This is a genomic window from Micromonospora sp. NPDC004540 (genome assembly GCF_040610095.1).
Classification (GTDB): Bacteria; Actinomycetota; Actinomycetes; order Mycobacteriales; family Micromonosporaceae; genus Micromonospora.
The window spans coordinates 1-48,946 of record NZ_JBEXLR010000044.1 but is presented as its reverse complement, the minus strand read 5'-3'; the positions used below and the strand labels follow the sequence as shown (position 1 = coordinate 48,946).

Genomic DNA, 48,946 nt, shown 5'->3' with positions numbered 1-48,946 from the left:
CAACGGACCGCACGCGAAGCTCGCGGAACTCGGCCTGACCCTGCCCGAGGTGGCGGCGCCGCTGGCCAGCTACGTGCCGGCCGTCCAGTCACCGGCCGGCAGCGGCGCGGCAGCCTCCTCGTCGATCACCGCGCCGGTGAACTGCGACCGGTAGAGCTGGGCGTACGGGCCGTTCGCGGCGACCAGTTCGTCGTGCGTGCCCTGCTCGACGATCCGGCCCTGGTCCATCATGAGGATCAGGTCGGCGTCCCGGATGGTGGAGAGCCGGTGCGCGATGACGAAGCTGGTCCGCTCCGTGCGCAGCGCCGCCATGGCCCGTTGGAGCAGCACCTCGGTGCGGGTGTCGACCGAGCTGGTCGCCTCGTCGAGGATGAGCAGCGACGGCTCGGCGAGGAACGCCCGGGCGATGGTGATGAGCTGCTTCTCGCCGGCGCTGACGTTGCTCCCCTCCTCGTCGATCACGGTGTCGTAGCCGTCGGGGAGGCTGCGCACGAACCGGTCCACGAAGGTGGCCCGGGCCGCGGCCAGGATCTCCTCCTCGCTGGCGGTCGGTCGCCCGTACGCGATGTTGTCCCGGATGGTGCCGCCGAAGAGCCAGGTGTCCTGGAGCACCATGCCGATCTTGCCGCGCAGCTCGTCCCGGCGCATGGAGCTGATGTCCACCCCGTCCAGGGTGATCCGGCCGGCGTCCAGCTCGTAGAACCGCATGACCAGGTTGACCAGGGTGGTCTTGCCGGCGCCGGTCGGGCCGACGATGGCCACCGTGTGCCCGGGTTCGGCCACCAGCGAGAGGTCGTCGATCAGTGGCTTGTCCGGGTCGTAGCGGAAGGAGACGTGCTCGAACTCGACCCGGCCGGTGACGCGGGGCGGCGCGGGCCGGTCCGGGGCCTGCTCCTCGGCGTCGAGCACCTCGAAGACCCGCTCGGCCGAGGCCACCCCGGACTGGAGCAGGTTGGCCATCGAGGCGATCTGGGTCAGCGGCTGGGTGAACTGCCGCGAGTACTGGATGAACGCCTGCACGTCGCCGAGGCTCATCGAGCCGGAGGCCACCCGCAGCCCGCCGACCACGGCGATCGCCACGTAGCTGAGGTTCCCGACGAACATCATCGCCGGCATGATGATCCCGGAGATGAACTGGGCCCCGAAGCTGGCCCGGAACAGCTCCTCGTTCTTGGCCGCGAAGGCGGCCTGCGCCTCGCGCTGCCGGCCGAAGACCTTGACCAGCTCGTGGCCGGTGTACGTCTCCTCGATCAGGCCGTTCAGCTCACCGGTGTGCCGCCACTGGGCGATGAACCGGCGCTGCGACCGCTTGGCGATCTGCTGGGTGACGACCACCGACAGCGGCACCGCCACCAGGGCGACCAGGGCCAGCAGCGGCGAGATCCAGACCATCATGGCCAGCACGCCGACCACGGTGAGCAGCGCGCTGAGCAGTTGGCTGAGCGTCTGCGAGAGGGTCTGCGAGATGTTGTCGATGTCGTTGGTCACGCGGCTGAGCAGCTCACCCCGGGGCTGCTTGTCGAAGTAGGGCAGCGGCAGCCGGTTGAGCTTCTCCTCCACCTCGGCGCGCAACCGCAGCACGGTGCGCTGCACCACCCCGTTGAGCAGCCAGCCCTGCCACCACATCAGCAGGCTGGCACCGAGGTAGAGCCCGAGCGCCAGGGTGAGCGTGCGACCCAGCGCGGTGAAGTCGATGCCCGCCCCGGGCACCACGTCCATCCGGGCCAGCATGTCGGCGAAGTTGTCGTTGCCCGCGGCCCGGGCCGCGGCCACCGCCTGCTCCTGGGTGGTGCCGGCGGGGATCTGCCGGCCGACCACCCCGGCGAAGATGATGTCGGTGGCGTGCCCGAGGATCTTCGGGCCGATCACGCTCGCCCCGACGCTGGCCACCGCCAGGGTGACGATCGCGGTCAGGGAGAACCGGTGCGGCCGGAGGCGGCCGAGCAGCCGGCGGGCGGACGGCCCGAAGTTCATGGACTTCTCCGCCGGCATGGCGGCGCCCATCCACGGTGGCCCCCCGCCGCCGCGCCGTGCGGCCGCCGCCGGCAGCCGCTGCGGCGTCCGCCCGTCGGCGCCGGCCTTCGGGCCGGGACCCGGCTTCTGCCCGGGTACGGGGGCGCTCACGCGGTCACCTCCGCCGTCTGCTGGGACGCCACGATCTCGGCGTACGTCGGGCAGGTCACCAGCAGCTCCTCGTGTCGTCCCATCCCGACGACGCCCCCGTCCTCGAGCACGATGATCTGGTCGGCGTCGACGATCGTGGAGACCCGCTGGGCCACGATCACCACCACCGCGTCCGCGGTGACCGGCCTCAGCGCGGCGCGCAGCCGGGCGTCCGTGCCGAGGTCGAGCGCGGAGAAGGAGTCGTCGAAGAGGTAGATCTCCGGCTGGCGGACCAGCGCGCGGGCGATCGCGAGCCGTTGCCGCTGGCCGCCGGAGACGTTGGTGCCGCCCTGCGCGATCGGCGCCTCCAGCCCGCCCGGCATCTCCGCCACGAAGTCCCGGGCCTGGGCGATCTCCAGGGCCGCCCAGAGTTCGGCGTCGGTCGCGTCGGGGTTGCCGTACCGGAGGTTGCTGGCGACCGTGCCGCTGAACAGGTACGGCCGCTGCGGCACCAGCCCGATCCGGCGCCACACCTCGTCCGGCTCCAGCAGCCGCACGTCCACCCCGTCGACCAGCACGGCGCCGGCGGTCGGGTCGACCAGCCGGGGGATCAGGCTGAGCAGGGTGGTCTTGCCCGCGCCGGTGGAGCCGATGATGGCCGTGGTCCGGCCGGGGCTGGCCCGGAACGAGATGCCGTGCAGCACCGGTGCGCTCGCCCCGGGGTACTGGAAGGCGACCCGGCGGAACTCCAGCTCCGCCCGGCGGGTCATGGCGATCATCGGCTCGACCGGTGGCACCACCGACGACTCGGTGTCCAGCACCTCGACGATCCGCTCGGCGCAGACCGCCGCGCGCGGCACCATCATGAGCATGAAGGTGGCCATCATGACCGCCATCAGGATCTGCATCAGGTATTGAAGGAAGGCGGTGAGCGCGCCGACCTGGATCTGGCCGGAGTCCACCCGCTCGGCGCCGAACCAGAGCACCGCGACGCTGGAGACGTTGAGCACCAGCATCACCAGCGGGAAGATCAACGCCTGGAGTCGGCCGATCCGGAGGGCGGTCGCGGTCAGGTCGGTGTTCGCCACCCGGAAGCGTTCCGTCTCGTACGGCTCCCGAACGAAGGCCCGGACCACCCGGATGCCGGTGATCTGTTCGCGCAGCACCCGGTTGACCGTGTCGATCCGGGTCTGCATGAGCCGGAAGCCCGGGACCATCCGCCGGGTGATCAGGCCCAGCGCGACCGCCAGGACCGGCACGCAGACGAGCATCAGCCAGGAGAGCCCCACGTCCTCCTGGAGCGCCATCACCACGCCGCCGACGCTCATGATCGGCGCGGCGACCAGCATCGTGCAGCTCATCAGCACGAGCATCTGCACCTGCTGCACGTCGTTGGTGTTCCGGGTGATCAGCGAGGGCGCCCCGAAGCGGGCCACCTCGCGGCCGGAGAAGCTGTTGACGTGCGCGAAGATGCCCGCCCGGACGTCCCGGCCGAAGCCCATCGCGGTCTTCGCGCCGAGGTAGACGGCGATGATCGAGCAGGCGATCTGGAGCAGGCTGACGAGCAGCATCGAGCCGCCCGTACGCATGATCTGGTCGGTGTCGCCGAGGGCCACGCCCCGGTCGATGATGTCGGCGTTGAGGCTCGGCAGGTAGAGCGAGGCCATCGTGCCGACGAACTGGAAGGCCACCACCGCGGCCAGCATCCGCCGGTACGGGCGCAGGTGGGTACGGAGCAGGCGGATCAGCACGGACGGCTCCCCGATGGCTTCTCGGTGTCGGACTCGCTGTCCGGGTTCAACCGGCGAAGGTCGCCATCGGACATGCTCGTGATGATTTCCGTGAGGAACTCGCGGATCACCGCCTGCTTGGCCGGGTCCGCGTCGACCGAGGTCAGCGGCCGGTTGCTGTGGATCAGGTCGATGATGGCGAGGGCGTGCTCGCGGCCCTTGTCGGTCAGGCTGAGCTGGACGCTGCGCCGGTCGTCGGGGTCCCGCCGTCGGGCGACGAAGCCGTCGCGCTCCAGCGTGTCGACGATGCCGGTGAGGGTGGCCGGCCGGACGAAGCACCGCTCCGCCATCTCCCGGTGGGTGCTGTCGCCGGCCCGCAGCAGGACGAGCAGCACCCGCATGCCGGCGGAGGTGAGCCCGTGGTGCTCGGCGAGGTAGCGGCCCCAGTGCTGCTCGACGACGTGCCCGGCGATCGAGACGAGCCGGCCGAGCGGCGCCTGCTGGAGCGCGTCGGGGAAGCGGACGAGCGGTCCCATGTTCACGGGCGTTAGATTAGCCCCCGAATCGTCAGGGCCCAAAGTATTTACGCGGTCAGCCGAACACCACCGCCAGGGCGGCGACCACGAAGATCACCTGGAGGGCCGTCCGGGTGCCGATCGGGGTGACCGGGCGGCCGGCGAGGGTGAGTCCCCGGCGTGCCGCCGAGACGTTGGCCGGGAACATGGCCAGCATCAGCAGCGCCAGGCCGGCCGCGGCCGGGCGGGCGGTGGCCGGCAGGAGCAACCCCAGCGCCCCGAGCAGTTCGAGCACCCCGGTCAGGGTGACCAGCAGGGCGGGTCGGGGCAGCCCCGGCGGCACCATGGCGATCAGGTCCGCGCGGCGGGACAGGAAGTGCGCCGAGCCGGTGAGCGCGAACATCAGAGCCAGGCCGACCCGCAGCGCGGGGTGCCAGCCGTCGAGGGCGGCGAGGCCGAGCAGGCCGGCGAGTCGGGCCACCGCGGTGCCGGCGAAGAGGGCGATCAGGGGTGCCATGGGTACGCCTCCCGGAAGATAACTTGTCGGCGACAAGATTGCGCCGCGAGAGGCCATCTTGTCAATGGCAAGTTAAAGTGGTGGGCATGACCCAGTCCCGCGCGTACCACCACGGCGACCTGCGCCGCGCCCTGCTCGACGCGGCGGTGGAGGTGATGGCGGAGTCCGGCCCGGCCGCGCTGAGCCTGCGCGACCTGGCGCGCCGGGCCGGCGTCTCGCACGCCGCCCCCGCCCACCACTTCGGCGACAAGGCCGGGCTGCTCACCGCGCTCGCCGCCCAGGGCTTCGAGCTGCTGGCCGAGGCGCTTGGGAACGCCGGCGACGATCTGGTCGACACCGGGGTGGCGTACGTGGGGTTCGCGATCCGGCACCGGGCCCACTTCGAGGTGATGTTCCGCCCCGACCTCTACCGCGCCGACGACCCCGAGGTGGTGGCCGCCCGGACCCGGGCCGGCGAGCTGCTGCGCACCGGCGTGGCCCGGCGCACCGGGCGGGGGCCGGACGTCGACGCGCTGGCCGCCTGGTCGATCGTGCACGGCTTCGCGACGCTCTGGCTCTCCGGCGCCCTGCCGCCCCGGGTCGGCCCCGACCCGGAGGCCGCCGCCCGCACCGTGATCAGCCGGCTCTTCCCCTGACGGCCGGGCCCCTCGGCGAGGGACCCGGCCCCGGGGTCACCAGCTCGTCGGCAGCGGCATGCCCTCGGTGTAGCCGGCCGTGCTCTGCACGCCGACCAGGGCCCGCTCGTGGAACTCCTCCAGGTTGCGCGCGCCCGCGTAGGTGAACGCGCTGCGCACCCCGGAGATGATCTCGTCGATCAGGTCCTCGACACCGGGCCGGGTCGGGTCCAGGTACATCCGGGCGGAGGAGATGCCCTCCTCGAAGATCGCCTTCCGGGCCCGGTCGAACGCGCTGTCCTCGGCGGTCCGGGCGCTCACCGCGCGGGCCGAGGCCATGCCGAAGCTCTCCTTGTAGCGCCGGCCGTCGGCGTCGGTGTAGAGGTCGCCGGGCGACTCGTAGGTGCCGGCGAACCAGGAGCCGATCATCACGTTCGAGGCGCCCGCCGCGAGCGCCAGCGCCACGTCCCGCGGGTGCCGTACGCCGCCGTCGGCCCAGACGTGCCGGCCGAGCGAGCGGGCCGCCGCGGCGCAGTCGAGCACCGCCGAGAACTGCGGGCGGCCCACGCCGGTCATCATCCGCGTGGTGCACATGGCGCCCGGCCCGACGCCGACCTTGATGATGTCGGCGCCCGCCTCGACCAGGTCGCGTACGCCGTCCGCGGTGACCACGTTGCCGGCCGCCACCGGGACCCCGGGGTCGAGCTTGCGGACCGCCCGCAGCGCCGAGATCATCCGCTCCTGGTGCCCGTGCGCGGTGTCCACCACCAGGGTGTCCACCCCGGCCTCCAGCAGCGCCGCCGCCTTGCCGGTGACGTCGCCGTTGATGCCCACTGCGGCGGCGATGCGCAGCCGGCCCCGGTCGTCGACGGCCGGCTTGTAGAGCGTGGCGCGCAGCGCGCCCGACCGGGTCAGCACCCCGACGAGGCGGCCCTCGGCGTCCACCACGGGGGCGAGCCGCCGCCGGCCCGCCGAGAGCCGGTCGAAGCCGGTACGCGGGTCCGCGTCCGCAGGCACGGTGTGCAGTTCGGTCGACATCACGTGCCGGAGCTGGGCGAAGCGGTCCACCCCGACCGTGTCCGCCTCGGTCACCACACCGAGCGGGCGGCCGGCCTCATCCACCACGATCACCGCGCCGTGCGATCGCTTCGGCAGCAGGTGGATGGCGTCGCCGACGGTGTCCGTCGGGCCGAGCGTGATCGCGGTGTCGTGCACCAGGTGCCGCTGCTTGACCCAGGCGACGACGTTCGCCACCACCTCGATCGGGATGTCCTGCGGGATCACCGCGACGGCGCCGCGCCGGGCCACCGTCTCGGCCATCCGCCGGCCGGCGACCGCGGTCATGTTCGACACCACCAGCGGGACGGTGGTGCCGGTGCCGTCGGTCGTGGCCAGGTCGACGTCGAGCCGGGAGCCCACCTCGGACCGGTTGGGCGCCATGAAGACGTCGTTGTAGGTCAGATCGTGCGCGGGAACCGCGCCATGAAGGAACCGCACCCGGCCATCATTCCTGCTCGCGGCCGGTCCCGCCGCCGCTGGTGGCCCAAACCACCCCGGCCGGCGGGACCGCCGCGGCCGTCAGGAGATGGTGCAGATCGCGGCGCCGGCGGTGATCACGGCGCCGACCTCGGCCGACAGGCCGCTGACCGTGCCGGCCTTGTGGGCGTGCAGGGGCTGCTCCATCTTCATCGCCTCCAGGACCACCACGAGGTCGCCCTCGGCGACGGTGTCCCCGTCGGCCACGGCGATCTTGACGATCGTGCCCTGCATCGGCGAGGCGAGCGTGTCACCGCCGGCCGCCGCGCCGGCCGTGGCGCCGCCGCCCCGCCGGGCCGGCTTCTTCGCGGCGGGCGCGGCGGCCGCCGTACCCGCGCCGAGGCCGGCCGGGAGGGTGACCTCCAGCCGCTTGCCGCCCACCTCGACCACGACGGTCTCGCGCTCGGCCGGGCCCTCGACGGCGCCGGCGGGGGCGGTGAAGGCCGGGACCATGTTGTTCCACTCGGTCTCGATCCACCGCGTGTGCACGCGGAACGGCTCGGCGGTGAACGCCGCGTCACGCACCACCAGGCGGTGGAAGGGCAGCGCCGTGGCCATGCCCTCGACGACCATCTCGTCCAGCGCGCGGCGGGCCCGCTCCAGCGCCTCGGTACGGGTCTCCCCGCTGATGATCACCTTGGCCAGCAGCGAGTCGAAGTTGCCGCCGATCACGTCGCCGGCCGAGATGCCGGTGTCCACCCGGACGCCCGGGCCGGTGGGCAGCCGCAGCGCGGTGATGGTGCCCGGGGCGGGCAGGAAGTTGCGGCCCGGGTCCTCGCCGTTGATCCGGAACTCGATCGAGTGCCCGCGCGGGGTGGGGTCCTCGGTGAACCGCAGCTTCTCGCCGTCGGCGATGCGGAACTGCTCGCGGACGAGGTCGATGCCGGCGGTCTCCTCGGTCACCGGATGCTCCACCTGAAGCCGGGTGTTGACCTCCAGGAAGGAGATGGTGCCGTCCAGGCCGACCAGGTATTCCACCGTGCCGGCGCCGTGGTAGCCGGCCTCCCGGCAGATGGCCTTGGCGCTGTCGTGGATCTGCCGGCGCTGGGCCTCGGTGAGGAACGGCGCGGGGGCCTCCTCGACCAGCTTCTGGTGCCGACGCTGGAGCGAGCAGTCCCGGGTGCCCACCACGATCACGTTGCCGTGCTGGTCGGCCAGCACCTGCGCCTCGACGTGGCGGGGCTGGTCGAGGTAACGCTCGACGAAGCACTCGCCCCGACCGAACGCGGCGACCGCCTCGCGGGTGGCCGACTCGAACAGGTGCGGGATCTCCTCCATGGTGCGGGCCACCTTGAGGCCGCGTCCGCCGCCGCCGAAGGCCGCCTTGATGGCGACCGGCAGGCCGTGGTCGACGGCGAAGGCCATCACCTCGTCGGCGTTGCCGACCGGGTCCGGGGTGCCGGGGACCAGCGGCGCGCCGGCCCGCTGGGCGATGTGCCGGGCGGTCACCTTGTCGCCGAGGTCGCGGATCGCCTGCGGGGTGGGGCCGATCCAGGTCAGCCCGGCGTCGATGACGGCCTGGGCGAAGTCGGCGTTCTCGGAGAGGAAGCCGTAGCCGGGGTGCACCGCGTCGGCGCAGGCCCGGGCGGCCACGTCGATCAGCTTGTCGATCCGCAGGTAGCTGTCGGCGGCGGTGTCGCCGCCCAGGGCGTACGCCTCGTCGGCGAGGGTGGCGTGCAGGGCGTCCCGGTCGGAGTCCGCGTAGACGGCGACGCTCGCCAGGCCGGCGTCGCGGCAGGCGCGGATGACGCGGACGGCGATCTCGCCGCGGTTGGCGATGAGTACCTTGCGCACCTTGGTGGCTCCTCCCGAGGTCGTTGCCGGGAGTGTATCGGCCGGGGATTCGGCCCTAACGATCGCTCAGTGTGGGATGCCGCACTGTAGTCAAATTTGGCTATTACGCTTGTCCGGTGTCGGCAACACGGATGATGATTCTCGGGCTGGTCAGGTGGATGCAGCCGGTGCACGGCTACGACGTGCGCCGTGAGCTGCTGAGCTGGAGCGCGGACAAGTGGGCCAACGTGCAGCCCGGTTCGATCTACCACGCACTACGCAAGCTCACCGACGAGGGGCTGCTCCGGACGGTCTCCGTCGAGCAGGTCGGCGCCCGCCCGGCCCGCACCACCTACGAGGTGACGCCGAAGGGGGACGAGGAGTTCGAGACCCTGCTGCGGGCGCAGTGGTGGCAGCTCAACGAGCCGCCGGACCCCTTCGTGGCGGCCTTCTCGTTCCTGCCGGTGATGCCGCGGGACGAGGCGGCGGCGGCGCTGCGCAACCGGGCGAACCTGATCCGCGCCGGCGTCGAGTCGATGCGCGCCTCGCTGGACTCGGACTGGGTGCGCAACCGCAAGCCGGTGCACGTGAGCTGGATGTTCGAACTCTGGCTGGCCCGGGCCGAGGCGGAGATGGCCTGGTGCGAACGGATCGCCGAGCGGATCGAGTCCGGAGTGTCGTACCTGCCTGCTGGGGTGGAGCAGGCCGAGGGGTGGTCGGGCTGGACGGACGGCGCCCCCGTCGCGGAATAATCAACGTTGACCACAAGAGTTATATCGCGTTAGTCTCTGCGCGAGCCGTGGGGAAGCCGTCCGTCCTCCTCGCGGACCATCGGCGGCCGGTCGCGCCGGCCCGGAGGACCAGGAGCAGACATGATCGAGACCAGGGGGCTGCGGAAGTCGTTCCGCTCCCGCGCGGGTCGCGAGACGAAGACCGTGGACGCGGTCCGTGGCGTCAACCTCGAGGTGGCCGAGGGGGAGATCTTCGGCTTCCTCGGCCCCAACGGCGCCGGCAAGACCACCACCCTGCGGATGCTCGCCACCCTCATCGAGCCCGACGGCGGCGAGGCCACCATCGCCGGGGCCGACCTGCGCAAGGACCCGGCCGAGGTGCGCCGGCGCATCGGCTACGTGGCCCAGGGCGGCAGCACCTGGGACGAGTCCACCGCCCGCGAGGAGCTGGTGCTGCACGCCCGGCTCTACGGCATCGGCAAGGCCGAGGCGCACCGCCGCGCCGCCCGCGCGCTGGACGCCTTCCAGCTCAGCGAGTACGCCGACCGCAAGTGCAAGACCTACTCCGGCGGCCAGCGCCGCCGGGTCGAGATCGCGCTCGGCATCATCCACGAACCGAAGATCGTCTTTCTGGACGAGCCGACCACCGGCCTCGACCCGCAGAGCCGGGCGCACATGTGGGACGAGATCCGCCGGCTGCGCGCCGAGGGGATGACCGTCTTCATCACCACGCACTACCTCGACGAGGCCGACGCGCTCTGCGACCGTATCGCGATCATGGATCACGGCGAGGTGGTCGCGGAGGGCACCCCGGCGGAGCTGAAGCGCGAGATCTCCGGCGAGGTGGTGCTGGTCGGCCTCGACGCGGCCACCACCCCGAAGGCCGCCGAACTGCTCGACACCGAGGCGTACGTCAGCAAGCTGGAGACCGCCGACGAGGGCGGCCTGCGCCTCTACGTCGACGAGGGCGCCACCGCCATCCCGCAGGTGCTGCGCCGCCTCGACCACGCCGGGCTGGAGCTGCGCTCGATCGAGCTGCACCGCCCCAGCCTCGACGACGTCTTCCTCACCAAGACCGGCCGCTCGCTGCGCGAGTCCTGAGCATCGGGAGCACTGTCATGAAACTCGCCCGCGACACCTGGCTGATCTTCCAGCGCCAGATCCAACTGCTGCTGCGCAACCCCGTCTGGGTCTTCGTCGGCGTCTTCCAGCCGGTGATGTACCTGCTGCTCTTCGCCCCGCTGCTCAAGCCCGCGCTGAACGCGCCGACCCAGGCCGCCGCGTACAAGATCTTCGTGCCCGGCCTGCTGGTGCTGCTGGCCATCTTCGGCGGCCTGTTCCAGGGCTTCGGCCTGATCGCCGAGCTGCGCGCCGGGGTGATCGAACGGTCCCGGGTCACCCCGGTCAGCCGGCTCGCCCTGCTGCTCGGCCGCTCGCTGCGGGACGTCGTCTCGCTGATCGTGCAGGCGGTGATCATCACGCTGCTCGCGCTCCTGTTCGACCTGCGCGTCTTCATCGGCGACCTGCTGCTGGCCTACCTGATGCTGGCCCTCATCGCGCTCATGACCTCGGCCGTCTCCTACGGCGTCGCGCTCAAGGTCAAGAGCGAGGACGCGCTGGCCCCGCTCATGAACACCGTGGCCCAGCCGGTGCTGCTGCTCTCCGGCATCCTGCTGCCGCTGACCTTCGCCCCCGGCTGGCTCCAGGGCATCGCCGACTGGAACCCGTTCTCCTGGGCGGTCGACGGCACCCGGGCGCTCTTCGCCGGCGACCTGGGCAACGACAAGGTCTGGCAGGGGCTGACCATCGTCGCGGTGCTCGCCGTCGCCGGGGTGGTCTGGGCCGCCCGGCAGTTCGCCCGCAGCGTCCGCTGAGCAGGACGAGAGCTGCCTCTCATCCGGGGCGGGGTGCCGGCCGCGCGCGCGTAGCGTAAGGCCGGTGCCCCGCCTCACCCGTGACAGGACGACCTGGCTGACCTACGCCCAGCTGGGACTGTGGGGCTTCTTCCTCTACGGGTTCGGTCCCGTCGTACCGCTGCTCCGCGACGAACAGGGCACCAGCGCCGCCGTCGCCGGCCTGCACAGCACCGGCATCGCGGTCGGCGCCCTGGCCGGCGGCGCGCTCTTCGCGCCGGCCGCCCGTCGCCTCGGCCGCGGCCCGGCCATCTGGCTCGGGCTCGCCGGCGTGGCCGCCGGCGTCGCCGCGCTCGGCCTGCTCCACCCGCTGCCCGCCACCATCGCCGCCGTCGCGGTGATCGCCACCTTCGGCATGATGGTGATCAGCGGGATCAACGTCGTGCTGACCGCCCACCACGGCCCCGGCGCGCCCGCCGCGCTCAGCGAGGCCAACGCGGCCTGCGCCGGCATGGGCATCCTCGCGCCGCTGGTCATCGGCGCGACCGTCGACGCCGGCCTCGGCTGGCGGCCGGTGATGGCCGTCGAGGTCGGGCTGATCACCCTGGTCGCCCTCGCCGCCCTGACCTTCCGGGTACGCCTGCCTCGCGCTGCTGCTGCGCATCGGATCTTGGACACTTACCGTTCGTCCCGAACGGAAACCGTCCAAGATCTCGCCAGGCCGACGGCGGAGGGTGGCGGCCGCGCGGTCTCGGGGCGGCTGCCGCGGGCGTACTGGATCGCCTGGGTGCTCATGTCGGTCACCGGCTCGATCGAGGTCTGCCTGTCGCTGTGGACCGCCGACGTGCTCCGTACCCACGCCGGGCTCAGCGCCGGCGGGGCGTCGGCGGCCGTCGCGGCGATCGTCTGCGGCATGTTCGCCGGCCGGCTGGCCGGCGGCCGGCTCGCGCTGCGCTGGCCGCCGGTGCCACTGCTGCTCGCCGCGCTGACCGTCTCCCTGGCCGGGTTCGCGCTGTTCTGGTCCGCCCCGGTCGGCTGGCTGGCGGTCACCGGCCTGGTCGTGCTCGGGCTGGGCAACGCCCTGCACTATCCCCTGGCGATCTCCATCGCCCTCGCCGCGGCCGGGCCGGCCGCGGACAAGGCGGCCGGCTGGTCGTCGTACTCGATGGGGGTGGGCTTCGGGATCGCGCCGGTCGCGCTCGGCTGGGTGGCCGACGGCGTCGGCCCGCACCTGGCCTTCCTGCTCCTGCCCGGGTTCGTCGCCGCGGCCATGCTGCTCACCGTGCGCCTCGGCCGCGCCCTGCGCCGGCCCGCACCCGCCGACGACCGCACCCCGGTCTCCGCCGCCGCGTGACCGGCTCCCGCTCGCTGGCTTGATCGACTCCGCCTCGGCGTGCCCGGTTCAGAGCACGCGGGCCAGGGTCACGCCGTCGGCGATGGGGAGCATGACGACCTCGACGCGGACGTCGGCGAGGATCTCGTCGTTGAAGGCGGCGATCGCGCGGTCGTCGGCGTTCTGCGGGGCGAGCACCCGGCCGCCGCGCAGCGTGTTGTCCACGGCGATCACCGCGCCCGGGCGCATCCGAGGCACCAGCTCGTCCCAGTAGACCGGGTAGCCGACCTTGTCGGCGTCGATGAACGCGAAGTCCAGGTAGCGCTCCTGCGGGAGCTGGCGCAGCGTGTCCGCGGCCGGACCGATGCGCAGCTCGATCCGGTCCTGCACGCCGGCCCGGGTCCAGTAGCGCCGGGCCACGCCGGTGTACTCCTCGGAGATGTCGAAGCAGGTCAGGCGGCCGCCCTCGGCGAGGCCCCGGGCGATGGCCAGCGAGGAGAGCCCGGTGAACGTGCCCACCTCCACGGCCTGCCGGACGCCGAGCAGCCGGGTCAGGAAGGTCAGGAACGCGGCCTGCTCCGGCGCGACCTGCATGTCCGCCTGGGCGGGAAGGGCGGCGCGGGTCTCCTCGGCCAGCTCCCGGACGATCTCGTCCGGGGCGGACCCGTGCGCCACGAGGTACGCGTGCAGTTCCGGGGTCAGCGGCAACGGCTTCGTGCTCATGGTCGGACGTTAGCCGAGATGTTCGATCTCCTGGCCTCCTGGCGCGACCTTCGTCCACAGGTCCGTGATGTTCAGCTCCAACTCGGCGAGAAGACTGCGCAGCAGCGGCAGAGACAGCCCCACCACCGTGCCCGGGTCACCCTCGATGCCGGTCAGGAACGCCCCGCCCAGCCCGTCGATGGTGAACGCCCCGGCGACCGCCAGCGGCTCACCCGTCGCCACGTACGCGGCGATCTCGTCGTCGCTGATGTCGGCGAAGTGCACGGTGGTCGAGGCGACCGCCTCCGCGCGGGACTCGTGCACCACGTCGAGCAGGCAATGACCGGTGTGCAGCACCCCACTGCGCCCGCGCATGCGCTGCCAGCGCCGGGTGGCATCCGCCGCGTCCGCCGGCTTGCCGAGGATCTCACCGTCGAACGCCAGCACGGAGTCGCAGCCGAGCACGAGCGTCCGCTCGTCCGGGTCGGGACGCAACCGGCCCAGCACCGCCTGCGCCTTCAGCCGGGCCAGCTCCAGGCACAGCTCCTGGGCCCGCTCGCTGACCACCTGCGACTCGTCGACGCCGCTGACCAGCACGTCGGGTTCGATGCCGGCGGCCTGGAGCAGCTTGCGGCGGGCGGGACTCTGCGAGGCGAGCACGAGGCGCAGCGGCACGGAGGTCAACACCCTGCCGACGCTACCGGCTGATCCGCGGCGGCGGGTCGTCGGCACGTCGACGCCGGCGCCAGACCAGGTAACCGCCGCCCGCCGCGAGCAGCACACCCAGCGTCACCAGCCCGCGCGCCGTGGAGTCGTCGTCGTTTCTGTCGCGGGCCACCGTCGAGGTGGGCGCGGTGACCGACGGCGTCTCGAAGCCGAGTGGGGGAACGTCGGCGGTGAGGGCGGCGACCAGGTCGATGACGCCGTAGCCGTACTCGTCGTCGCGGCCGGGCGGGCCCTTGTCGATCGCGGTTGCGGTCAGGCGGTGGGCGACCTCTTGGGCGGGGAGATCGGGGTACTTGGAACGGATCAGGGCGGCGGCGCCAGCCACGATGGCGGTGGCACCCGAGGTGCCCGTTCCCTTTGAGTACTTGCCGCCATAGCTGGTGCTGTAAATGTCGACCGCCGGTGCTGCCACATCCACCTCAGGACCGGTCACCGAAACCGCCGCATGCATGCCGGATCGATCAATTCCTCCGACCGCAATGACCCCTTCCTCTGAAGCGGGATAGCCCACAGTAGGGTCGTCTGGGCGATTTCCCGCTGCCGCCACCACTACAACGTCTGCTTGAAGAGCGCCCTTTACCGCAGACGCGAGGCGACTGCTTCTTGCTGCAACGGCGGAGATACAAATGATGTCTGCGCCTTGTTGAATTGCAAACTCCATGCCACGGGCAAGGTCGTCCGTGTCGCCGCCGTCATTGGTGACCTTGCCGCGTACGGGGAGTATCTTCGCCGATGGAGCAATGCCTAGGGCGCCAAGCCCTTCTCGCTGGCCGTGTGCTGCAATGAGGCCGGCCATCGCAGTTCCGTGGCCATCAGCATCTTGCAAGCCATCGCCCGCGGCAGTGAGATCCGTCCCGGGACGTAGATTTCGAACTAGATCCGGGTGGGGGGCGACGCCTGTGTCCACAATTGCAACGGCAACGCCCTCACCGCGGCTTATCTGATGCGCCTTGCCGACATTAAGATAGTTCAGGTGCCACTCGTCTTCACGGATCCTCTGGGCCGCAGATGGTTCCGGCTCCGCAACTGCTGTCGCGGTAGGTGGAGGCACCGCCGAGAAGACTAGTGCAGTAACGGTTGCGACGAAGTGATGCCGTCTCAACGGTCGAAGCCGATAGCTGGTCCAGGATCGATTGGGCCGCGATCCTCTGGTGGGCGGACAACTGGCGTAACTCCCTCGTCAATCTCCCAAGGGTGGTCTGGATCCCAGCGGCGCGGTTCGTTTTCAGCCCGCTGAGAGCGCTGGCCAATCCCTGGCGCGCCACCCAACGGGGAGACGCCATTCATCCCGATTGCCTGGTTGGCTCGTCCGATACCCGGGCGGGAGCCCGCGGCACCGCTCGGCGCAGTACCTGCGCCGCCGCCTCCGATCACCCCACCGACAGGGTTCACTCGGCGCGGCACGCCCCCACCGTTCGGTTGGCGGGGCCCCATGCCTGGCGTGCCACCAATCAGGCCTCCTGGTGGCACAGCCCGTGACGAGGAGGGGGACGGAGCTGGGGCTTCGCCTCCAGCAATTGGGCGACCGCGGGAACCCAGGGGAGGGCGCCCGGAGCCAGAGTTGTGTGGCATCCCAGTCAACGGCGAGATCGGCGGGACGTTCGGTGGCGCCCCCGGTCCGGTACCGGTCGAGGGTGTCAGCGGTGCCGTGCTGTGTGGATTGGGAGTTGTCGGTTTGGGTGCCAGGCCTGTGCCGTTGCCGCCCAAGACTGGTCCAGGTCCAGGTCCAGGTACCGGTCCTCTGTCAGCGGCCGCAGGAGGTGGAATGGGTTGCACCCCCACTGACGACCGGCTTGATCGAGGCGATGCACCTGTTGAAGTCACTGGAAGGGGCACGATGGGTGGGACGACTGGAACTGAAGCTCCCCCGTAAGCATCGGGGTCAAGGTGCTCTCGTCCTGGCCAGGGCTTCGGTGCTGGTGGGCGTTGGAGCATGACCTGGGCTTGTTGGAGTTCGCCGCTCAACCCCGTCATCAGCCCGCGCGCCCGTACGTTCAGCTGCTCCAGATCCGCGTCCGTCACCGGTGGCTTCTCCGGCAGCCGGCTCCCCGCCACCGCCTTCGGGTCGGCGACGATCGCCTCGTACGCCTGCTTCTGCCGCACCTTCTCCGCGTACTCGTCGTGGAGCGGCTGGAGTTCGGCGCGGGTGCTGCCGATGGCGCGGGTGGCGGCGGCGAGCGCGTCGTAGTTCGCGGCGGCGGCGTCGTGGGTGCGCTGCACCTGGTCGATGAGCTGGTCGAGTTCCGCGAGGTACGCCCGCGCGGCGGCGTTGGTCTCGGGCGGCCACGCCTCGGCGAGCCCGCGGCGGTATTCCCGCAGCCGGCTGACGTGGGCCAGGGCGAGGTCGCAGACCTTGCGCCAGCCGGCGACCTGCTTCCACTGGCCGGTGGTGTCCTGGTCCTGGAGGCACGCCCACATGCTGAGCACGTCCATGAGGCGCCAGTCGGTGAGGCCGGAGGTGCGCCCGCTGCCTCGTTCGATCACGGCAGGACCACCCGCCCCTGCTCGGGTGCGGTCGGATCCGTCAGCGGCGGCACCGGGCGGGCGGCCGCGGCCGAGGGCGTGGCCAGGGCCCGTTCCACGTCGGCCACCCGGGCCGAGGAGAAGGCGTCGGAGTCGCCGTACGTCGCTGCGATGTGGCCGGCGGCGCCGGCCAGCCGGCCGGTGGCCGGGGCCAGGTCCCAGACCATGCTGACCGTGGCCTGCTGGGTCTCGTGGTGGGCCTGGAGGAACTGGACCAGCTCGATGAACGCGTCGGCCGGGTTGGGGACCGGGGCCTTCATGTCGTCGGCGATGTACGACAGGTGGGGGGCGTAGTCGCTGCTGACCTCGTCCTGGAGCCGGTCGGCGAACTCGCGCATCCGTCGGATGTCGGCCTCGATGCCGCCGTAGTCACGCAGCCAGCCGGCTGGCTGATTGTCCTCCGGGATCATCGAACCTCCCTGCCCGTCACCGCACGGTTTCCCTGAGTGAGGTTAATGGCTCCTCGCGGATCCCGGCAGTCCTGATGTGCGGGTGGCGTACCCGGGAGGGGTCAGCGGGGGAGGCCGGAGGCGCGCCACGCGCCGGGGCCGGCGACGGGCGCCGCGCCGGCCGGGCGGGCGCTGCGGGCCCACTGCGACACGGCGGCCGGCGCGGGGGCCGCGGCCGGTCGGGTCCGCGCCACGATGGCGCCGACCAGGGCGGCCAGCTCCTCGGCGGTGGGCACGCCGCGGACGATCCGGAACAGCGGCTCTTCGGCAGACATGCCGACAGGGTACGCGTCCAGAACTTGACCTTCACCGCACAGTGGCGTGCCGCCGGTGTACCGGTTGGGGCTGCCGGGTACGGTTTCAGCGATGTCTAACCCGCTTCCCCAACTCGTCGCCGACCGGTACCGGCTCATCTCGCCGCTCGGCCAGGGCGGCATGGGTCGGGTGTGGAAGGCGCGCGACGAGGTACTGCACCGCGACGTGGCGATCAAGGAACTCGTTCCGCCGCCCAGCCTCACCCCCGAAGAGCGCCGCGAGATGCGGGAACGCTCGTTGCGGGAGGCCCGGGCGATCGCCCGGCTCAACAACATCAACGTGGTCCGCATCTTCGACGTGCTGCGCACCGACGGCGACCCGTGGATCGTCATGGAATACGTGGCGTCGAAGTCCTTGCAGGACACGATCGCCGAGGACGGCCCGGTCTCGCCGGCGAAGGCCGTCGAGATCGGCCTCGGGGTGCTGGGCGCGCTGAAGGCCGCGCACAAGGCCGGCATCATGCACCGCGACGTGAAGCCGGGCAACGTGCTGCTCGGCAACGACGGCCGCGTCGTGCTCACCGACTTCGGCCTGGCCACCATCCCGGGCGACCCGAACGTCACCCGCACCGGCATGGTGCTCGGCTCGCCCGCGTACATCGCGCCGGAGCGGGCGAAGGACGGCACGGCGGGGCCGGAGGCCGACCTCTGGTCGCTGGGCGCCACGCTCTACGCCGCCGTGGAGGGCAAGTCGCCGTACGCGCGGCCGTCCGCGATCGCCACCCTGGCCGCCCTGGCCACCGAGCCGCTGCCGCCGCCGAAGAACGCCGGGCCGCTGAAGCCGGTGCTCCAGGGCCTGCTGCGCAAGGACCCGGAGGAGCGGATCACCGCCGAGGTCGCGGAGCGCATGCTGCGCAAGGCCGCGGGACGGCGGGCCAAGGGCATCCCGCTGCTGGACGGCGTACGCCGGCCGGGGCCGAACGGTCCGCGCGGTCCGCGCCCGCCGCTGGTGCCCGTGCCGCGTCCCGCCGACGACCAGGCCGAGTCGCCGGTCACCCCGGCGCCGCGCAAGCCCGACGGGGGTACGTCCGCGGCCGCCGTCGCCGGTGCCGCGGGGATCGCCGGTGCCAGCGCGAAGATGCCGGCCGGCTCGGACGCCGTGCCCACCGCGAAGGTGGCCCCGCCGGTCGCCGAACCGACCACGAAGCTCGACGCCGGTCCGGTGGGCGCCGACACCCGGGTGGACGGCGCCGACCCGGCCCTGGACGAGACGATGCTGGACGGCGAGCCGGTGGTGGAGCGGCCGGCCCCGCCGAGCAACCCGACCTCCGTGCTGGCCGAGCCGGTCAGCCCGGCGCCGTCGACCGGCCGGGCGGCGGTGATCCCGGGTACGAAGCCGGAGCGCAACAGGCGCAACCTGCTGATCGGCGCCCTGGTCGCGGTGCTGCTGGTCGGCCTGGCGGTGGCCGTGCCGCTGCTCAACTCCGGTGACGACAAGGGTGGCGGGCAGCCGGCCGCCGCCACCTCGTCGGCCGCGGCTCCGCCCGCGCCGGGGACCAGCGCCGCGCCGACGTCGGCCGCGCCGAGCAGTGCGGCGCCCAGCGCGACCCCGTCGACAACCCCCTCGGCCTCCGCCGACACCCTGCCCGCCGGCTGGCGCTACTACCGGGGCCCGAACGGCTTCCGGGTGCCGATCCCCGAGGGCTGGCAGGCCCGGCCCGGCAACAGGCAGGTCGTGCTCTACGAGACTGGGGGCGCGCGGCGCGTGCTCTTCATCCAGTGGACCGACACGCCCAAGAAGGACGCCTACAGCGACTGGCAGCAGCAGGAGCCGGCCCGCCGCAGGTACGTCGACGACTACAAGCTGGTCGGCATCACCCGCTGCGACTACTTCCGCACCTGTGCCGACTGGGACTGGCTGGAGACGCGCAACGGCGGGACCCGCTTCCACGTGCGTAACCGGGGCGTGGCCACCGCCAGCAACCGGGGCTTCGCCCTGCGCTGGGAGGTCCCGGCGACCGCCTGGGAGGCCAACCTGGCCAACTGGGAGATCATCACCAAGGGCTTCAAGCCCGATCGGGCGAACTGACCCAGGGAATTCCGCCCTTGCGAAACTGACTCGCATGGCCTTCCGTCGTCGGGGGTATTGAGACCGCGACGACGGAAGGAGGAACGACATGGGTTACCGACACAAGGACACCGGCCCCCGGTTGGCACTGTGGATGCTGGTCGCGCTCGGGGACGTGGTTCTGCTGCTGGTCAGCGCCGGCCTCTCCGCGCCGGTCGCGGTGCTCGGTGTCGTCGCCCTCACCGTCGCGGGGGTGGCGGCGTGGCGGCTGGCCCGCCGGACCACTCTGGCCGGGCGGGGCGCGGTCCCCGTGCCGGTCGCCTCGCGACGCAGGGCATGACCCGGGCGGTACGACGGCAGTGGCGGCAGCCGGACCAGCTATCGACCCTCGGTCGTAGCCGATCCCGCTGCCGCCGACTGGCGGCCATGGGGGCTGGTCAGGTGTTGTTGGCCAGGGCGATCAGCCGGGTCCGGTCACCGTTCCAGTAGTTGCGGTCGACGTTGCCGCTGATCCCGGAGACGCTGCCGGTGCTGGTGTACTGCCAGAAGCTCCAGAACGGGGCGCCGGCCGGCAGGGTGCCCACCGTGCTGGACCACCGGGCGACCCACAGCGGGTGGTTGGCCCACGGGGCGGTCCAGCTGCCGGTGCACTGGTTCCACCAGCTGGTCGTGGTGTAGATGACCGCGTACCGGCCGGTGCGGGACCGGTAGGTGTTGAGGAAGTCCTGGATCCAGTTGCGCATACCGGTGGTGGTCAGGCCGTAGCAGTAGCCGCCGGCGTACGGGTTGCCCTCCATGTCGAGTGCGGCGGGCAGCGTACGGCTGTCGGCCGACCAGGCGCCGCCGTTGGAGGCCAGGTAGTTGGCCTGGGTCGAGCCGGCGGAGATGTTCGGCCGGGCGAAGTGGTAGGCCCCACGGATCACGCCGGCGTTGTAGGCGTTGACGTAGTTCGCGTTGAAGTTCGGGTCCTTGTAGCTCGTGCCCTCGGTGGCCTTGATGAAGGCGAACTGGATGCCCGCGTTCCGCACGCTGGTCCAGTTGATGGTGCCCTGGTAGCGGGAGACGTCGATGCCGGGGGTGGTGGCCGCGGCGGCCGGTCCGGCGGTCGCGACGAGGGCCGCCACCGCGGTGGCGGCGACGGTCAGGCCGGCGGCGAGCAACCGGCGCACGGAGAGTCTGGTACGAGCCATTGATGCCTCCAGGGACGTCAAATGATTGACGTCAATCTTTGGAGGTAAGTGCCCTAGATCGCAAGGGGGCTTAAAGAAATCTTCATTGACGATCGTCGTTGCCCCGATGGCCTGGGTGTGGCGGTTCAGCGGAGGGTGCTCGGATCGATGACCCATCGGAAGGGCTCGGTGATAGTCAGCGTCTCGCCGGCCTTGGCGACCCGGTCCTCGACGTAGTGCTCCCCGTCCAGCCGGTGCAGCCGCAGGGAGTGGCTGTCGCCGTCCTGCTCCACCAGCAGGTACCACGGGATCCGGGCGATGGCGTAGAGCTGCATCTTGACCAGCCGATCGGCGGCGGCGTTTCCTGGTGAGACGATTTCCCCGACGAGCCGGACCTCGCTGGCCTCCATCACGGTGCCCTCGTCGTCCGTGTCGGCCACGACCAGGTCCGGAATGACGATGCGGTCCAATCCGAGTCGGACGTTGACAGCCTCGAACACCAGCAGCCCGTCCTGCTCGACCGCTGCTTCCACTGAGTTGGCGAGGCGGCGCGAGATGGTCTGGTGTCTTCTGCTCGGAGCAGGGCTCACGATCAGGCTCCCGTCGAGCAGTTCGATTCGGTCGCGGCTCTCGCCCAGGGCGAAGTAGTCGGCCTCGGTCCAGAGGCCGACGTGCTGCCCGAAGGGCTCAAGCGGGGCCGCGCTCATCGGCGTTCACCTCCGCTCCGATCCGCCACCTGATCACTCTCACACGATACGGGCCGTCGTCCCTCGAACGACACAGCTCAGGCAGGTAGGCTCCCCGCCCATGCCCCTGATCGACGGCCTCACCACCCTCTGGGACAAGCTGCTCGGCGCCCAGCCTGACCCGCCGCCGCTGCTGGTGCTGCTCACCGCCGTCGTCGCGGTGGCGGTGGTCGCCACCCGGCTGCCCTGGCGGATCGCCCGCAACGCCGTGACCATCGCGCACGAGGGCGGCCACGCGCTCATGGCCCTCCTCACCGGCCGACGCCTGCGCGGCATCCGGCTGCATTCGGACACCTCCGGGCTCACCCTCTCCGCCGGGCGCCCCACCGGCCCGGGGATGATCCTCACCCTGCTCGCCGGATACGTCGCGCCGTCGCTGATCGGTCTCGGTGGGGCGTGGCTGCTCGCCGGCAACCGGATCACCCTGCTGCTCTGGGTCGCGGTGGCGCTGCTGCTGGCCATGCTCGTGATGATCCGCAACGTCTTCGGCGTGCTGTCGCTGCTGGTCACCGGCGGCGTGGTGCTCGCCGTCTCCTGGTACGCCTCGCCGCAGGTGCAGGCGGCGTTCGCCTGGACGTCGGTCTGGTTCCTGCTCTTCGGCGGCGTCCGGCCGGTGATCGAGCTGCAACGGATGCGCAGCCGAGGGCGGATGCCCGAGTCCGACGCGGACCAGCTCGCCCGGCTCACCCCCTTCCCGCCGCTGTTCTGGGTGACGGTGTTCCTGCTGGTCAGCCTGGCCGCGCTGGGCGCCGGCGCGCTGCTGCTCGCCGGCCCGATCCTCACCGACGCCGGGCTGACGGTCTGAGCGGGACCCACCTCGCGATCGTGACCTGAGCGGCTCCTGGTCGACCGGACGCCGCCCGCTTCCCGCTGTGGAGTGGACCGCCGGGCGGGCCGGGCCGGGGGCGGGGCAGAATCGGACGGGTGCGATACGTGATCATCGGGGCGGGCGCGGTCGGCGGCACCATCGGCGTACGGCTGGCGGAGGCCGGCCGGGACGTGACGCTGGTGGCCCGCGGCGCGCACCTGGACGCGCTCCGGGAGCGGGGCCTGACCCTGCGGACGCCGGACGGCACGGTGACCCGCCGGCTGCCCGCGGAGGCCGGGCCGGAGGCCCGCCCGTTGCCGGCGGACGCCGTGCTGGTGCTCACGGTCAAGTCGCAGGACACCGGCGCGGCCCTGGCGACCTGGGTGGACGCCCCGGTCGAGGGCGGCGGGACGGCGGGCGAGCGACTGCCGATCGTGCTGGCCCAGAACGGCGTCGCCAACGAGCCGGCCGCGCTGCGGCTGTTCGCCCGGGTGCATCCGGTCTGTGTCTGGCTGCCCGCCACCCACCTGGAACCCGGCGTGGTGGTGGCGAACGGGTACCCGCATCCGGGGATGCTCCACCTCGGCCGCTACCCGTCCGGCGCGGACGACACCAGCCGCGCGGTCGCCGGCGACCTGACCGCCGCCGGGTTCGTCGCCCCGGTCCGCGACGACGTGATGCGCTGGAAGTACGGCAAGCTCCTGGGCAACCTCGGCAACGGCCTCCAGGCGCTGCTCGGCCCGGACGTGCCCGAGCCGCTGGCCGCCCGGGTCCGCGCCGAGGGGGAGGCCGCGCTGGCGGCCGCCGGCATCGCGCACACCATTCGCGCCGAGGAGGCCGCCGAGCGGGGTGACCGGGTGGGGCACCGGCCGGTCGGCGGCGAGGAGCGGGCCGGCGGCTCCACCTGGCAGAGCCTGGCGCGGGGCGCCGGCTCCGCGGAGGCGGACCACCTCAACGGCGAGATCGTGCTGCTCGGCCGGCTGCACGGGGTGCCCACCCCGGCCAACGCGGCGGTCCAGGCCGCCGTCCGGCGGGCGGTCCACGAGCGCGTCCCGGCCGGCGGCTTTCCTCTCACCGAGCTGGAGAAAATGGTCGGCTGACCGGGCAACCACACCCCGCGCCCCAGGCGTGTCCCCTGCGAACACGGGGAGGTGACAGGTGCCCGACAGCGAGGGATTCGACGAGTTCTACCGCGGCAGCCGGCAGCGGCTGCTCGGTTTCGTGTACGTGCTCACCGGCAACCTGGCCGAGGCCCAGGACGCCGTGCAGGAGGCGTACATCCGGGCCTGGCAGCGCTGGTCGACGGTGCGCGGGTACGACGACCCGGAGGCGTGGGTCCGCGTGGTGGCGAGCCGGATCGCGGTGAGCCGGTGGCGCAGCCTGCGCAGCCGGGCCCGGGCGTACCTGCGGCACGGGGCGGAGGAGAGCGTCCCCGCGCCGAGCACCGAAACGCTGGAGGTGGTGGCCGCGCTGCGCCGGCTGCCGGAGGCCCAGCGCACCGCCATCGCGCTGCACTACCTGCTCGGGATGCCGGTGGCCGAGGTGGCCCGGGAGACCGAGGCGCCGGTGGGCACCGTCAAGGCCCGGCTCTCGCGCGGGCGGGCTGCGCTGGCCGGGCTGCTGACCGTCGTGGATCTGGAGGAGGAGGCCGCAGATGCGTGACGACGGCACATTCGTCGAACTGTTGCAGCGGGACCTGCGGCAGGTCCGCTGGCCGGAGCCGGCCGAGATCCGGGCCACGGCCCGGCGCCGCAGCCGGCGTACGGCGGTGGCGGCCGCCGCGGCCGTGTTGGCGGTCGCCTCGGTTTCCGCCGTCGCCGTCGGCCGTGCCGGAACACCGACACCAGCCCCACCGGGCGCCGGCGTCGGGGGACGCGCGGAGATTTCCGCGGCGGCGATGCTGACCCCGGCCGATCTGCCGGCGAAGACGGACGAGCGGCTCGGCGACGCGGGCCTCGGCGAGCGGGTCCGGGTCGACGACATCCTCCGGACGTGCGCACAGGAGCAGGGGCTGCCTACGGATCAGGTCGTTTCGCGCTACTCCCGCTCGCAGACTCTGATCGGGACCGTCGAGGTGGATGGCTCCGCCCCGTACCGGCGGCCGTTCATCAGCCAGGACGTCTACCGGCTGGATGACGGGACGGCCGGCCCGCTCTTCGCCGACCTCGACCGGTCGGTGGCGGCCTGTTCCGGGTGGCGGCAGGTCGGGCCGGTCCAGACGGGCGAGGGGAGCCCGGTCACCACGACGATGGTGCACAACTGGACGGTGGCCGAGAGTGACTTCGCCGGTGATCAGGCCATCCTGCTCCGGCACACGGTCGCCGTGCCGCTGGACCCGTCGACGGGTGAACCGGTCGGACTGGCGCCCCTGCCGGAGGACCGGCTGGTGGTCCGGGTCGGGGACCTGGTCACCGTCCTGGTTCCGGAAGAGCCCCTGCGTCCGGGTGTGCCTGGGAACACCGTGACCCAGGCGCAGCTGCTCGACCTGGCGCGTGCCGCGGCCAACCGGATGTGCGCCGCCGCCAACCCCGCCTGCTGACACCCGCGAGGCCCCCGCCGGGCGTCCGGCGGGGGCCTCGCGAACCGCCCCTACAGCGGGATGTTGCCGTGCTTCTTCGGCGGCAGGGTCTCGCGCTTGGTGCGCAGCACCCGCAGCGCCCGCACGATCTGGGTCCGCGTCTCGTGCGGGGGGATCACCCCGTCGACGTACCCGCGCTCCGCGGCGATGTACGGGTTGGCCAGGGTGTCCTCGTACTCGGCGATCTTCTCGGCGCGGACGGCGGCCGGGTCCTCGGCGTTCGCCAGCTCCGAGCGGTAGAGGATGTTCACGGCGCCCTGCGCCCCCATCACCGCGATCTGGGCGGTCGGCCAGGCGAAGTTCAGGTCCGCGCCGAGGTGCTTGGAGCCCATCACGTCGTACGCCCCGCCGTACGCCTTGCGGGTGATGACGGTGACCTTCGGGACGGTGGCCTCGGCGTAGGCGTAGATGAGCTTCGCGCCGCGGCGGATGATGCCGTCCCACTCCTGCCCGGTGCCGGGGAGGAAGCCGGGGACGTCCACGAAGGTCAGCACCGGGATGTTGAACGCGTCGCAGGTGCGCACGAACCGGGCCGCCTTCTCCGAGGCGGCGATGTCCAGGGTGCCGGCGAACTGCATCGGCTGGTTGGCGACCACGCCCACCGGGCGCCCCTCGACCCGGCCGAACCCGACCACCATGTTCTGCGCGTAGAGCGGCTGCACCTCGAGGAACTCGCCGTCGTCGAGGACGTGCTCGATGACCCGGTGCATGTCGTACGGCTGGTTGGCCGAGTCCGGGATCAGCGTGTCCAGCTCCCGGTCCTCGTCCGTGATGCCGAGATCCACATCAGCGGCGAAGACCACCGGCTCGTCCAGGTTGTTCGACGGCAGGTACGACAGCAGCGCCTTGACGTACTCGATCGCGTCCTCCTCGTCGGTGCCGAGGTAGTGCGCGTTGCCGCTGCGGGCGTTGTGGGTGCGGGCGCCGCCCAGCTCCTCCATGCCCACGTCCTCACCGGTGACCGTCTTGATCACGTCGGGGCCGGTGATGAACATGTGCGAGGTCTGGTCGACCATCACGGTGAAGTCGGTGACCGCCGGGGAGTAGACCGCGCCACCCGCGCACGGGCCCATGATCAGCGAGATCTGCGGGATGACGCCGCTGGCCCGCACGTTGCGGAAGAAGATCTCGCCGTAGAGGCCGAGCGAGGCGACGCCCTCCTGGATCCGCGCGCCGCCCGAGTCGTTGATGCCGACGACCGGGCAGCCGATCTTCATGGCCAGGTCCATCAGCTTGACGATCTTCTCGCCGAAGACCTCACCGAGGGAGCCGCCGAAGACGGTGAAGTCCTGCGCGAAGACGCAGACCTGCCGGCCGTCCACCGTGCCGTAGCCGGTCACCACGCCGTCCCCGTACGGGCGGGTCTTCTCCAGCCCGAAGTTGGTCGAGCGGTGCCGGGCGAATTCGTCCATCTCGACGAAGGAGCCCTCGTCGAGGAGCATCTCGATCCGCTCCCGAGCGGTCTTCTTGCCCCGCGCGTGCTGCTTCTCGACCGCGCGTGCCGACCCGGCGTGCACCGCCTCGTCGAGCCGTCGCTCCAGGTCCGCCAGCTTGCCGGCGGTCGTGTGGATGTTGATCCCGGTCTCGGTAGTCACCCAGGGAATATAACGATGGTTCAGGTGGGTGCCGCTGTGCAGTGCGCCTCACCGCTTCCCGGCCACCGGCCGACGCGCGGGCCGTAGGCTGGCGGGATGCCCGGCTCGCCGTACACCGATCTGGACCGCCCGCCGCTGTCCGCGGCCCGGTTGCAACGCGCGCTGGTCGCGCCGCACGGGCCCTGGCGCAGGCTGGAACTGCGCGCCGAGACCGGCTCGACCAACGCCGACGCGGTCGAGGCCGCGCGGGCCGGCGAGCCGGAGGGCCTGGTGGTGGTCGCCGAGCGGCAGACCGCCGGCCGGGGCCGGCGCGGCCGGATCTGGCAGTCGCCGCCCCGGGCCGGCATCGCGACCAGCGTCCTGCTCCGGCCGGGTGAGGCCGTCGCGGAGCGCGGCTGGTCGCCGGTGCCACCCCCGGGGTACGGCTGGCTGCCGCTGCTCGCCGGCGTCGCGCTGGTCGAGGCGGTGGCCCGGCTGGCCGAGCTGGACGCCCGGCTGAAGTGGCCGAACGACCTGCTGCTGGACGGCGCGAAGTGCGCGGGCGTGCTGGCCGAGGCGGTGCCCGGCGCGGCGCCGGAGCAGCCACCGGCGATCGTGGTCGGCATCGGCCTCAACGTGACCCTGCGCGCCGACGAGCTGCCGGAGAACCCGACCGGGCTCCCGGCCACCTCGCTCCAGCTGGCCGGTGCCGCCGCCACCGACCGGGACCCGCTGCTGCGCGCCCTGCTCCGCTCGCTCGCCGACTGGTACGAGCGCTGGCGGGACGCCGGGGGCGACGCGGTCGCCAGCGGCCTGCGGGACGCCTACCTGGCCGGCTGCGCCACGGTCGGCCGGCAGGTCCGGGTGCTGCTCCCGGACGGCCGCGAGGTGCGCGGCACCGCCACCGGCGTGGACCCGGACGGGCAGTTGCTGGTCGACGGTCCGGAGGGGGAGTTGCGCCTCGCCGCGGGTGACGTGCTGCACCTGCGCTGAGCACCCTCCGCGCGGCCGATCCCGGAGGATGCGCCGACCGGTTACGGTCAGCGCGTCCTGTTCTGCGAGGAGGTTTTCCGTGGCGTTCCCCGAAGACGTGCTCACCGAGGACGAGCACGTCGTGCTGCATCTGCACCCGCACTGGAAGGCCCTGATCCGGCCGATCCTGGTGCTGGTGCTCGCCGTCGCGGCGGTGGTCGCGGGCTGGGTCCTGCTGCCCGAGGGCGACGGCGGCACCATCGCGCTCTACGTGATCGCCGCGCTCGGCCTGGTGCTGGTGTTCTGGCTGGGGCTGTGGCCGTTCCTGGTCTGGCGCACCACCCACTACCTCTTCACCAACGAGCGGGTGCTGCTCCAGGAGGGGGTGTTCTCCCGCAACCGGCGGGACCTGCCGCTGACCCGGATCAACGACCATGCCATGCACCAGAAGTTCGTGGAGCGGCTGCTCGGCTGCGGCACGCTGACCATCGAGTCCGCCGGTGAGCGCGGCCAGTCGGTGCTCAACGACGTGCCGCACGTCGACAAGGTGCAGACGAAGCTCTACGAGCTGGTGGAGGCCCACCACGACCGGCACAGCCTGGGCGACGGCGAGATGCGCGAGATGCTGGCCGACATGGCCGAGGGCAAGCCGCTGCGCGACCCCTCCGCCTGACTCCCGCAGCTCCGGCGCCCCGCCCAGCGGGCGCCGGAGCGCCGGGTCGGCGTCAGCGGCGCGGGGTGCGGCGGGGAGTGGGCTGGAGTTCGGCGGCCAGTTCGGCGTCGAGGTCGGCGCCGAGCGCGCCACCCAGGCCGGCGTCCGCCGGCGCGGGTCGGCTCTGCAGCGGGGCGTAGTCGCCCGCGCGCCGCTCGCCGAGTGGTGGTTCGGTCTCCTCCAGCTCGCTGACCGACTCGGCCAGCTCGGCCACCGGGTCCATCTCGGCCACGTTGTCCCACTCGTCGCGGGGGATGGCGTGCCAGGTCTCCGCGGCGTGCTTCGGCACCGGCTGGAACACGAACGTCCGGTAGGACCAGAAGCGGAACAGCGTCGCCAGCAGCACGCCGCCGGTCTTCGCCACGTTCAACGCGAGCAGGCTGTGCACGCCGAGGCCGTACTTGGCCAGCGCCAGGACGCCGAGTTCGATGATCAAGCCGGCGCCGTTGAAGAGGAAGAACAGGACGTATTCGCGGCGAAGTGCCGACTTCGGCCGATCCCGGTACGTCCAGTGCCGATTCATCAGATACGACGTGATCGTCGCGACGATGGTCGCGATGACGGTCGCCTTGAGCTGGCCGTCGCGGAAAACCGTGAGTGCCAGCGCATTGAACACCGCGTAATTGATGACGGTGTTGATGCCGCCGACGATGCCGAATTTGAGCGCCTCGTGGATGAACTTCTGCCAGCGCTCGGGCAGCAGACGGACAAGAGGCATGCGGAACACCTTAGGGCAGTTGGCAGGGCCGACTGGGCCCGGCAGGACGGGATGGGCGGTGGGTCACGCCCCGGACTCTCGGTCGCGGCTCGTCGCCGGAACGGGGGGAGTTCCCGCCTCGACGAAAACGAACCGTCGGTACGACCAGAACCGGAACAGCGTGCCCAGGCCGGTGCCGACGATGAAGCTGGCGATGTTGTCGGCCAGCGGGGTCTGGAACACCTCGGGCCAGATGGCGCCGAGCCCGTAGCGGCTGATCGCGAGACAGGCCACCGCGATGCCGAGGCCCACCCCGTTGAAGAAGAAGAACAGCGCGTATTCGCGGGCGGGGTGGGAGCGCTGGCGGTGCCGCCAGGTCCAGAACCGGTTGCCGAGGAACGCCAGGGTGGCCGCAATGACGGTGGAGACGGTCTTGGCCGCCACCGGCGGCATGTGCCGCACGCTCGCCAGGTAGTTGAAGAGTGCGAAGTCGACGAGGAAGGCGAAGCCGCCGACGGTGGCGAACTTGCTCATCTCGCGGACGAGGTGACCGAAGCGGTCGATCAGGGCGCCGATCAGACCCCGACGGGTCTGCGGAGCCCCCGGTTGGTCTCCGGTCATCGTCGCGGCCACCCGCCGAGAGTACCGGGTGCGCGCTCGGCTGACCGGCCGCAACGGCGAGTCGGCGGTCCGCCGCACCGGCGCGCCGCCCGCGGGTGGCGGGACCGGGCCGGGTGCGCGCGTCGCGCCCCCTCCGGTGACCGCCGTCCAGTTCCGATGTCCGTGAGCGGAGCGTAACCGGCCGTGGGGAATTGTGGACCGGATCACGGAATCGTCGTTCGTGACATCCCGATCCGCTTCCCCGGATCGGGGGCCTCCGCGGGGTTGGTGAAGTCCTGGGCGGTCGAAGGTTCATCGCAAGATTTGCGTGAAACTGCGCGCGAAAGCGGGTAAGAGATCGCGATGCCGCAGCGTGGCCGTACCTTGTGCAGTTCTTCACAACCAGTCCCACTGACTGGGGAGGCAGCCCGGTTTACGCTGAGGCCAATCCCAGGTTTCCACGAAGGCGACGCACCGGCTCGCCAGAACTCGTGCATCCCATACATCGGTCAGCGTCGACCACAAGGAGATGTGACATGGTTGCTCCGGCTACTGTTCGGGGTATCGATCAGGCCCCGACGTCCCACCCCAAACTGCTCGCCTGGGTACGTGAGGTCGCGGAACTGACCACCCCCGACCGGGTGGTCTGGGTGGACGGGTCCGATGAGGAGTGGCGCCGCCTCACCGACGAGCTCGTCGAGAAGGGCACCCTGATCCGGCTGAACCCCGAGAAGAAGCCCAACTCGTTCTACGCGCGGACGGACCCGACGGACGTCGCCCGGGTCGAGGAGCGCACCTTCATCTGCTCCGTCGACGAGGCGGACGCCGGCCCCACCAACAACTGGATGGCGCCGGCCGAGATGAAGCGGACGATGACGGAGCTGTACCGCGGGTGCATGCGCGGGCGGACCATGTACGTCATCCCGTTCTGCATGGGGCCGGTCGAGGCGGAGAGCCCCATGTTCGGCGTCGAGATCACCGACAGCCCGTACGTGGTCGCCTCGATGCGCATCATGACCCGGATGGGCGAGAAGATCCTCGAGGCCATGGGCGACGAGGCCGACTTCGTGCACGCGCTGCACTCGATCGGCGCCCCGCTCGAGCCGGGCCAGCAGGACGTGGCCTGGCCGTGCAACGAGACCAAGTACATCTCGCACTTCCCGGAGACCCGGGAGATCTGGTCCTTCGGCTCCGGCTACGGCGGCAACTCGCTGCTCGGCAAGAAGTGCTACTCGCTGCGGATCGCCAGCGTCATGGGCCGCGACGAGGGCTGGCTCGCCGAGCACATGCTGATCCTCAAGATCACCTCGCCGGAGGGCAAGGTCTACCACATCGCGGGCGCCTTCCCGTCCGCCTGCGGCAAGACCAACCTGGCCATGCTGGAGCCGACCATCCCGGGCTGGAAGGTCGAGACCATCGGCGACGACATCGCCTGGATGCGGTTCGGCCCGGACGGCCGCCTCTACGCGATCAACCCGGAGTACGGCCTCTTCGGCGTCGCGCCGGGCACCGACTGGAAGACCAACGCCAACGCGATGCGGACGCTGGACCGCGGCAACTCCGTCTTCACCAACGTGGCGCTCACCGACGACGGCGACATCTGGTGGGAGGGCATGGGTGAGCCGCCGGCGCACCTGATCGACTGGAAGGGCAACGACTGGACGCCGGAGAGCGAGAACCTCTCCTCGCACGCGAACAGCCGCTTCTGCACCCCGATCACGCAGTGCCCGATCCTGGCCGACGACTACTACGACCCGAACGGCGTGCCGATCGACGCGATCCTGTTCGGCGGCCGGCGCCGGGACACCGTCCCGCTGGTCACCGAGGCCCGCGACTGGGTGCACGGCGTCTACATGGGCGCCACGCTCTCCTCGGAGACCACCGCCGCCGCGTCCGGCGCGGTCGGCGTGGTGCGCCGCGACCCGATGGCCATGCTGCCGTTCATCGGCTACCACGCCGGCGACTACTTCCGGCACTGGATCGAGATGGGCAAGGGCGCCGACGGCGACGAGGCCAAGCTGCCGAAGATCTACTACGTCAACTGGTTCCGCAAGGACGCCGAGGGCAACTTCCTCTGGCCGGGCTTCGGCGAGAACTCCCGGGTGCTCAAGTGGGTCATCGAGCGCCTGGAGGGTCGGGCCGAGGCGGTCGAGACCCCGATCGGCATGGTCCCGGCCCAGGACGCGCTCGACGTCGAGGGCCTGGACATGACCCCGGAGGACGTCCGGATCGCGCTCAAGGTCGACCCGGAGGAGTGGCGCAACGAGCTGCCGCTGGTCACCGAGTGGTTCGAGAAGTTCGGTGACAAGCTCCCCGGCGTCCTCTGGGCCGAGCTGGACGCGCTGCGCGCCCGGCTCGACGCGGAGCCGCAGAAGTAGAGGTGTGACGAAAGCCCGCACCGGGCAACACCGGATGCCATGAGGACGGCCGCCGAACCTGTCGAGGTCCGGCGGCCGTCCGCCGTCCGGGCGCTGACCACCCTGCTCGCCCTCACGGCGGCGGCCACCATCGCGGTCGAGCTGCTCAACTACTGGTACGCCCCGGAGCAGGAGTTCGGGCTCGCGGTCCGCACCGGCTGGGCGATGCTGCGCTCGCTGGGCTTCCTGGTGCTGATCGGGCACGTGAAGCGGGGCCGGGCGGTGGCTAAGCCGTTCGGGCTGATCCTCGCGGTGACCACGGTCTTCGCGGTGGGGCGGCTGGTCGTGCCCCGGGCCGGGGTGCCGCCGCTGCCCGGCCTGCTCGGCTTCGCGGTGCTCACCGCGCTCTGCGTCGCCGTGGTGGTGCTGCTCTACCGTTCCGAGGCGGTCGGCGGGCACCTGGTCCGGCACCGCAAGGGGCTGGTCGTCGAGGGCGGGGTGATCTCCTGGCGGGAGGTGGTCCCGAAGCGCCCGCCGGTCACCGGCTGGCTGCTCACCGCCCGGGTGGCCGCGTTCACCTACAGCCCGCTCATGCTGGTTCCCGCCCTGGTCGCGACCGGCTCCATCCTGGACGGGCGGATCAGCGCCGTGCCGGCGGTGCTGTTCTGGTTCGCCGCCGGCATCGCGGTCAGCTACGCCGTGCTCTTCTGCACCGCCTTCCTGATGCGCGACCGCCCGTGGGCCCGCAAGCTGCTGGTCGTCATCACCCTGGGCACCCTCGCCGTCGACCTCCCCCTCTGCTGGTGGCTCCTGGGCGTGGACGGCCTCATCCGCGACGGCGCCCCCCTGGTGACGGCCGCTCTGCTGACCCTCTATTCCCTCCACCGCTCCACCCGCACCCCTGCCCCGGCCCGGTGATCATGAGGTTGGCGGCGGTGTTGATCTCCATTGGTGCCGCCAACCTCATGATCAACGGGGGTGGGTGGGGCGCGGCGGGGGTGGGGTGGGGTCAGGGCGGTGGAGGATGGGGAGGTGGGGGAGTTGTGGGACGTGATCGTGGTCGGGGCCGGGCCCGCGGGGGCGGCGGCGGCGCTCGGCGCTCGGCGGGCGGGGGCGGCGCGGGTGCTGCTGCTCGACCGGTACGACTTCCCGCGGGACAAGGCGTGCGGGGACGGCATCGCCGCGCACGCGCTGGACGTCCTCGCCGAGCTGGGCGTGACCGGGGCGGTCGACGGCTACCCGCCGCTGCCCGCGCTGCGCCTGGTCGGCCCCGGCGGCGGCACGGTGGCCCGGGCGCTGCCCCGGCCCGCGTACACGGTGCCCCGGCAGGTGTTCGACGCGCGGCTGGTGGCGGCGGCGACCGCGGCCGGGGCGGAGCTGCGCCGCCACACCGTACGCGAGGTGGAGGTGCGCGAGGACCGGGTGGTGCTCGACGGGGAACTGGCCGCCCGGGCGGTGGTCGGAGCGGACGGGGCCGGCTCGGTGCTGCGCCGGACCCTCGGCCACCCGGTGAACCCGGACCGGCACCTGGCACTCGCGATCCGGGGCTACGCCCCGGCCCGGCCGGGGCCGCCCGAGCAGCTCATCGTCACCTCGTCGCCGCGCTGGCCGGCGTACGCCTGGTCCTTCCCGATCGGTGACGGCCGGGCGAACGTCGGGTACGGGGAGGTGCTGCGCGGCGAGCCGCTGACCCGGGCGCACCTGCTGGACCGGCTGGCCGCCCTGCTCCCCGGCACCGACCCGGCGGCGGTGACCGACCTGCGCGCCCACCACCTGCCGCTCTCCACGCACCGGCCGGCGCCGGGGCGGGGCCGGGTGGTGCTGGCCGGCGACGCGCTCTCGCTGATCAATCCGTTCACCGGCGAGGGCATCTTCTACGCGCTGCGCTCCGGGGCCCTGGCCGGCGCCGCCGCGGCCGGCACCCCGGACTCGGCGGCCCGCCGGTACGCCGACGCGCTGCGCCGCCGGCTCGGCACCCACCTGCGGCACAGCTCGGTGGCGGCCTGGCTGGCCCGGCGCCGGTGGGTGGTGGACGCGGCGGTGCGCGCCGCCCGCCGGGACGACCGGGTCTACCGGACCGTGGTCGAGCTGGGGCTGGGTGACGGACGTCTCGACGCCCGCACCCTGGGCATGATCGGCTTCGGCCTCGCGCGGGCCGATACGGCACCGAGACACTGATCTTCCACGCGGGTCGCTACCCTGCAAGGTGATGACTCTGCGGAAACTCCTCTACTCCGTGTACGAGCGCCGGCTCACCGCGAAGCTCGCGGGCAAGCCGGTGCCCCGGCACGTCGGCGTGATGTGCGACGGCAACCGCAGATGGGCCCGGGAGATGGGCTTCGTCGACCCGAACGACGGCCACCGGATGGGCGCCGAGCGGATCAAGGAGCTGCTGCGCTGGTGCGACGCCGCCGGTGTCGGGCACGTCACGCTCTGGCTGCTCTCCACCGACAACCTCTCCCGGCCGGCCGCCGAGCTGGACCCGCTGCTCCAGATCATCGAGGACCTCACCACCGAGCTGGCCGAGGCGGGCAACCCCTGGCGCCTGCGGATGGTCGGCGCCCTCGACGTGCTCCCCGCGCAGCACGCCGCCGCGCTCAAGGCGGCCGAGGAGCGCACCCGGGAGCGCGGCGGCGGGGCGCAGGTCAACATCGCGGTCGGCTACGGCGGCCGGCGCGAGATCGCCGACGCGGTCCGCTCGCTGCTGCTGGAGCACGCCGCCACCGGCGGCACGGTCGAGGAGCTGGCCAACTCGATCGATGTCGACCACATCTCCGAGCACCTCTACACCAAGGGGCTGCCCGACCCGGATCTGATCATCCGGACCAGCGGCGAGCAGCGCCTCTCCGGCTTCATGCTCTGGCAGAGCGCGCACTCCGAGTTCTACTTCTGCGAACTCAACTGGCCCGACTTCCGCCGGGTCGACTTCCTCCGCGCCCTGCGCTCCTACGCCACCCGGCAGCGCCGCTACGGCGCCTGAGGGGCGCCGTCGGCCGGCGCACCCGGCAGGCACGCCGTCGGCCGGCGCACCCGGCAGGCACGCCGTCGGCCGGCGCACCCGGCAGGCACGCCGTCGGCCGGCGCACCCGGCAGGCACGCCCTCGGCAGGCACGCCCTCTGGGGCGCGGCCTCAGCGCAGGTGGGGAAGTGCCTCGGTGAGGAAGTCGCCGAGGGCGGCGGGGGAGTCGAGGGTGAGGTCGGCGGCGTCGGCGACCTCGTGGCCGGTCTCCGGGTTCGCCACCGCGACGCAGACGCCGAGGAACTGCGGGTCGGCGGCGGCCCGGGCGCGCAGCGCCGCGAACGCCTTGATGTCGGAGACGTCGTCGCCGAAGTACCAGGCGCCGCCGGCGTCCCGTACCGCCTCGCCGATGACCATGCCCTTGTCCCGGTCGACCGGGGGCTTCAGCTCCAGCACCATGCGCCCGGCCTGGCAGCGCAGGCCCAGCCGCTCGGCCCGCTCCCGGCCCCACTCCTGCACGAGGTCGCCGAGCTGCGGCGCGGTGCGCCAGTGCAGCGCGACGGAGAGCCGCTTGAACTCCACCAGGGCGCCGGGCGGCAACTCGGCGCGGGCCTGCTCGGCCAGTTCGGCCATGGTCGGCACCCAGGGCAGGGCGGCCGGCTCGGTGACCGTCTCGCCGCCGGAGTGGCTGTGCTCCAGGCCGTAGAGGCCGTACAGGTCGATGCCGGCGAGGCCGCCGAGGTGGTCGCGGAGGAACTCCACCGGGCGCGCGGAGACGATGGCGATCCGGCGTACCCGTGGGGCGAGCGCCTCCAGCGCGGCGAGCACCTTCGGCGCGGGCTGGACGGCGGTCGGGTCGTCGTCGACCGGCGCGAGGGTGCCGTCGAAGTCGAAGAAGAGCACCACGTCGGCCGCGCGGGCGGCGGTGGCGCGCCACGCGTGCTCGGCGTCCAACGGGGTCTTCGGCTGCTGGTTGCCCAGATTCAACGGCGGCACGCGCGACAGCGTACCCCGGTCACAGCGGCATATTCGTGGCCGAGATGTGACGCCGCAACGACGCGGAAGGTCAGCGTTCGGCGGCTCCCCGTCCCCGGCGCCCGAACGGCACCACGGCCGCTTCCTGCCCGTGGCTCAGCAGGTAGCCCTCCACGAAGCCGGTGTTCCGGTCGCCGGTGTGCGCCTCGATCTCGTTGAGCCGCGCCACCAGGAACTCGGTGAGCGCGCTGACCCGGTCGTTGAGCCGGTCGTGCAGTTCGGCGACGACGGCGAGGACCACCGCGGTGCCGGCCGTGGTGAGCGCGAAGAGATTGACGACCACGGGAAGCTGCCCGCCGTCCAGTACGCCGACCACCACGTTGCCGGTCACGCACGATGTCACCGACACCACCGCGACCACGACTGCCAACCATTTCAGGGTCATGGACAGACCCCTCCTTCTGTCCCGCAGGGCTGGGTTCGGCTGTGTCCCGTCCCCCCGCCGATGACGAGCCCCGAGCAGTACAAACAGGGACGCTAGCGCGTCCGATCCGAGCCTGGAGGGGATCGATCGGATCTGTCCGGCCGTTCTTTCGCCATTTGCGGAACTAAGTGGAGTGTCGTCTATCCGGCCTGTCTTCCTCGTTTTCCGGAATCGGCCGGGAGTGTCGGGCGGTAAGCGAGGTAGCGAATGGTTTCCCGGATGTGAAACTTCTCGGCGTCGGAGACGTTCGGGTCGACCAGCCGGCGCAGCAGCGCCTCGACGTCCGGGTCCATCGGCGGCGGGGTGGGGGTGGCGCGGGGGGCCGCCGTGCGGTCCCAGCCGAGCGCGGTGAACGCCGCCGCCGGGTTGAGCCCCAGGCCCTCGCAGAAGGCGACCACCCGCTCCGCCTCCGGGTCGCTGGCCCAGTCGCCGCGGACCCACCGGTTGATGGTCTGCCGGGAGACGCCGGTGCGCCGGGAGACCTCGGTGCCGCTCCAGGCCCGCGTGGCGCGCGCGTCCTCCAACGCGCGGCGGACGAAGGTGGCGAAGGCGATCTTCCGTGCGTTCGCGGTCTCGGTCACCCCGTGACGGTACGGCCAGTCGGTCTCGGCAGCTCGTCCCGGCACGCTGCTGTCACGCCGACGTGACGGTGATCCACGATTCTCGGTAAACGATCCAGCGCTGTTCCTGAGGGGTGTCACCCGGGCAGAATAGATGGACGCCAGTACGGCGGTAAACAGACGAAAAGCTGATACTGTCACGCTCATGAGACAACTTACGGTGTGTCACGTGCATGAGACGACGAGTGCTCACATGCGTCACTCCGCGGGTGTCGAGGGGGTCTCGTGACCGAGCTCGCGACCCGTGCGCAGGCCTTCGGCCTGATCGCGGAGGGGGTGACCGCCGGGCTGAGCGCCCCGTGGCGGCTCTATCTGGCCCGAGGCTGCCGCTACCTCTCCCTCAGCGTCGGTGACCGCGACGAGTGGAACGCGTGGCGGACCCACCTCGGCTGTCCCGAGCTGAGCGTCCGGGTCTACGACGCCGGCGGCGAGATCCGTCGGGCCTCGGTGGCCGAGGTGATCGTCGACGGTTGCCGGATCAGCGTCGAGCTGGTCGAGGAGGTCAGCACCGCCGATCTGGAGCGGCTGCTGGTCGTCGACCCCCTGCCCGGGGCGGACGAGCGATGAGCCCTTTTGTCGCCGTCGTGCTGGTCCTCGTGCTCGGCTCGACCTGCTACGCGGCGGGCCGGCTGCACGGCCAGCTCAGCTACCGGATCGGCTACCGGTTCGGCTACCGCCAGGGCTACTTCGACGGTGACCGCGGCGCCTGGAACCGGCGCCGACGGGACGCCCAGGCGGCGATCGCCTCGGCGCTGGCCGGCCCGGCCCCGACCGCGGTGAGCGCCCCGGCCGGGCGCAGCACACCGTTCGCCGGCACCGCCGTCCCCGCCGCGGTCACCGCCCGGGCCACGTCCGGCCCGGTCCTGCGGACCGCCGCGACCGCCCAGCTCGGCGGCCTGGCCACCCGCCAGGGCACCACGTACACCGGCTCGTCGTTCGGCACGGCCGGCGGCGGGACGCGGACCGGGACCCTGGTCCGGCGGCAGGGCTGAGGTCCGCCCAGACGCGGTGTGCCGTCCGCGGCGGACGCGCACCGTCGGAGCCGTCGTCAGACCGGTGACGGCGGCTCCGCCGGCCGGGATGCGCGCAGGGGGCATGCATCCCGGCCGGTTCCGCCGCGCGCCGTTCATCTCCCGTGTACGTGTGATCCACTGGCACCACTAGCCGACCGGGCCCGGGGCCACTAGCGTCTAGGCATGGCACGGGGTTTTCCCGGGCCAGCCGGACAGCCCGGACCTGCGACCTCGCGCACGGGGCCCGCATCCGACCCCGTGTCCCCCGGGCACCGGAAGAGGCGGAACTCGGGTGGCCGGGTGCCCATCCGCGGAGCAGGCCTGTGACCACTCGCCGTACCCCCGCCGCTGCCGATCAGACCCCGGCCGCGACCGCCACGACCCGCCGGACCACCCGCAGCCGCCGCACGGCCGCCGCGTCCGCCGGCACCGAGGAGCCCCGACCAGCCGGCCAGGCCTTCGTCCTGGACACCTCGGTCCTCCTCTCCGACCCCGCAGCGTTCCACCGCTTCGCCGAGCACGAGGTGGTGCTGCCGCTGGTGGTGATCTCCGAGCTGGAGGGCAAGCGCCACCACCCCGAGCTGGGCTGGTTCGCCCGGCAGTCGCTGCGCATGCTGGACGAGCTGCGGGTGAGGCACGGTCGGCTGGACCGGCCGGTGCCCGCCAACGACCAGGGCGGCACCCTCCGGGTGGAGCTGAACCACACCGACGACGGGGTGCTGCCGCCCGGGTTCCGGAACGAGTCGAACGACGCCCGGATCCTCTCCGTGGCGCTCAACCTCGCCGCCGAGGGGCGCGAGGTCACGCTGGTCAGCAAGGACATGCCGCTGCGGGTGAAGGCGGCCTCGGTCGGCCTGCGGGCCGACGAGTACCGGCACGGTCAGGCGAGCGACCCGACCTGGACCGGGATGGCCGAGCTGGAGCTGGCCGAGGAGGAGGTCGGTCGGCTGTACGCGGGGGAGACGCTCGACCTCGACGCCGCGGCGGGCCTGCCCTGCCACACCGGCCTGGTGCTGCACTCGGCGCGGGGCTCGGCGCTCGGTCGGGTGCTGCCGGACAAGACCGTCCGGCTGGTGCGTGGCGACCGGGAGGCGTTCGGCGTGCACGGCCGCTCGGCGGAGCAGCGGGTCGCGCTCGACCTGCTCCTGGACGAGTCGATCGGCATCGTCTCGCTCGGCGGCCGGGCCGGCACCGGCAAGTCCGCCCTGGCGCTCTGCGCCGGCCTGGAGGCGGTGATGGAGCGCCGCCGGCACAAGAAGGTCGTCGTGTTCCGCCCGTTGTACGCGGTCGGCGGCCAGGAGCTGGGCTACCTGCCCGGCTCCGAGTCGGAGAAGATGTCGCCCTGGGCCCAGGCCGTCTTCGACACCCTCGGCTCGGTGGTGCACGAGAACGTGCTGGAGGAGGTCACCTCGCGGGGCCTGCTGGAGGTCCTGCCGCTGACCCACATCCGCGGCCGGAGCCTGCACGACGCCTTCGTCATCGTCGACGAGGCGCAGTCGCTGGAGCGCGGGGTCCTGCTCACCGTGCTGTCCCGGATCGGTCAGGGCTCGCGGGTGGTGCTCACCCACGACGTGGCCCAGCGGGACAACCTCCGGGTCGGGCGGCACGACGGGGTCACCGCGGTGATCGAGGCGCTGAAGGGTCATCACCTCTTCGCGCACGTCACCCTCAGCCGTTCGGAGCGTTCTCCCATCGCCGCGATGGTCACCGATCTGTTGGAGGACATCCCGCTCTGAGGCTGAGGTTTGCCCGTATTTGACGGCATTCGCCTTGTGGCGCAGATCACATTCGGCGTCCTTGGTTTCCCATCGGCCTCACTGTGCGCAATGGTGTCCATCGAGCGTCCCCGCATCACCAAGATCGTTGAGCATCGTTCGCCACAGCAGTGCGAATGAGCCACGAGCACCGGTGCGTCGGCTGCGACCGCGAGGGTCGGGGCGCTCACGGCGCCGGCGCGGCCGATCCAGGGCCACGCGTCGCGCCGTGTCCTTGCCCCCGACGAAAGGGACACTTCGTGAGTCGGCTGTGGAGCCGGTTCGGCGCCCGTACGGCCGCTGTCGCACTGCTCTCCGTGGGCGTCGCCGGTGGCTTCTACCTGGGTGAAGACCGACAGACCCAGCAACAGGGCCTGACCGCGCAGGTCGGCCTGGAGGTCGACCGGACGGAGTACGCGTACCAGCGCGACCGCCAGGCGGACCACCGCCTGGAGTCGGCCAAGCAGCGGGCCGCCGAGTACCAGGCGAAGCTGCGCGCCGCTGCGGCGGCCAAGGAGGCCGCCGAGCGAGCCAAGGAGGCCGAGGCGGCGGCCGCGTCCCGCAAGAAGGAGCGGGAGGCCGCGGAGAAGGCGGCGGCCAAGCCGTACGACGGGCCGATCCCGGCCTCCTGCGAGGAGTTCAGCGGCAACCGACGGATCGGTTGCGCGCTCATGCTCGACGAGGGCTTCGGCATCGACCAGTTCCCCTGTCTGGACAAGCTCTGGACCAAGGAGAGCGGCTGGAACCACAAGGCCTACAACGAGGGGTCCGGCGCGTACGGCATCCCGCAGGCCCTGCCGGGCAGCAAGATGGGCTCGGTGGCGGACGACTGGAAGACCAACCCGGCCACCCAGATCAAGTGGGGCCTCGGCTACATCGAGGGCCGCTACGACGACCCGTGCGGCGCCTGGGCCCACTCGCAGAGCACCGGCTGGTACTGATCGGACACCGACGGCGGGGCGTGCGGAGATTCGCACGCTCCGCCGTCGTCGTGTCGCGGCTCGGGTGGCGGTGCGCCCCGATTGCTGATAGCTGTTGACGGGTGACCTGGCATGACGGCCCGACGGGCGGCGACCCCCACCGGTTCGGCACCGAGGCGTTCTACGCCGCGCTCGGCCGCGCCTTCGTCGCCATGTGCGCGGTCGTGCCGGTGCTGTTCCTCGTCGAGGCCGTCGACGTCGGCCTGCGCGCCGACCTCGACGTCACCGCCGGCATCATCCCGCACCGCATCCAGGGGCTGGACGGCATCTTCTTCTCGCCGTTCCTGCACGCCGGCTGGAACCACCTCTACAGCAACAGCATCCCGCTGATCCTGCTCGGCACCTTCGTGCTGGCCGCCGGCACCCGCCGGTTCCTCTGGTCCACGCTGGTGATCATCCTGGTCAGCGGCCTGGGGGTGTGGTTCACCGGCTCGCCCAACTCGGTGGTGGTCGGCGCGAGCGGGGTGATCTTCGGCTACCTCGGCATCCTGCTCACCCGCGGCATCGTCGAGCGGAGCTGGTGGAACTTCGCCGTGGTGCTCCTGGTCGGCCTGCTCTACGGCTGGCAGTTGCTCGGCATCCTCCCCACCGACGAGCGCATCTCCTGGCAGGGGCACCTGTTCGGGCTGCTCGGCGGTGTCGTCGCGGCGATCCTGTTCCGCCGCCGCCGGGCGGAGGTCGCGGGCGGGGACTCGCTCGGGTCACCCCCGGTCACGCTGCCCTGACGGCACGCCCACCGGCCGGCGGGACGTGCTTGCCCGCGGCCACCGGCCCGCCTACCGTCGGGATCAGCACGCGTTGATCCCTTGGCGAAAGTGACGGTACGCCATGCGCGAGGTCGATGTCGCCGTGATCGGGGCCGGTCCCGCGGGGCTGTTCGCCGCCTACTACGCCGGGTTTCGCGGGCTCTCCGTGGCCGTGATCGACGCGCTGCCCGAGCCGGGTGGCCAGGTCACCGCCATGTACCCGGAGAAGCTCATCCTCGACGTGGCCGGGTTCCCCGCCATCAAGGGGCGGGAGCTGGTCGCCAACCTGGTCGCCCAGGCCGCGCCCTTCCGCCCGGACTACCTGCTCGGGGTGCGCGCGGAGAAGCTGTCGTACCTGGACGGGCGGCCGGTGCTCGGGCTGGCCGGTGGCGACCAGCTGCGCTGCGGCGCGGTGCTGGTCACCGGTGGGCTCGGCAGCTTCACGCCCCGGCCGCTGCCGGTGGCGGACAGCTTCGTGGGCGCCGGGATCGTCTACTTCGTACCGCAGCCGACCGAGCTGACCGGCCGGGACGTGCTCATCGTGGGGGGCGGCGACTCGGCGTTCGACTGGGCGGTGACGCTGGCCCCGATCGCCCGCTCGGTGACCCTGGTGCACCGGCGGGACCGGTTCCGCGCGCACGCCTCGACCGTCGACCGGGTGCGCGCCCTGCCGGTGCGGATCGTGGTCAACGCCGAGGTGAGCCGGCTGTACGGGGACGACCGGGTCACGGGCGCCGAGCTGACCGTACGCGGCGGCGCGGTGGAGACCCTCCCGGTGGACACCGTGGTGGCCGCGCTCGGGTTCACCGCCGACCTGGGCCCGCTCGCCGAGTGGGGGCTGAACCTGGACCGGCGGCACATCGTCGTCGACAGCGCGATGGCCACCAACCTGCCCCGGGTCTTCGCGGCCGGGGACATCACCGACTACCCGGGCAAGGTCCGGCTGATCGCCACCGGTTTCGGCGAAGCGGCCACCGCGATCAACAACGCGGCGGTCGTCATCGACCCGACCGCGCACCTCTTCCCCGGCCACTCGTCCGACGGCACCTGACCGGCTCCGGCGGGCTCAGGCGGCGGGCAGGCCGATCAGGTCGGCCATGAGCCCGGTCTGGTGGTCGAAGTACTCGTCGCGGTGCGGCAGCATCCGGTTGATCCGGCCGAACAGCTCGAAGCTGATCAGCCCGAAGAGCTGGGTCCAGCCTGCCATGCCCCGGGCCAGCAGGGCGGGCGGCAGGTCCACGTCGATCAGGGCACCCAGCGCGGCCACGTCCGACCGCAGCGGTTCGGGCAGGTCCTCGCCCAACGGGGTGAGCAGTCCGGCGGCCACCCCGTCGCGGAGGATGCCGACCAGGGTCACCGGGGGCCGCGATGCCGGCGCCACGGTGTCGTCCGGGGCCGCGTAGCCGGGGACGGGGCTGCCGTAGATCAGGGCGTACTCGGCGGGGTGGGCCAGCGCCCAGGCCCGGGCGGCCCGGCACACGGCGTGCCAGCGCCCGCGCAGGTCGGTCCGGTCGACGCCGGCGTCGGCCTCCTCCACCGCGTCGCCGAGCGCACCGTACGCCTCGAGGATCAGCGCGGTGAGCAGGTCGTCGCGGCTGGGGAAGTAGCGGTAGATCGCCGAGGAGACCATGCCCATGTCCCGGGCGACCGCGCGGAGCGAGAGGTTCGCACCGTCGGTGGCCAGGTGGCGGCGGGCGACCGCCTTGATCTCTTCGATCATGCCGGCGCGGACCCGGGCGCGGAGCGAGGGAGCGACCATGCCCCCACTCTGCCACGGAAGAGAGCGGCAATCAAAACCGAGAGCACTGCTCTTGACGGAATCCGCTGGGATCGGTCATGCTCTGTTGCGAGAGCGCTGCTCTCGAATTGGATCCCCGCTTCGAAGGGTGGCCCCTCATGGCCCTGCACGTGATCGTCGGCGCCGGACCCGTCGGCACCGCCACCGCCCGCCTCCTCGCCGAGCGCGGCGACCGGGTGCGGGTGGTGACCCGGCGCGGCACCGGCCCCGCCCACCCCGCCGTCGAGCGCATCGCCGCCGACGCCGCCGACGCGGACCGGCTGACCGCGCTGACCGAGGGGGCGGCGGCCCTGTACAACTGCGCCAACCCGGCGTACCACCGGTGGCCGCTGGACTGGCCGCCGCTGGCCGCCGCGCTGCTCACCGCCGCCGAGCGGACCGGCGCCGTCCTCGCCACCGTCGGCAACCTCTACGGGTACGGCCCGGTCGACGGTCCGATGACCGAGGCGACCCCGCTCGCCGCGACCGGCGTCAAGGGGCGGGTCCGCAACCGGATGTGGGCCGACGCGCTCGCCGCGCACCGGGCCGGCCGGGCCCGGATCACCGAGGTACGCGGCTCCGACTACCTCGGCGCGGACGGGACCTCGCTGGCCATGATGGTGCTGCCCCGGGTGCTCGCCGGGCGGCGGGCGTTCCTGCCGGTCGACTGGGACGCCCCGCACACGTGGACGTACATTCCCGACGTCGCCCGTACCCTGGTCGCCGCCGCGACCGACGAGCGGGCCTGGGGGCGGGCCTGGCACGTGCCCAGCGCGCCCGCCGTGTCCATGCGGGACCTGGCCGGCCGCGCGGCGGCCCTGGTCGGCGCGCCCGCGCCGCGGCTGACCCGGATGCCGTACCCGGTGCTCTGGCTCGGCGGGGTGGCCAACCCGTTCGTCCGGGAACTGCGGGAGACCGCCTACCAGTTCGACCGGCCCTACGTGCTGGACTCGACGGCCGCCACCGCGAGCCTGGGCATCGAGGCGACGCCGCTGGACCGGGCCGTCAAGGAGACGGTGGCGGCGCTGCGCGGTTGACCGGCCGCGGGGGCGGCCCGACCGCGGCGATCAGCACCGCGACCATGGTCAGCGCCGCCCCCAGCAGGGTGGTCGGCGTGGGGTGCGAGGCGGCGGTGGGCAGCAGCACGTCCAGCAGGACGGCGCCGACGACCTGACCGGCGATCGTGGCCAGGCCGAGCAGCAGCACGCCGGTGAACCGGACGATGGCGGCGGCCAGCGCGATGAACACGATGCCGATGGGGCCGCCCACGTAGAGCCACGGCTCGGCCGGGAAACCGCCGGCCGGGCGGCCCCGGACCGCGACCTCCACCGCGAAGGTGGCGAGCAGCGCCACCGTGCCGACGGTGAAGTTGACCAGGGTGGCCGTCATGGCGCTGCCGGACGCCCCGCGGACCCGGCCGTTCACCGCCTGCTGCCAGGCGATGCCCACCCCGGCCGCCAGCGGCAGCAGGGCCAGCGCCAGGGCGCCCGGGTCGCCGAGCCGGTCGCCCACCGCCAGCAGCACGGCCACCACGGTGAGCACCGCGCCGACCAGCCGGTTCGGGGTGACCGGCTGCCGCCCCATCGGGCCGATGCCGGCCCGGTCGACCAGCAGGCTGCTGCCGGACTGCCCGGCCACCACGGCGACCGTGAACACGGCCACGCCGAGGGTGCCGATGGTCAGCCCCTGGGTGGCGACCAGGAAGGCGCCGCAGACCCCGCCGAGACACTGCCAGGGCCGAAGCGAGCCGGCCCGGAGCGCGGCGCGCAGGGCGGCCAGCCCCCGCCGGCCGCCCGGGGTGGCGGGGACCAGCACCAGCAGGATCAGCAGGCCCACGCCGAACGAGACCACCGCGGCGGCGATCCCGTCGGCCAGCCGTACGCCGAGTTCACCGTTGATCCGGGACTGGACGGCCACCGCGACCCCCGAGGCGGTGGCCAGCCCGGTGCCGGCGACCCGCCGCGTGGTCGACAGCGCCGGGGGCGCCGCCGTCCCGGTCGCGGTCACTCCTGCTCGGCCAGGGGGCGCCCGTCGAAGTCGACCGCCGAGTAGAGCGCCAGCTTCTCCAGCCGGTGGTAGGAGTCGATCACCCGGATCGTGCCGCTCTTCGAGCGCATCACGATCGACTGGGTGTACGCCCCGCCCGCCCGGTAGCGCACGCCACGCAGCAGGTCACCGGAGGTGACGCCGGTGGCCACGAAGAAGCAGTTGTCGCCGGTGACCAGGTCGTCGGTGAAGAGCACCCGGTCCAGGTCGTGCCCGGCGGCCAGCGCCTTCTCCCGCTCCTCGGCGTCCTTGGGCCAGAGCTTGGCCTGCATCATGCCGCCCATGCACTTCAGCGCGCAGGCCGCGGTGATGCCCTCCGGGGTGCCGCCGATGCCCATCAGCACGTCGACATCCGACTCGCCCCGGGCCGCCGCGATGGCGCCGGCGATGTCGCCGTCGGAGATGAACCGGATGCCCGCCCCGGTTCGTCGGATCTGCTTCACCAGGTCGTCGTGGCGCGACCGGTCCAGCACGCAGACCGTCACCTCGGCGGGGTCGGTGCCCTTGACCTTGGCGATCCGGCGGATGTTCTCGCCCACCCCGGCGTTGATGTCGACCACGTCGGCGTACATCGGGCCGACGGCGAGCTTCTCCATGTAGAAGACGGCGCTCGGGTCGAACATCGCGCCCCGCTCGGCCACCGCGAGCACGGCGAGCGCGTTGGGCATGCCCTTGCTCATGAGCGTGGTGCCGTCGATCGGGTCGACCGCCACGTCCACCTCGGGACCGGTCCCGTCGCCGACCTCCTCGCCGTTGAAGAGCATCGGGGCGTTGTCCTTCTCGCCCTCGCCGATCACCACGACACCGCGCATCGGGATCGAGTTGATCAGCTTGCGCATGGCGTCGACCGCGGCTCCGTCGCCGCCCTCCTTGTCGCCCCGGCCGACCCAGCGGCCGGCGGCCATGGCCGCGGCCTCGGTCACCCGGACCAGATCGAGGGCGAGATTGCGGTCGAGATCCTGCGGGGTCCGCGTCCTGGTGGTTGTCATGACGGCTTCCTCCTCGCGACGTTGCGGGGTGGACCGGCGGGATGCGGCCGTCGCCGCCGCCGGCTTTGTCGCTGATCCTCACACGATCTCAGGTTCGACGCCGGAGCGGGGCGGAGGAGGCCAGGATCACGTCACCCGGACGGCTGCGAGAATGGCCGGGTGGAACCCGCACAGCCTGCCGACCGCGTACCGACCGACGCCACCCCGCCCGACGGCCAGCCGCCGGTGCGGCCGGACGCCTCGGCGACCCCGCCGGCCGGGGAACCGGCCCTGGTCGAGCCGACCGGGGCCGCGCCGCTGACCGACGCCGGTGAGCAGCCCGCGCCGCCCCCGCGGAAGGAGAAGGCCAGGTCCGAGCGGTCGCCGAAGGACATGGCGCTGTCGCTGCTGGTGCTGCTGGTCCCGATCGCCCTGCTGCTCGCCTTCTACCGGGGCTTCCTCGGCGGGGACGAGCCGGTCACCGTCGACCCGGCGCCCGCCGTCGAGCAGGCCCGGGCGGCCAACGCCTTCCCGGTCGCCGAGCCGCGGGGGCTGGGCTCCGACTGGCGTACGGTCAGCGCCCGCTACCAGGCCGAGCCCGGCGGCGGAACGCTGCGCATCGGCTACCTGACCCCGGAGGGCCGGGGCGCGCAGCTGGTGGAGAGCAACGTGCCGGCGGAGAAGCTGCTGCCGGCCGAGCTGAGCGGCGGCCAGCCGCAGGGCCCGGCCGACCTGCCCGGCGGCGCGAGCTGGCAGCGGTACACCGCGCGCGGCAACGAGCAGGCCCTCGTCCTGCTGGAGCCGAACCGCACGGTGCTCGTGGTCGGTGACGCCGGGGAGGCGGAGCTGCGCGAGCTGGCCACCGCCCTGCGCTGACCCGCTCCCGTCGCCGCGCCCCCGGGGCAGGCATCGGTCCGCTACGCTGCCCGGGCCCGACAAACCGGTACGCGTGACGCGTCCCGGACAGCAACCGGAAAGAGATTGACGTGAACCTTCGACGCTGGAGCGTCGGCGTACTCGCCGCCGCCCTGTTCGTGCCCGGTCTGGCCGCTTGCAAGACCGAGGCCGACTCGCCGACCGCCGACAGCAAGTCCAGCGCCCCGGCGGTGCCCGCGGACCCGAAGGAGGCGCTCGCCGCCTCCACCAAGGAGATCCAGAAGGGCAACTTCAGCTTCTCGATCAAGGGTGGCGAGTTCAACGGGGACGGCAAGGTCCACATGCCGTCCAAGAGCGCCGAGATGAAGATGTCCAGCGGCGCGACCGCCGCCGACGACATCTCGATGGCCATGCACATGGTGTTCATCGACACCGACAGCTGGCTCAAGCTCGACCTGGACGGCGCGATGGCCGACGCCATCCCGGGCTTCAAGGCGACCAAGGGCAAGTACCAGCACCTGGACCGCACCAAGGTCAAGGACGCGGGCGAGCTGGACTTCGACTTCAGCGACGTGGACCCGGCCGGCAGCGACAAGATGGTCAAGGCGATCACCGACGTCAAGAAGACCGGCGAGGGCACCTACGAGGGCACCATCGACGCCACCAAGGCCGCCGACTCGGACCTGCTCGACGCCGAGACCGTCAAGGCCCTCGGCACCAAGGCCAGCGCCGTGCCGTTCACCGCGAAGCTCGACGCGCAGGGCCGGCTGACCGAGTTCGCCGTGCAGGTGCCGGCCGCCGGCGCCGCCGAGGCGCAGACCGTGACCGTCACCTACGCCGACTACGGCACCGCCACCCCGGTGCAGGCCCCGCCGGCCGCCCAGGTCGTCGAGGCGCCCGCCAGCCTCTACGACATGTTCAAGGGCTGATCCTCCAGCGGTCGGGGGCGGTTCGCGCCGTCCCCGGCCGCCGCTTCCGGTGCCCTTCCGCACCGGGCCGGGATTGCGGAACACCGCTTCAGGGAACAGAAGGGGGCACGAGCCCGCCGGGGCCGACCACACCGGCCGGACGGGGCTCGTGCGCCGGAGCCGGCGTCCGGGCTGCGGCGCCCGACTCCGGCACCTCCGTGGGCCGGACGACCCACCTGGAGAGGTTTGACGTGAAGATTCGACGCTTCAGCGCCACCGCGTTCGCCGCGGCGCTGCTCATTCCCGGCCTGGCCGCGTGCAACGACAACGGAACCGTCGGCACGGGCGCGTCCGCCACCCCGGCCGCCTCCGGCAGCATCGCCCCGAGCGGCACCCCCGGCGGCGACGCCAAGCAGGCCCTGCTCGACTCCACCAACGCGATCCGCGACGGGAACTTCCGGTTCACCATGGCCGGCGCCGGCTCCACCGCCGAGGGGCAGGTGCACGAGCCCACCCAGAGCGCCGAGATGCGGATGACCATCGGCGACCCGTCGTCGGACCTGATGATGAAGCTGGACCTGATCCACTACAAGCCGGACAGCTGGGTCAAGCTGGAGCTGGGCGGCAAGGCCGCCGCCAGCGTGCCCGGGCTGAAGAACCTCAATCTCGGCAAGTACCAGCACCTGGACCAGACCCGCATCCAGGGCAACCGGGCGCTGGGCTTCGACTTCGACCAGGTCGACCCGGCCGGCAGCGCGGTGCTGACCCAGGGCATCACCGAGGTCCGGCAGACCGGCGACGGCGCGTACGCGGGCACCGTCGACGTGTCGAAGGCGGCCGAGGCCGGCTCGCTCGACCCGGCCGTGATCACCGCGCTCGGCGCGCAGGCCCAGTCGGTGCCGTTCACCGCGAAGGTCGACCCGCAGGGCCGGCTCAGCGAGCTGGTGCTCCAGATCCCGGCCGCCGGGCAGAGCGCCGCGCAGGACGTGAAGATCACCTACACGGACTACGGAAACGCCGCGGCCGCGCAGAAGCCCCCGGCCGACCAGGTCGTCGAGGCGCCGGCGGAGTTCTACAACCTGTTCAAGTGACAGCGTGCCGGCGGGGCGGCTCCGGCCGCCCCATGCGCGGCCGCACCTCCATCCCCGGCCTGTACGCGTGCGGCGAGGTCGCCTGCACCGGCGTGCACGGCGCCAACCG

At 72.4% G+C, this 48,946-nt stretch carries 50 protein-coding genes and 2 pseudogenes; 30 read left to right on the top strand and 22 right to left on the bottom strand.

The features are described 5' to 3' along the window. A pseudogene (locus tag ABZV78_RS16885) lies at window positions 1-91 on the top strand (RidA family protein); the annotation flags it as partial. On the opposite strand, the gene ABZV78_RS16880 reads toward ABZV78_RS16885, so the two are convergent. From ABZV78_RS16880 to ABZV78_RS16865, 4 genes are all read right to left on the bottom strand, one after another. Then, on the bottom strand, window positions 70-2,004 hold the full coding sequence (locus ABZV78_RS16880; protein ID WP_355639469.1) for an ABC transporter ATP-binding protein: 1,935 nt from the start codon (window positions 2,002-2,004) through the stop codon (window positions 70-72). The pseudogene ABZV78_RS16885 and the gene ABZV78_RS16880 overlap by 22 nt on opposite strands. Window positions 2,005-2,120: 116 nt before the next feature. Then, on the bottom strand, window positions 2,121-3,854 hold the full coding sequence (locus ABZV78_RS16875) for an ABC transporter ATP-binding protein (RefSeq protein WP_355639459.1): 1,734 nt from the start codon (window positions 3,852-3,854) through the stop codon (window positions 2,121-2,123). Further along, window positions 3,848-4,369 (bottom strand): MarR family winged helix-turn-helix transcriptional regulator, encoded by a 522-nt coding sequence (locus ABZV78_RS16870; protein ID WP_355639467.1) that lies wholly within the window; start codon window positions 4,367-4,369, stop codon window positions 3,848-3,850. The genes ABZV78_RS16875 and ABZV78_RS16870 overlap by 7 nt, the downstream gene beginning before the upstream one ends. Before the next feature lie 55 nt (window positions 4,370-4,424). After that, window positions 4,425-4,865, bottom strand: coding sequence for a DoxX family membrane protein (locus ABZV78_RS16865; protein ID WP_355639458.1), 441 nt, complete (start codon window positions 4,863-4,865; stop codon window positions 4,425-4,427). 86 nt (window positions 4,866-4,951) lie between these two features. Between ABZV78_RS16865 and ABZV78_RS16860 the strand changes: the two genes are divergently transcribed. Then, entirely contained in the window at window positions 4,952-5,500 is a 549-nt protein-coding gene (locus tag ABZV78_RS16860; RefSeq protein ID WP_355639456.1) for a TetR/AcrR family transcriptional regulator, read from the top strand. A 36-nt stretch (window positions 5,501-5,536) separates the two neighbouring features. Here ABZV78_RS16860 and ABZV78_RS16855 read toward each other — a convergent pair whose 3' ends face one another. Next, window positions 5,537-6,976 (bottom strand): GuaB1 family IMP dehydrogenase-related protein, encoded by a 1,440-nt coding sequence (locus ABZV78_RS16855; RefSeq protein ID WP_355639454.1) that lies wholly within the window; start codon window positions 6,974-6,976, stop codon window positions 5,537-5,539. An 81-nt stretch (window positions 6,977-7,057) separates the two neighbouring features. After that, window positions 7,058-8,809, bottom strand: coding sequence for a biotin carboxylase N-terminal domain-containing protein (locus ABZV78_RS16850; protein WP_355639452.1), 1,752 nt, complete (start codon window positions 8,807-8,809; stop codon window positions 7,058-7,060). Between the two features lie 131 nt (window positions 8,810-8,940). On the opposite strand from ABZV78_RS16850, the gene ABZV78_RS16845 reads away from it, so the two are divergent. From ABZV78_RS16845 to ABZV78_RS16830, 4 genes are all read left to right on the top strand, one after another. Beyond that, complete coding sequence (locus ABZV78_RS16845) at window positions 8,941-9,540, top strand: PadR family transcriptional regulator (protein WP_355639465.1); 600 nt, start codon at window positions 8,941-8,943, stop codon at window positions 9,538-9,540. Between the two features lie 120 nt (window positions 9,541-9,660). After that, entirely contained in the window at window positions 9,661-10,620 is a 960-nt protein-coding gene (locus ABZV78_RS16840) for an ATP-binding cassette domain-containing protein (RefSeq protein WP_355639450.1), read from the top strand. A gap of 17 nt (window positions 10,621-10,637) precedes the next feature. Further along, window positions 10,638-11,393: an ABC transporter permease gene (locus ABZV78_RS16835; protein ID WP_091260395.1), complete on the top strand. Its 756-nt coding sequence runs from the start codon at window positions 10,638-10,640 to the stop codon at window positions 11,391-11,393. A gap of 64 nt (window positions 11,394-11,457) precedes the next feature. Beyond that, window positions 11,458-12,726 carry an MFS transporter gene (locus tag ABZV78_RS16830; RefSeq protein WP_355639448.1) on the top strand — a complete coding sequence of 423 codons (1,269 nt, stop codon included), beginning with the start codon at window positions 11,458-11,460 and terminating at the stop codon, window positions 12,724-12,726. Window positions 12,727-12,774: 48 nt separating this feature from the next. Here the strand turns inward: ABZV78_RS16830 and ABZV78_RS16825 are convergent, their stop codons facing one another. Genes ABZV78_RS16825 through mycP form a run of 3 tightly spaced genes read right to left on the bottom strand, consistent with a single transcriptional unit; the run spans window position 12,775 to window position 15,184 of the window. Next, window positions 12,775-13,428, bottom strand: coding sequence for an O-methyltransferase (locus ABZV78_RS16825; protein ID WP_355639446.1), 654 nt, complete (start codon window positions 13,426-13,428; stop codon window positions 12,775-12,777). A gap of 9 nt (window positions 13,429-13,437) precedes the next feature. Beyond that, window positions 13,438-14,094, bottom strand: coding sequence for a Maf family protein (locus tag ABZV78_RS16820; protein ID WP_355639445.1), 657 nt, complete (start codon window positions 14,092-14,094; stop codon window positions 13,438-13,440). A gap of 10 nt (window positions 14,095-14,104) precedes the next feature. Further along, window positions 14,105-15,184 carry a type VII secretion-associated serine protease mycosin gene (gene mycP, locus ABZV78_RS16815; protein WP_355639444.1) on the bottom strand — a complete coding sequence of 360 codons (1,080 nt, stop codon included), beginning with the start codon at window positions 15,182-15,184 and terminating at the stop codon, window positions 14,105-14,107. A gap of 882 nt (window positions 15,185-16,066) precedes the next feature. Here mycP and ABZV78_RS16810 point away from each other — a divergent pair. Continuing rightward, a complete protein-coding gene (locus ABZV78_RS16810) occupies window positions 16,067-16,321 on the top strand; it encodes a hypothetical protein (RefSeq protein ID WP_355639442.1) in 255 nt (84 codons plus the stop codon). A 292-nt stretch (window positions 16,322-16,613) separates the two neighbouring features. Here ABZV78_RS16810 and ABZV78_RS16805 read toward each other — a convergent pair whose 3' ends face one another. Beyond that, window positions 16,614-17,066 (bottom strand): hypothetical protein, encoded by a 453-nt coding sequence (locus ABZV78_RS16805; protein ID WP_355639440.1) that lies wholly within the window; start codon window positions 17,064-17,066, stop codon window positions 16,614-16,616. 101 nt (window positions 17,067-17,167) lie between these two features. Next, complete coding sequence (locus ABZV78_RS16800; RefSeq protein WP_355639438.1) at window positions 17,168-17,380, bottom strand: acyl-CoA carboxylase subunit epsilon; 213 nt, start codon at window positions 17,378-17,380, stop codon at window positions 17,168-17,170. A gap of 91 nt (window positions 17,381-17,471) precedes the next feature. Here ABZV78_RS16800 and ABZV78_RS16795 point away from each other — a divergent pair, with 91 nt between their 5' ends. Both ABZV78_RS16795 and ABZV78_RS16790 read left to right on the top strand, forming a co-directional pair. Beyond that, window positions 17,472-19,448 (top strand): protein kinase, encoded by a 1,977-nt coding sequence (locus tag ABZV78_RS16795; RefSeq protein WP_355639436.1) that lies wholly within the window; start codon window positions 17,472-17,474, stop codon window positions 19,446-19,448. Window positions 19,449-19,536: 88 nt separating this feature from the next. Further along, window positions 19,537-19,767 carry a hypothetical protein gene (locus tag ABZV78_RS16790; RefSeq protein WP_355639434.1) on the top strand — a complete coding sequence of 77 codons (231 nt, stop codon included), beginning with the start codon at window positions 19,537-19,539 and terminating at the stop codon, window positions 19,765-19,767. 97 nt (window positions 19,768-19,864) lie between these two features. On the opposite strand, the gene ABZV78_RS16785 is transcribed toward ABZV78_RS16790, so the two are convergent. Next, entirely contained in the window at window positions 19,865-20,617 is a 753-nt protein-coding gene (locus tag ABZV78_RS16785; protein WP_355639432.1) for a GH25 family lysozyme, read from the bottom strand. 125 nt (window positions 20,618-20,742) lie between these two features. After that, window positions 20,743-21,303: a Uma2 family endonuclease gene (locus ABZV78_RS16780; protein ID WP_355639430.1), complete on the bottom strand. Its 561-nt coding sequence runs from the start codon at window positions 21,301-21,303 to the stop codon at window positions 20,743-20,745. Between the two features lie 100 nt (window positions 21,304-21,403). Between ABZV78_RS16780 and ABZV78_RS16775 the strand changes: the two genes are divergently transcribed. From ABZV78_RS16775 to ABZV78_RS16760, 4 genes are all read left to right on the top strand, one after another. Next, entirely contained in the window at window positions 21,404-22,147 is a 744-nt protein-coding gene (locus ABZV78_RS16775; protein ID WP_355639428.1) for a M50 family metallopeptidase, read from the top strand. A 119-nt stretch (window positions 22,148-22,266) separates the two neighbouring features. Further along, on the top strand, window positions 22,267-23,250 hold the full coding sequence (locus tag ABZV78_RS16770) for a 2-dehydropantoate 2-reductase N-terminal domain-containing protein (protein ID WP_355639426.1): 984 nt from the start codon (window positions 22,267-22,269) through the stop codon (window positions 23,248-23,250). 58 nt (window positions 23,251-23,308) lie between these two features. Beyond that, window positions 23,309-23,812 (top strand): SigE family RNA polymerase sigma factor, encoded by a 504-nt coding sequence (locus ABZV78_RS16765; RefSeq protein WP_148426405.1) that lies wholly within the window; start codon window positions 23,309-23,311, stop codon window positions 23,810-23,812. Further along, window positions 23,805-24,689, top strand: a complete 885-nt coding sequence (locus tag ABZV78_RS16760) for a hypothetical protein (RefSeq protein WP_355639424.1) — start codon at window positions 23,805-23,807, stop codon at window positions 24,687-24,689. Before ABZV78_RS16765 ends, ABZV78_RS16760 begins: the two co-directional genes overlap by 8 nt. A 50-nt stretch (window positions 24,690-24,739) precedes the next feature. Here ABZV78_RS16760 and ABZV78_RS16755 read toward each other — a convergent pair whose 3' ends face one another. Next, on the bottom strand, window positions 24,740-26,323 hold the full coding sequence (locus ABZV78_RS16755; protein WP_355639422.1) for an acyl-CoA carboxylase subunit beta: 1,584 nt from the start codon (window positions 26,321-26,323) through the stop codon (window positions 24,740-24,742). A gap of 96 nt (window positions 26,324-26,419) precedes the next feature. Between ABZV78_RS16755 and ABZV78_RS16750 the strand changes: the two genes are divergently transcribed. Continuing rightward, on the top strand, window positions 26,420-27,295 hold the full coding sequence (locus ABZV78_RS16750) for a biotin--[acetyl-CoA-carboxylase] ligase (protein WP_355639420.1): 876 nt from the start codon (window positions 26,420-26,422) through the stop codon (window positions 27,293-27,295). 79 nt (window positions 27,296-27,374) lie between these two features. Beyond that, complete coding sequence (locus ABZV78_RS16745) at window positions 27,375-27,947, top strand: PH domain-containing protein (protein ID WP_355639419.1); 573 nt, start codon at window positions 27,375-27,377, stop codon at window positions 27,945-27,947. Between the two features lie 52 nt (window positions 27,948-27,999). On the opposite strand, the gene ABZV78_RS16740 is transcribed toward ABZV78_RS16745, so the two are convergent. Both ABZV78_RS16740 and ABZV78_RS16735 read right to left on the bottom strand, forming a co-directional pair. After that, window positions 28,000-28,704, bottom strand: coding sequence for a GtrA family protein (locus ABZV78_RS16740; protein WP_355639417.1), 705 nt, complete (start codon window positions 28,702-28,704; stop codon window positions 28,000-28,002). A gap of 63 nt (window positions 28,705-28,767) precedes the next feature. Further along, window positions 28,768-29,304 carry a GtrA family protein gene (locus ABZV78_RS16735; RefSeq protein WP_355639464.1) on the bottom strand — a complete coding sequence of 179 codons (537 nt, stop codon included), beginning with the start codon at window positions 29,302-29,304 and terminating at the stop codon, window positions 28,768-28,770. Between the two features lie 515 nt (window positions 29,305-29,819). Between ABZV78_RS16735 and ABZV78_RS16730 the strand changes: the two genes are divergently transcribed. From ABZV78_RS16730 to ABZV78_RS16715, 4 genes are all read left to right on the top strand, one after another. Continuing rightward, a complete protein-coding gene (locus ABZV78_RS16730; RefSeq protein WP_355639415.1) occupies window positions 29,820-31,661 on the top strand; it encodes a phosphoenolpyruvate carboxykinase (GTP) in 1,842 nt (613 codons plus the stop codon). Window positions 31,662-31,700: 39 nt separating this feature from the next. After that, on the top strand, window positions 31,701-32,558 hold the full coding sequence (locus tag ABZV78_RS16725; RefSeq protein WP_355639413.1) for a hypothetical protein: 858 nt from the start codon (window positions 31,701-31,703) through the stop codon (window positions 32,556-32,558). Window positions 32,559-32,681: 123 nt separating this feature from the next. Beyond that, entirely contained in the window at window positions 32,682-33,818 is a 1,137-nt protein-coding gene (locus ABZV78_RS16720) for a geranylgeranyl reductase family protein (RefSeq protein ID WP_355639462.1), read from the top strand. 31 nt (window positions 33,819-33,849) lie between these two features. Next, window positions 33,850-34,620, top strand: a complete 771-nt coding sequence (locus ABZV78_RS16715) for an isoprenyl transferase (RefSeq protein ID WP_355639411.1) — start codon at window positions 33,850-33,852, stop codon at window positions 34,618-34,620. A gap of 150 nt (window positions 34,621-34,770) precedes the next feature. Here the strand turns inward: ABZV78_RS16715 and otsB are convergent, their stop codons facing one another. The 3 genes from otsB to ABZV78_RS16700 form a co-directional block, all read right to left on the bottom strand. Next, the gene (gene otsB / locus ABZV78_RS16710; RefSeq protein ID WP_355639409.1) at window positions 34,771-35,595 is read right to left on the bottom strand and encodes a trehalose-phosphatase; all 825 of its coding nucleotides are present in this window, start codon (window positions 35,593-35,595) and stop codon (window positions 34,771-34,773) included. 70 nt (window positions 35,596-35,665) lie between these two features. Beyond that, window positions 35,666-36,019, bottom strand: a complete 354-nt coding sequence (locus tag ABZV78_RS16705; RefSeq protein WP_355639407.1) for a hypothetical protein — start codon at window positions 36,017-36,019, stop codon at window positions 35,666-35,668. 179 nt (window positions 36,020-36,198) lie between these two features. Next, window positions 36,199-36,639 carry a helix-turn-helix transcriptional regulator gene (locus tag ABZV78_RS16700; RefSeq protein ID WP_355639405.1) on the bottom strand — a complete coding sequence of 147 codons (441 nt, stop codon included), beginning with the start codon at window positions 36,637-36,639 and terminating at the stop codon, window positions 36,199-36,201. 264 nt (window positions 36,640-36,903) lie between these two features. On the opposite strand from ABZV78_RS16700, the gene ABZV78_RS16695 reads away from it, so the two are divergent. From ABZV78_RS16695 to ABZV78_RS16670, 6 genes are all read left to right on the top strand, one after another. Next, on the top strand, window positions 36,904-37,245 hold the full coding sequence (locus tag ABZV78_RS16695; protein ID WP_355639403.1) for a hypothetical protein: 342 nt from the start codon (window positions 36,904-36,906) through the stop codon (window positions 37,243-37,245). Beyond that, window positions 37,242-37,670: a hypothetical protein gene (locus ABZV78_RS16690; RefSeq protein ID WP_355639401.1), complete on the top strand. Its 429-nt coding sequence runs from the start codon at window positions 37,242-37,244 to the stop codon at window positions 37,668-37,670. The genes ABZV78_RS16695 and ABZV78_RS16690 overlap by 4 nt, the downstream gene beginning before the upstream one ends. 344 nt (window positions 37,671-38,014) lie before the next feature. Next, window positions 38,015-39,427, top strand: coding sequence for a PhoH family protein (locus ABZV78_RS16685; RefSeq protein ID WP_355639399.1), 1,413 nt, complete (start codon window positions 38,015-38,017; stop codon window positions 39,425-39,427). A 278-nt stretch (window positions 39,428-39,705) separates the two neighbouring features. Next, the gene (locus tag ABZV78_RS16680; protein ID WP_355639397.1) at window positions 39,706-40,386 is read left to right on the top strand and encodes a lytic transglycosylase domain-containing protein; all 681 of its coding nucleotides are present in this window, start codon (window positions 39,706-39,708) and stop codon (window positions 40,384-40,386) included. A 101-nt stretch (window positions 40,387-40,487) separates the two neighbouring features. Continuing rightward, window positions 40,488-41,150: a rhomboid family intramembrane serine protease gene (locus ABZV78_RS16675; protein ID WP_355639395.1), complete on the top strand. Its 663-nt coding sequence runs from the start codon at window positions 40,488-40,490 to the stop codon at window positions 41,148-41,150. Window positions 41,151-41,253: 103 nt separating this feature from the next. Continuing rightward, a complete protein-coding gene (locus ABZV78_RS16670; RefSeq protein WP_355639393.1) occupies window positions 41,254-42,222 on the top strand; it encodes an NAD(P)/FAD-dependent oxidoreductase in 969 nt (322 codons plus the stop codon). Window positions 42,223-42,237: 15 nt separating this feature from the next. Here ABZV78_RS16670 and ABZV78_RS16665 read toward each other — a convergent pair whose 3' ends face one another. After that, window positions 42,238-42,930 carry a TetR/AcrR family transcriptional regulator gene (locus ABZV78_RS16665; protein WP_355639391.1) on the bottom strand — a complete coding sequence of 231 codons (693 nt, stop codon included), beginning with the start codon at window positions 42,928-42,930 and terminating at the stop codon, window positions 42,238-42,240. 137 nt (window positions 42,931-43,067) lie between these two features. Here ABZV78_RS16665 and ABZV78_RS16660 point away from each other — a divergent pair, with 137 nt between their 5' ends. Next, window positions 43,068-43,985, top strand: a complete 918-nt coding sequence (locus ABZV78_RS16660) for an NAD-dependent epimerase/dehydratase family protein (RefSeq protein ID WP_355639389.1) — start codon at window positions 43,068-43,070, stop codon at window positions 43,983-43,985. Here ABZV78_RS16660 and ABZV78_RS16655 read toward each other — a convergent pair. Both ABZV78_RS16655 and glpX read right to left on the bottom strand, forming a co-directional pair. Then, entirely contained in the window at window positions 43,954-44,922 is a 969-nt protein-coding gene (locus tag ABZV78_RS16655; RefSeq protein WP_355639461.1) for a DMT family transporter, read from the bottom strand. The genes ABZV78_RS16660 and ABZV78_RS16655 overlap by 32 nt on opposite strands. 29 nt (window positions 44,923-44,951) lie before the next feature. Next, window positions 44,952-45,983 (bottom strand): class II fructose-bisphosphatase, encoded by a 1,032-nt coding sequence (glpX, locus tag ABZV78_RS16650; RefSeq protein WP_355639387.1) that lies wholly within the window; start codon window positions 45,981-45,983, stop codon window positions 44,952-44,954. 159 nt (window positions 45,984-46,142) lie between these two features. Between glpX and ABZV78_RS16645 the strand changes: the two genes are divergently transcribed. The 4 genes and pseudogenes from ABZV78_RS16645 to ABZV78_RS16630 all read left to right on the top strand — a co-directional run. After that, window positions 46,143-46,838, top strand: a complete 696-nt coding sequence (locus ABZV78_RS16645; protein WP_355639385.1) for a DUF4245 family protein — start codon at window positions 46,143-46,145, stop codon at window positions 46,836-46,838. Between the two features lie 110 nt (window positions 46,839-46,948). After that, window positions 46,949-47,767: a hypothetical protein gene (locus tag ABZV78_RS16640; protein WP_355639383.1), complete on the top strand. Its 819-nt coding sequence runs from the start codon at window positions 46,949-46,951 to the stop codon at window positions 47,765-47,767. 230 nt (window positions 47,768-47,997) lie between these two features. Continuing rightward, window positions 47,998-48,837 carry a hypothetical protein gene (locus ABZV78_RS16635; RefSeq protein WP_355639381.1) on the top strand — a complete coding sequence of 280 codons (840 nt, stop codon included), beginning with the start codon at window positions 47,998-48,000 and terminating at the stop codon, window positions 48,835-48,837. Between the two features lie 32 nt (window positions 48,838-48,869). Beyond that, a pseudogene (locus ABZV78_RS16630) lies at window positions 48,870-48,946 on the top strand (FAD-binding protein); the annotation flags it as partial.

What these genes read in the sequence shown, in the direction of transcription:
- ABZV78_RS16790 (WP_355639434.1), top strand. Translation starts at nt 19,537, where the DNA reads ATGGGTTACCGACACAAGGACACCGGCCCCCGGTTGGCACTGTGGATG.
- ABZV78_RS16825 (WP_355639446.1), bottom strand. Translation starts at nt 13,428, where the DNA reads ATGAGCACGAAGCCGTTGCCGCTGACCCCGGAACTGCACGCGTACCTC.
- ABZV78_RS16775 (WP_355639428.1), top strand. Translation starts at nt 21,404, where the DNA reads ATGCCCCTGATCGACGGCCTCACCACCCTCTGGGACAAGCTGCTCGGC.
- ABZV78_RS16660 (WP_355639389.1), top strand. Translation starts at nt 43,068, where the DNA reads ATGGCCCTGCACGTGATCGTCGGCGCCGGACCCGTCGGCACCGCCACC.
- ABZV78_RS16715 (WP_355639411.1), top strand. Translation starts at nt 33,850, where the DNA reads ATGACTCTGCGGAAACTCCTCTACTCCGTGTACGAGCGCCGGCTCACC.
- ABZV78_RS16870 (WP_355639467.1), bottom strand. Translation starts at nt 4,369, where the DNA reads ATGGGACCGCTCGTCCGCTTCCCCGACGCGCTCCAGCAGGCGCCGCTC.
- ABZV78_RS16795 (WP_355639436.1), top strand. Translation starts at nt 17,472, where the DNA reads ATGTCTAACCCGCTTCCCCAACTCGTCGCCGACCGGTACCGGCTCATC.
- ABZV78_RS16780 (WP_355639430.1), bottom strand. Translation starts at nt 21,303, where the DNA reads ATGAGCGCGGCCCCGCTTGAGCCCTTCGGGCAGCACGTCGGCCTCTGG.
- ABZV78_RS16730 (WP_355639415.1), top strand. Translation starts at nt 29,820, where the DNA reads ATGGTTGCTCCGGCTACTGTTCGGGGTATCGATCAGGCCCCGACGTCC.
- ABZV78_RS16865 (WP_355639458.1), bottom strand. Translation starts at nt 4,865, where the DNA reads ATGGCACCCCTGATCGCCCTCTTCGCCGGCACCGCGGTGGCCCGACTC.
- ABZV78_RS16750 (WP_355639420.1), top strand. Translation starts at nt 26,420, where the DNA reads ATGCCCGGCTCGCCGTACACCGATCTGGACCGCCCGCCGCTGTCCGCG.
- ABZV78_RS16670 (WP_355639393.1), top strand. Translation starts at nt 41,254, where the DNA reads ATGCGCGAGGTCGATGTCGCCGTGATCGGGGCCGGTCCCGCGGGGCTG.
- ABZV78_RS16835 (WP_091260395.1), top strand. Translation starts at nt 10,638, where the DNA reads ATGAAACTCGCCCGCGACACCTGGCTGATCTTCCAGCGCCAGATCCAA.
- glpX (WP_355639387.1), bottom strand. Translation starts at nt 45,983, where the DNA reads ATGACAACCACCAGGACGCGGACCCCGCAGGATCTCGACCGCAATCTC.
- ABZV78_RS16725 (WP_355639413.1), top strand. Translation starts at nt 31,701, where the DNA reads ATGAGGACGGCCGCCGAACCTGTCGAGGTCCGGCGGCCGTCCGCCGTC.
- ABZV78_RS16845 (WP_355639465.1), top strand. Translation starts at nt 8,941, where the DNA reads ATGATGATTCTCGGGCTGGTCAGGTGGATGCAGCCGGTGCACGGCTAC.
- ABZV78_RS16880 (WP_355639469.1), bottom strand. Translation starts at nt 2,004, where the DNA reads ATGGGCGCCGCCATGCCGGCGGAGAAGTCCATGAACTTCGGGCCGTCC.
- ABZV78_RS16785 (WP_355639432.1), bottom strand. Translation starts at nt 20,617, where the DNA reads ATGGCTCGTACCAGACTCTCCGTGCGCCGGTTGCTCGCCGCCGGCCTG.
- ABZV78_RS16810 (WP_355639442.1), top strand. Translation starts at nt 16,067, where the DNA reads ATGACCTGGGCTTGTTGGAGTTCGCCGCTCAACCCCGTCATCAGCCCG.
- ABZV78_RS16800 (WP_355639438.1), bottom strand. Translation starts at nt 17,380, where the DNA reads ATGTCTGCCGAAGAGCCGCTGTTCCGGATCGTCCGCGGCGTGCCCACC.
- ABZV78_RS16665 (WP_355639391.1), bottom strand. Translation starts at nt 42,930, where the DNA reads ATGGTCGCTCCCTCGCTCCGCGCCCGGGTCCGCGCCGGCATGATCGAA.
- ABZV78_RS16735 (WP_355639464.1), bottom strand. Translation starts at nt 29,304, where the DNA reads ATGACCGGAGACCAACCGGGGGCTCCGCAGACCCGTCGGGGTCTGATC.
- ABZV78_RS16760 (WP_355639424.1), top strand. Translation starts at nt 23,805, where the DNA reads ATGCGTGACGACGGCACATTCGTCGAACTGTTGCAGCGGGACCTGCGG.
- ABZV78_RS16690 (WP_355639401.1), top strand. Translation starts at nt 37,242, where the DNA reads ATGAGCCCTTTTGTCGCCGTCGTGCTGGTCCTCGTGCTCGGCTCGACC.
- ABZV78_RS16805 (WP_355639440.1), bottom strand. Translation starts at nt 17,066, where the DNA reads ATGATCCCGGAGGACAATCAGCCAGCCGGCTGGCTGCGTGACTACGGC.
- ABZV78_RS16740 (WP_355639417.1), bottom strand. Translation starts at nt 28,704, where the DNA reads ATGCCTCTTGTCCGTCTGCTGCCCGAGCGCTGGCAGAAGTTCATCCAC.
- ABZV78_RS16840 (WP_355639450.1), top strand. Translation starts at nt 9,661, where the DNA reads ATGATCGAGACCAGGGGGCTGCGGAAGTCGTTCCGCTCCCGCGCGGGT.
- ABZV78_RS16860 (WP_355639456.1), top strand. Translation starts at nt 4,952, where the DNA reads ATGACCCAGTCCCGCGCGTACCACCACGGCGACCTGCGCCGCGCCCTG.
- ABZV78_RS16705 (WP_355639407.1), bottom strand. Translation starts at nt 36,019, where the DNA reads ATGACCCTGAAATGGTTGGCAGTCGTGGTCGCGGTGGTGTCGGTGACA.